Here is a 57,671-nt window from a genome sequence, read left to right on the forward strand (position 1 = left end):
TAAAGAGCATTATCCAAACTATTAATAATTATACTGTTGAAAATGAGGTGAATTTATAAAAAGTTGGGATAATAGAAAAATTTTGATAACAGTTGTTATTCTTCATTTCGTTGAAAATCTTCGCCCGTTTAGCAGGGGTGAAATCTTCTTTACCCGGATACAACACTTTTGCATTGGGGTAAGCCGTACAGAAAGTTTGGGCTATTTCATGAACATTGGCTTTGAGCGCCATAATGAGCGGTTTATTTACCAATCCCAAACGTTTTTTCTCGTAGGCGCTTACACACATTATCAGGGTTTTACCGCCCCCGACTTCGTGGTCGATAATACCCCCGCCATTGAGTTTATCCATCCAAATTGCATCCTTTTGGCTATTGTATAGGTCGGGAATACCCAAGCCTTTCAGATCCAGTCCCGGAAACTCTTGGTGGCTTCCGTCATACTCCGGACGGACGAAACAATTAAATGTACGGTTGTATTTATCTGCCAGTCGGTCTTTGAACTCCGGTGATTGTTCGTTAAGCCATTCAACGAAACCGTTCCGTATCTCGTCAATCTTGGAATTGGCGAGTTGAATAGATTCGGAATCACGTACCTTGACCTCTTTTATTTCCCCGTCAATCAACTTATTGACTTTCTTTGTTATATCAGGAGAGGTATTATGCAAGGCGTGTTTCATCAGGGCGATACCGTCGAAAGTCCGGCTTGTTGCCTTAACAGCGTACTGATCCCATATCTTGATATTTTTGCTGTCGGCTTTGAGCGTGTATTCATCACGGCTTTGAGCATAATGCACCGATACATTCGTATCAAACAAATGTGAAGCGTATTTGCTGTAAATGCCCGACGGTATCCACCGTTCTCCGAAATTAAAATCCAAATCTTCGAATGCTATCGGACGGGGTATTGCTTCTTTCAGAGCCTTTAATGATTCTTTTGCCGCTTCATTGTCGGGGTGGTTTTCTATATACCGCTCTACGTGTTCCGCTTTGGAGATAACATTACCACTTATGAACTTGTCTTTAATTTCATAAGAGCCTATCATTGGATTGAAAAATACCTGCCCTTTGAGTTCCTCCAGTATTTCATCCGAAGTCCCCCCTGTAAGCCCTGCCATATATTCAAGGTTTACCGTTGCATGTTTATTGAGCGAAGCGGTCAGGGCTTCCCGTGCATTATCGGCATGGGTAATCTCATTGGGATTAAAGGCAACCGGTTGTTGAAATATATCTGCTTTGACGGCTTTACCGTCGATATACCGTTCCAGAGAAAGAATTTCCGTTCCTCCGGCATCCATTTTTATAAGACTAAGATTTTTCGCATCGTTTATATTTCCGAAACGGCGGGTAAAATCATCATACAGTCGGTTAAGCATTTCCCTTAATGCAGGATTGGCTTCCAACCTTGTTGCTTCGTTGCTGTACAGGTGGTGATAAGTGTCCCGTATTTCAATATAAAGGGATGCTTTCGCCTGCTGTGTTCCGGTGAGCTGAAGCGGATGGAACATCGGCTGAAATCCATTCAAATCACGCAAATAACCGATACGATTATTTTCGTCGGTAACAAGTGAGCCATCACGGTAATGGGACGGTATATCTTCCAATAGGAAAGGAACAGGTTTCATGCGTTCCTGCTGTTCCCGTTCGGCTTCCTCTTTCAGCCGTTCCAACTGTTCTTCCCGACGGGCATCGAATACGGGATAGGCCTCGGCGCTTTCCTGTTGTAGCTTTTCCCGTTGCTGCGCTGCATTATGCGCCATTTCTTCCCGCCAGTCCATAAACGGCAGTTCCTTTGACTTGCTTGCCTGTAATTTGAATTTTCTACCTCTCTTTTTGGGTTTGTTTACCTGACTGCGTTCCTCTTGGGTAAAGCCGAAAAGGTCATAGAGCGTTATTAATGGTTCCTGCGTTACGGACTGGGGTTTCGCCTCCGTAGTCGGCGCTTTTTTAATGGCAGGATCATCCATATCGAAAAGAGTACCTCTAAAAGTATTTGGAGCAGCCGGTTGTCTTTCTTCTGTTTCATTCTGCTTTTTTTCTTTAATTCCAAAATCTTCGGGTTGTGGCGGACGTTCGGCATACAGTTTTCTGTCCATTTCAGAAGCGTAATCACTTAATTCCTGAATATCCTGTTCGGTTATCTGATTGCTGTTATCCAATTTTGCAGATTGAGATTGTTGTGTTACCGACTGTGCCGGGTTTTCCTGTGCATAGTTTTGGTAACGCTGCAAATCCAAATGTTTTGAAAAATCATCTTTCAGCATTTGCCGCAAATCTGTGGCTATTCCCTCAATACCGCCTTCATGGGTAAAAACAATAGCAGGTTTGCCGTATGGATCGGTGTCGATTTTGGAACGGGTTTGTACTACTCTGTTGAAATCACGGAACAGGTTATTAATAGATATGCCGTTAGATAATTTGCGGGATTCGATAAAATCCTGCTGTCGTTGGCTTGGAACTATATTTTTATTATTCCGTTGTAATACAATCAGGTCGCTGCCGACATCAGTTCCGGCATGGTCGGAAAAGAGGTTGTTCGGCAAACGGATAGCTGAAACAACATCGCAAGAGTTCATCAGGTATTCCCGTATCGGTTTGTTTTGTTCCGAATTGAGTACGCCCTGACTGGTAATAAAGGCGATTAACCCGCCTTCTCTGGCCGACATGACACTTTTTACAAAAAAGTAGTTGTGTATCGCCTGTGTCGATTGTTTGACGGCGGGTATTTCATGGTTGGACAGTAGCGGATCGAATACCGAAACATCTCCAAAAGGGATATTAGATGCAATCACATCAAAATGCTGTGAATAGCGTCCTTCCATTTTTTCGTAACCTTCAATCCGTACCTTATCATCAGGATAAAGGTGCGATAGAATTTTACCTGTTAGCAGGTCTTTTTCAAAACTGGTTACGTTAGCTTCAGGTGCAATATCTTTGAAAGAAGAAATAAACGCACCTGTTCCGGCACTGGGTTCTAAAAAGCGTGTCGGAGTTATACCGCTATCCTTTAGTGCATCCGCTAACACATCAATAACAGGCTTCGGCGTATAAAATGCCGTAAGGATAGAACTTTTCAGGGAACTGACATAGCGTTTGTAAACTTCCGGTGTGGGAGAACTTTCACGGAGTACCTCGTGGAGTTCTTGCACCAACGGGAAAAGCTCGACTTCGGATTTAGACCACCGCTCAATATCTTCGGGTTTGTCGGCAGGGTTAAGGATTGCCTTAATCCCTCCAAAGCCTGAATATTTTGCGAGTATTTCCCGTTCTTCGGGTGTTGCCTTTTTTTGTTCCTTGTCGAGCCTTAACGCTAACTTTATTGCGTCAATATTCTGACGCAAATGAGTTCGCTTATTGTAACTCATTTTCGAGCAGTATCAGGATCGTGCCGACAAGCTCTGTATAAAGCGACTGGTACTCTGTCGTTTCGGCATAATCATCACTAAGGTTGTATTTAGCAAATACCGCCTGACATTCGGGCATTAGTTCTTTTGCCTTTGCCTGGGCACCACCCGGAGAAACTTCGTCGAAAAACTCGTTCCAAAGTATTTCAACTACTATATTATAAGGTGAAAAGTGTAAGCCTTTGAATAAGGCTTCGTTTGCAATTTCGGCAGCTTGAATATGGTCTAAACCGCTTTTTACGGCTTCGCTGTACGCTTCGGCTGCCATATCCCCACGTCCGGCAATAAATGAAAGGTCATTTGCTTTGTCGGGGTGGGAATCACGTAAATAAGAAAGTAGATTGAGCCGGAAGTATGACATTTCCGCAGGCTCTAAATTTGAATTGTATTTCATAACTATGAATTTTTTAGTGGAAAACTATTGATACGGATAAGCAAAAGGCACCGGGGTATCCCTCCCCAGTGCCACCACTAAAAAATTCAATAGGATAGATTTAATAATTTCTCATTAAAACCTGTGCCATATGAACTTCTTAGTGGCAAAGATAGCTGTTTTATTCCAATTTATACAAGTCAGAACAGTACAGGACTGAGCGATTTACATTGTGAATAACATTGATGACCTTAATTTCCTTACCGATACACGTAGTTAGCGAATTAATATTATCAAGCATATTTAATTCGCAGTCATCAAGCGATTTCGCCCATTCTATAAAGAACTCTTCCAATGAAATAAATTCTCCGATTCTTGGAATAGTAGGATATGGAAAATCATGACTTTTACAATAATCAATAAAAGAATATAGCATTTTAGTCGGCTTATCCAGATTTGCATTTCTCGTCAATGCCTGTCCTAAATTTAATAACAAACTTATTTTCATTACTTTTTCCTCTTTTTGGAATTATCAAATTGGAATATCGTTTTATACTCTGCATCAAAAGCTACGGCAGCATCAAAAGGCTTATTTTCTTTACTCTTAAAGCCTTTGATAGTACCTGTCTTGCCTTTGGTAAGCAGGTCTTTCAGTTGTCCGTCCGTCAGGTCTTTTCCTGATTTATTCCGGAATACTGTCAGTCCGCAAGCCTCATTGTTACATTTTGCAACCTTTTGGAATATTACTACCTGACCGTTTTTACATTTCGGACATGGACAGCTCTCTCTTGTATTGCCGCCTTCGATTTTCTTCTCCAGTAATTCGGTGGTAATCTGTGCGGCATATACTTCGATACTTCTATGAAAGGTATCGGCATCCATTTCTCCCGTTGCTATTTTATTCAATGCGCTTTCCCATGCTCCGGTCATAGCTACGTCCGCTATTTTTTTATCACGGATAGCCAGATAGACTACCAATCCTTTATTGGTAGGAACAAGGGATTTTTTTTCACGCTGAATATATTCACGGGAGAAAAGCGTTTCGATAATAGCGGCACGGGTGGCAGGTGTTCCGATACCCGATTCTTTGAGCGCTTCCCGTTCCGTTTCGTCGGTAAGGTCTTTACCACAGGTTTCCATAGAAGATAATAAACTACTTTCCGTATGTAATGGGCGGGGCTTGGTTTGTTTCTCCAGTAAGTCCGTTCCGTTAATGGGAAGTACATCCCCATCGGACAGGGATGGAAGTGCCGGAGCATCGTCTTCGCCTTTTTCTTCATCAGGTGCGTTCAATACGGCACGCCAACCGGGAATAAGGATAATGCTACCTTTGACTGAAAAAGCAATGCCCGAAGCATCCAAAGAAACGCTTGTGTTTTCTTTGGTGCATTTGCCGGAAAAGGCTTCCAACATTCGGGCAGCAATCATATCGTATATGATACGTTGGTCGGCTGAAATATCTTTCGGCATATTTTCGGTGATAATCAGAGCATGGTGGTCTGTTACTTTCTTATCATTTACAGAACGCCTGTTCAGGCTTGCCCCTGACATTATTTTTGCATAGTTGCCGAATGGAGCGTAACCGGATAACTGACCTATAAGGGCGGGTATCTCGGCAAAAACATCATCGGAAATATAACGGCTGCCCGTTCTTGGATAGGAAATAAGTTTCGCTTCGTAAAGCGACTGGGCTACCGACAGGGTTTTATCTGCTGAAAAACTATGGCGGCTGTTCGCTTCTTTCTGCAAAGTAGTCAAATCGTAGAGCAATGGCGGTTCCTGATTGGCTTCTTTCTTTTCTACGCTTATCACGTTTACGGATTCGGCGGATCGGACACGGTTTAAGATGTCGTCTGCCTCCTGCTTTGTGTTGTACCGTTCTGTGGAAATAGCGGCGAACTGGGTTGCATCTTTTGCCGTATGCAATTTTACCTGAAAATAGGTTTGCGGTTTGAAATCTTTGTTTTCCAGATAACGGCTGCATATCATGGCGAGTGTAGGTGTTTGCACCCGTCCCAATGACCATACGCCGTGCCCGGCTGATATTGACAGGGCTTGTGAAGCGTTTATCCCGACAACCCAATCGGCTTGGCTCCGGGCTTTTGCCGAACGATACAGGTTGTCGTACTCTTTTCCCGGACGTAGGTTCTCCAATCCTTTGCGGATAGCCTGATCCGTGAGAGAGCTTATCCAAAGACGGTCGAAAGGGCGGGAACACTCCAGATAATTATATATATATCTGAAAATTAACTCCCCTTCACGTCCTGCATCGGTCGCAACCACTATACGCTCACATTTATTAAATAACTCTTTGATAACTTTAAGTTGTTTCATTGTGCCCGGATCAGGTTTGTATTCTTTACCGTCCTTTACCTGACGAGGCAATAACTTAAATTCGGCAGGAAGTATCGGTAGGTTTTCAGCCTGAAATCCTGTAATACCATAGTCCTGCGGCATTGCCAGTCCTATGAGGTGGCCAAATGCCCACGTTACACAATATCCGTTCCCTTCTAAATAACCGTCCTTGCGGTTATCCGCACCAACGATAGCCGCTATATCACGGGCTACGCTTGGCTTTTCTGCAATTATTACTTTCATTTACTATTGGATTTTTTAGTGGTTGGTATTACATTTTATGTCCTGTGGACTTTTTCACAGGTTTCCTAATCTGCTTCTGCTCTTGCTGCTTTTCGGTCGGGTTTTGCTGACCTTGTTTCAGGGGTTCATTTGAATGTTTGGTTGCTTCATTGGTTTTACCCTGTGAATTGACTGCTACCTGTGTCTTATTGCCTTCGGCAACTTTCACATCCGCACCTTGCTTTTTGGCTCTGTCCGGGTTCCACTTAAAGAAATCCAGTTTGCCTTTTTCCTGATTGACCTTTACATAGGCATTGAAAGGCTCGCCCTTTCCGTCTTTCATCATACCCTGAACATAGACGGCTTTTCCTTCCCGGAGAGAACTTTGTTGTTTATCGTCCAAATCAACGCCTAAAAGTTTTTTAGGAATACGGACTTGGTTCTGCTGTTCTCCGTTCTGGCTTTGTTCCTGTCTATTGTTCTGCTGATACTTATTGCGGTCTAATCCGTCATAATTGAAATCGTAACCGCCTTTGGCTGCATTAAACTGAACATAAGCATCGAATTTTTTAGGATTATCGGTACCTATTGTCTTTTTGGAGGTCATACCCTCTACGAGTACCTTTTTCCCTTCTTTTAATGCCTGTTGTTGTTCAGGAGATAACTCAACACCTTTCAGGTTTTGAGATACTGTGAGCTTATCAAGGGGTACGGCTTCCAAACGGTTAGTCTGCTTGTCGATAGAAATAAGCGACGGTACTTTTTCGCCCGGTCTTGGCTCCAGTTCTACCACCCTACCACTGTTACCCGTTGCTAACAGGTTTTCTTTTACGTCATTGGGGAGCATAATGCCCTGAAACGGTTTTTCCAAATCAACCTGCTGTTGGTATGGATGCGGGGTAAATTTCAGGCTGCCATCCGGCTGTTCCTCCAGTGAAAGACGGGCTTTCATGGGATATTCTACTCCCTCTATTTTGGGGTTGATATCTACAAGGTGCGGAGATTTATACCCGTAACTCATGGCTTTGAGTTCGCCCTCCAGATTTTCGGGCTTGATACCGTATTTCTGATATTCACTTTCAGGGATACGGCTTGTGTCGAATTGCTTAAATTCGGTCTTCTGTTCGGTTGCTGGTGTTGCTTCCATTTTTTCTTCTTTTTTTTCGGTTTGAACTTGCTTTTCACTCTCTTTGGTGGATTGTTCCTGCTGATTCATATAATCTTTCGGATTGATACGATACTTCTCCAAATCTTCATCACTTAGTTTTAATACTTTATCAAGCATATCGACGGTAACCGCATAGAATCCTGTATGCGACGGGTTTTTAGCTTGATTAAAGAAGTTTTTGAAAAAGTTTTCAAGGGGATCGGCGTGTTTGTCAATTTTGATAAAATCGGTTTGCTTCGCCTTCATGGGATCAATGGCATCAATTTTACCTTTTTTGTCGATGCCTTTCACGACTTTGAGTTTGTTGCCTTCTCCTTCATCTCGCATCAGGAGAACTTTGTCTTTCGGATTTAATTTTTCATCCATAATAAAAACTGTTTTTGTTCTGCATCACTATTAATGCAGAATAAAAGTAGCGGTAATCAAGAGGTTAGCTGTTGATTTTTCGGCAGGTGGTCGCTTGTGGCTTCGATTTGGCAGTGAGTGGCGTTATAGGAAAAACAAAGAGCCGGAAATCCGGCTCTCCTACATTATATATATATGTATATTTATTCTTGTTGCTGTAATAAATGAGCCAATGAAGGATCATCCTTAATGCGTTGTAGTTCTTCTGCAACAATTTGTTTGGTTTCCTCTTTGATACGGTTATAGTTGAGCTGTATCTGCTCTTTCATCTTATCTACTCCGTTTTCGTCTTTAAAGTCGGTAATAATAGGAATAGATTGATAAGCCTTAGTTTCGGCAGCTACCTTTGCATTATCTACAACTATTTCACAATGGAAAATTTTCTGCTCGATACGTTCATCAAAGTTGTCGGCAATCGCTCCGACAAACATCCCTTGTGTCAAGTTACTGATTTTGGACGGTGGTATCAAGCTATCCATCTGGGTACTTATAGAGGTCGATTTATCATTGCGGTTAATAGTCATAGACTGGCGTTTCTGTAAGACTTTACCAAATCTATCGGATAATGTTTTTGCAGTTTCTCCCACAACCTGACCGCTAAAAACATTTCCTACGGTGTTCATCACAACTTTTGCTTCCTTATCCCCGTAGTCCCTTATTAGCTGCGAAAAATCCTGAAAGCCCAAAAGCACAGCAACCTTATTACTACGGGCTGTTGCGATCAAATTGTCAAGACCTTTGAAATAAATTGTCGGTAATTCGTCGATTACGACCGAACTCTTTAATTGCCCTTTTTTGTTTATCAATTTAACTATTCTGGAATTGTAAAGTCCCAAAGCTGCGCCGTATATATTTTGCCTATCGGGGTTATTGCCTACGACTAATACCTTCGGATCATCAGGGTTGTTTATATCAAGCGTGAACTCATCACCGCTCATTACCCAGTATAATTGCGGGCTAATCATTCTTGAAAGCGGTATTTTAGCACTTGCTATCTGTCCCTGCAACTGTTCCATTGCGCCCCCAAGCCACGCGTCCATAAAGGGACTTAGGTAGTTTTCCAGTTCGGGATAACTTGTCAAAATAGGGAAAATATCTTCATACCTTTTATTCAGGAACTCTATCGCATGAGGGAATGTGCAATATTTTCCGTCTTTATAAATTCGGAGATACCATATAATAGCAGCAAACAGAATTATCGGAGATTCCACAAAGAAGTCGCCTTGTTTTTGCACCCATGTTTTATTAAGGTTAAGCATAATTGTATAACTCGATTCGTAAGCATCGCTAATATCTTCCATGAAAGAAGGGTTGATTGGATTACATCGGTGTGAACGGCTCGGATCGTCGAAGTTTATCACGTAAAACGTGGGGACTTTTTTGTAGCCTAATTGATTGTTCAGTAAATGATTATAAGCGATTGTAGAAAGGTCAGGAAACTTAAAATCATACACGTACATTGAAAATCCTTTCTCAATTTGTTGCTTAATGTATTGATTAACAACAGCGTATGACTTCCCACTGCCCGGAGTTCCTAACACAATACTTGCACGAAAAGGATTTACAACGTTTATCCAACCCCGCCATTCTTTTTTCTTATACCAGAATTTCGTAGGCAGGTTCACGGAATATTCACTCTGTAATAGCCGTGTTTCCTGCATAAAACTCTCGTTCTCCGTGTTGAATACGTCGTCGAACATATTGTTTTTGAGTAAACGGCTCATCCATAATCCACCGACCAAAAGGAACAGATAACCTGCTGCCATTGTCAGGATGTAAAAACCTGTTGTAGCCGATGCAGGTAATGGCAATTCAAGTATCCACCAATTCATAAAGAACAGGATAAAACCTATTGTCAGAAAAACATAGATTTTCGGCCAAGTGATTTTTTCCTCTTTAACTCCCTTAGTTCCCAGACACGAAAGGGCAAGGAAAACAACGGCAAATAATTTGGTATAAAGAATACTACCGAATAGTCCGGCAGTCCGGTCAAAGTTCAGTAGTATCTTATCAACTACCGAAATATTGATTCCCCATTCACGCAAAGCGTAATAGCAAAACCAATAAATGTTTATCACTACAAAAATAATACTGATTGCCCTCATGAACTCCATCACTTTGGCAAGTCCTCTTAAATCATCTTCTTGTTGCATAATCTTTAAAAATTAAAAGTTTGAGAAGCGAAATTAGAGAGGTTGTTCTTGTAAATGATTGATTTTCTGTCATGTGGTCGCTTGTGGCTTCGATTTGGCAGCGAGTGGCGCTAAAATGGAATAAGAGGTACCTTATAAGTAAATACCTTAAAATAGTGATTTACTATTTTAAGGAATATTGCTAAATTTGAGGCGTGAAATTTTTGACCATCATAGTCGTTACTTTACTGTCCCTGCAAATAGGATTCACTAATACTGTTTTGCAGGAAATATATCGCTTGCCTTTTTTAATCCAACATTATTGCGAACACACTGAAGAAACATCCATTGACTTAAAAGATTTTTTTAAACTGCATTATTCCGAAAATGAGCATAAAACGAAAAAAAAGGCAAATCACAATCACGCATCTTTGCCTTTTCATAACTCACTTAATACAGTACATATTAATCCTTTTATATTTGCGGAACATTCTTTCGACAATCCTGAAAAACCATTTGCCATAAAATCCGATATTAAAATACCGGATCACACATATTATATTCCTCAAAATCTTATTAACTCAATCTGGCATCCACCCAAGAATAATATTTTATAAATAACTTCTTAGCTAAATAATAAGACGATTATCCAAATAAAATATTAATCATCATGGGAGATAAACATAATCATGCGGAGAATAATCATCCGCATACTAAAAATCATACACATACCAACGAACAGAAAACCAAATGGGTTGTTTTGCTGACAGCCGCAACAATGGTAGTAGAAATTAGCTTCGGGTACTGGACTAACTCAATGGCATTATTAGCTGACGGCTGGCACATGGCTTCCCATGTACTTGCTTTAGGTCTGACATGGGTTGCTTACTATGCAGCCCGTAAGTATTCACAAACAGAAAATCACTCATTCAATAAAGGGAAACTATTGGCTTTATCCGGCTATACGAGTGCCGTAGCATTGCTGATTGTAGCTGTATTGATGGCAGTTGAATCCGTACAAAGGTTAATGAATCCAGTAGATATATTTTTCAAGGAAGCTATTATCGTTGCCATTGTTGGATTGATTGTAAATGCTCTAAGTGCAGTATTCCTGCATCACGATCATGAGCATCGTGACCATAATATCCACTCGGCATACCTACATGTATTGGCTGACGGATTAACAAGTATAACCGCTATTATTGCCCTAACTATCGGAATGTTTTGGCAGATATATTGGTTAGATTGTTTGAGTGGTATAATAAGCTCGGTAGTAATAACAAAATGGGCTATTGATCTGATGAAAGGTTCGGGTAAAGATTTAATTGACTATAAAAAAAAGCAACACACGGCAGATCCAGAATAAATATAGTTAATTACAGACAATAACTTTGTTGATTCAACATCCTAATGGGCAAGTTATTAATTATAAAAGACGAAATCAATAACCTGATTCCGTCTTTTATCGTATAGGTGAAATGACAAACAAAACCTATATTTTATTACATCTGCCTGCCATACCTGCGCTTCTTTTTTTTCTTACGACGTGGTAATGGCATTTCTTCTTTAGGATGGTTCTCCGGCTCCGGATTAAGAATTGAGAAAAGCCCACCGGTTACACTATCCGAAGTGTAACTGTTATCATGGTGCGTGCCTGGCTGAATATTATTGTAAACATCAGAAAGGCGTGTGTCTTTGACTGGCTCTTGTGCTTGTTCCTGTTTTCCACCGTACAGGTCATTGAAAACATTAGCGGAATACTCTTTACCCAATCGGGAACCGTTCAGTATGGTGCGGGTAGTATGGTCTATGAATGTAGCGCCATATATCCGTCCTTCATCATTCCGCCTAAACAGAACATCAATACCCTGCTGCCTTAGCTTCGCTCGGAACTCGCTCTCACTTTGGCTGCCCTGCTTGGCTTCCGATACCGCTTTTAATGTATGTGTCTTCAGGTTTTTAGTTTTGATGCGTTCGGCAGATTTCTCCATACGCTTTTCCAGTCCATCGTAACCGACTGACTTCCCGAATATGGAAGACTTTAGCGGATTGCCGACCTTGTTGCCCTCACTATCCAAAGCGGAATAAAGCAATCCCCGATAAGGCTTTCCTTTTGCCTCGCCTTTCAGTTCCTCAACATTTATATTATATAAGGAAAGGACGGCTTTATATTCTCCCATGCTTTGAAAGTGATACATAGAAGCCAGCGGTTTGATAACGGATGCAATCTGCTTTTTAAGGTTTCCCTTTGAAAAATCGACAGGGGTTAGTTCCCATTGTTCACCCTGCTTTTGTCCTTCTGCCGGATGCAAGTTATATTCCCGTTCCAAATCTTCTGTTATAGCCTTACTTCGTTCATGTTCTTTTCCATCATAAACCTTTTTTCCGTCGCTTTTTACCCGAAGCGATACAATGTGCATATGCTCCCGCTCAATGTCCTCATGCTTGAATATCAGATAAGGTTGATCGCCATACCCCAATCGTTTCATGTATTCCCTTCCGATATCTACCAGTTGGTCATCTGTCAAAACATCATCCTCATGTGGATTCAGGGATACATGGAAAACGTGTTGTTCGGTACGGAAGTGCGACGGGATAAACTGCATGAAGTCCTCAATACAATCAATAACGTTGAAGTGTCCATCGGCAGGTTCAAACACAAGATTCGCACCTAATATCTTTCCCAGACCTTTATCAACCTTTTCCTGATTGTACGTCAATGCACCGTACAGGTTACTACCGATGTTTATTTTTGCAACCATTGTTCCTTAAATTCTTCCGATAATTCCAGAATTTTTTTCCCCGTTTCTGCCAGTTCTACCGTTGCCTTTTCCAATTTATAGAGCAAAGCAAGTGCTTTCTTTTCTGAAAAATTGGTATGCAATTCCTTTACAACCTGATTGTAATTCGTCCCAACGGAACGGAATTGTGCGTAAAAAGATGTGAGTTTAGTAACGTATTCCATAGCGGAACGGTCGATTTTTACCACTCGAAACTCGTCCCCGAAAACACGGGCAGCGATAAAACGAGCCTTCGATTGTAGCCCTGATTGCTCAAACATGGTGAGGAACCGGGCATGTTCTACTGCGGTGAAGTTTACCGAATAACGGTAATTCGCCGGATCATTCTTGGGGTTTCTACCCCCTTTTCCCCTTTTGGGGAGATTCTTTGCTTTTTCATTCATACGTCGGATTTTTTAGTGGTATAATCCGTCGTTAGGCACCCTTGCCGCCTTAACAATCATCGCCCGAATGATTCATTATAAGCAACCGACTTCGGAGGTTGCGCCCCCCCGGAGGGGCAAGCGTTTTTTGCAGCAGAACTTGTTTCGTGCAGCAAAAAACACAGCTTGCTATTTGCCATGACGCAAATAAAATCTGTCCTGAACAGGGACAGATATGAATGCGAGTAAACGAGCGAAAATGGCGGTCGGATATCTCCCGACATTTCATGCAGCAAAGTTATAGGCTAAAGTAACGTGCTGTATTCCAAGCAGCGAAGCCACTCGCTGCCAAATCGACGCCACTCACTGCCACCTCGTGAAAAAGTGATGATTCTGCTAATAAATAGGTTTTTATTTGCAGAGAAAATGACTGTATGAACAGACAGCCGGATAGCTAAATGAATAGCTGTACGGATATAAAAACATACAGTCGGCTATATGGAGATACAGCCGGATTAATAGCTAAACAAATGGCTGAACAAACAAATGACTGGCTAAACGGCTAAACGTTCCAACGGCTAAACAGACGGACAGACAAACAGCCAAATGGCTAAACGGTCAAACGGACGGACAGATGAACGGATAACTAATCAAACGTATGGCTGAACAGACAGACGGTTGTTCAACCGGACAGAGATACAAACGATGTATAATAATTAAAAATTTCAGACAATGGAAAAGAAAACTTTGAACGTGGCTTTCAGTACCCAAAAGGGGGGAGCCGGAAAAACAACTCTTACGGTGTTGGTTGCTTCTTACTTGCACTATGTGAAAGGCTATAACGTAGCCGTGATTGATTGCGACTTTCCACAACACTCGATTGCGGAAATGCGTGAGCGTGATATAAAAATGTCGATGGATGATGACCATTACAAGCTCATGGCTTACGAACAGTTTTCTGCATTGGGTAAAAAGGCTTATGAAGTTATCGAAAGCAGCCCAGAAAATGCTATGGAAGATGCACAGGAAGTTATTGAAGTATTGCAGCCTGACTTCGTATTTTTCGACCTGCCCGGAACAATCAACAATCCGGCAGTTGTACACACGCTTTCACTCATGGATTACATTATTGCTCCGATCAGTGCTGACAGGTTGGTACTGGAAAGCACCCTGCAATATGTGATTACGGTCAATGATGCCCTGATTACGCCCGGCAAAGCAAAAATCAAAGGGCTGTACCTGCTTTGGAATCTCGTTGATGGTCGGGAGAAAACCGAACTCTACGAAGTGTATGAAGATGTGATTGATAAACTGGGTTTCCCGCTTTTCAAAACATTCCTGCCCGACAGTAAGCGGTTCCGCCGGGAGCAGTCGGTAAACCACAAAGCCCTGTTCCGCTCTACACTGTTCCCTGCGGACAAAGCATTGGTAAGAGGCAGTAACCTCGATGCCCTGATAGATGAAATGTTGGAAACTTTAAAATAACCGATTATGGCGAAAAAGAAAGAAGAAGTAAACCTGAATGAGATTGATGCCAGTTTTGTCATATCCTCATTCAAGAATAAGGAACGCCGGAATAATCCGAGTTCCATACCCAGAGCATTAGTTCCTGAACACGAAAAGAAACAGGAACAGGAAGCGGAAAGCGTGGAACCTGAAAAAACGGAAGTTATTCAGGAAGAATCCCCCCGTGAGGAAACCAAACGGAAACGCAGTAAATCTCCTGATTACGAAAGCCTGTTTATTCAGGAAGTCGGCATTACGGCACGTACCGGAAAATCTGTTTACATACGCAAAGACCACCATGAAAAGATTATGAAGATCGTTCAGGTCATCGGTAAAAATCAGGTGTCTTTATTCAGCTATATAGATAATGTACTGTCCCAACATTTTGCTGCTTATCAGGATGAGATAACGGAATTGTACAATAAAAACAACGAAGGAATTTTCTAACAATAAAACAATCAAATTATGATAGTCAGTCCATTTTTAATAGATAGCGGAGATAAGGCAATAATAGGAATTGTCCTCTGGGGATTGGTGATACTGGCGGCAATTATTCTGCCGAAAGCTATTCGCTATAAGAAACGTATGCGGAAAGAATACGAAGAAAAAACGGCTCCTGAAATAGAAATGATAGTCGTTCCGGGTGATAAAACGAAACCCGAATCTTCCGGCTATAAGAAACAGTTTCTTGTCAATGCAGGTATCCCGACAAGAAACGGAAAATTAGTAAGTATCCGTAAGGAATACCATAACCGGATTTCAAAGATTGTAGGGGTTATAGGAAAAAATGAAGTAACCATATTCAGTTACATAGACAATGTCCTGAAGCATCATTTTGAAACCTTTCAGGATGAGATTTCAGAACAGTATAAGAAGAATAACAATGATGATTACCTAAACCCTAAAAAGTAAGGATGGAAAAGATATTTATAACCGTAGTTATCCTGTATGCCCTTTTTGTCGGAATTTATTTCTTGTGGGCAAGAGCAGGAAAAAGACGAAAAAAGAACATTATCGGTCAGGGTAGCTCCATTCATGAAGCAGGTCGTTTGAAGGAAAATATTGTCGGGAAAAGCACATTTGATTTAAGCGCATCGACGCCACTCGCTGCCAAATCGGAGCCACTCACTGCCACCTCGCTAAAATCTGAAAATCAGGCTGAAAATCCCGATATATTTGCTTCGCCTAACGAGGTAAAGCCATCAGCGGAAGTGCCGCCGGAGGAATTGGAAGAAGCGTTTTCCGACACTCCACCGGATGAAGAAAACGAGCCTATGGATATAGATTATCCGCTCGAATATGAAATGACGGACGAAAACGAAGATGCGCCGGAAGACGAAGAAGAAACGGAAGAAGTGGAAGGAACGGCACAAGCCGTACTCGCTTCAGGTATTCAGTTCGATGATCTGGGTAATGCAGTCCGCACTGTAAACCGGACGAATGAAGCAACGCCGGAGCAAAAACGAAAAGCGGGCGATACTTTACTGGAGATACGGCAGACTGATATGTTTGAACAGGTGGTTTCTGGTAAGCCCGATGCAAAGCGAATCGTTACCGACCTTATGGCTGAAAGCCTTTCGGCTTTTTATGAGCGGAAAGACAAGGAAGCCGGAACTGCCGGAAACGGCAAAAAGGCTCCCGACAATTTTAATATCAGAGATTTCGCATAGTGCGAAAAGTATTAATAATAATGTAAAACAAAGAAAGATGAAAGAAAGAGATTACGGATAGCTTTCGCGCTATCAACCACTAAAAAATTCAATAGTAACAAGATTTATCAACCCGGTATCGGGACTATCCACCCCGATACCATTTTTTAAACAATTTCTCATTATGACAAAGAAAAAATTTCTAATGTCGGCAGCTTTTATTCTGGCTGCTGTTTCAAGTGCATTCGCACAAGGTAACGGAATTGGCGGCATTACCGAGGCCACGAACATGGTAACGAGCTATTTCGATCCGGGGACAAAATTGATATACGCCATAGGTGCGGTCGTCGGTTTGATTGGGGGTGTAAAGGTGTACGGAAAATTCAGTTCCGGCGATCCCGATACATCGAAAACGGCCGCGTCGTGGTTCGGTGCCTGTATATTTCTTATAGTTGCCGCTACCATCCTGCGCTCCTTCTTCCTTTAATCAGCTTCATACAGATAAGAGTTATGGAGTTTAATATTAACAAAGGGATAGGCAAAAGCGTGGAGTTCAAAGGTTTAAAATCACAATACCTTTTCATATTTGCCGCAGGCTTGCTTGCCGTATTCATTGTCTTTGTCATTATGTATATGGCAGGCGTGGATCAGTGGGTGTGTATCGGCTTCGGTGTAATCGCTGCATCGGTATTGGTATGGATGACCTTTAACCTGAATACAAAATACGGGGAACATGGCTTAATGAAAGTCATGGCTGTAAAACAGCATCCCCGCTATTTGATAAACAGGAAAACTCCGCACCGCCTGTTCAAACGGAAAAGAAAGGAGGTAGGATATGCGTAATATAATGAAGGCATCTACCATTGAAAACAAGTTCCCGTTACTGGCTGTCGAACATGACTGCATCATTTCAAAGGATGCGGATATTACGGTCGCTTATTATGTGGAGCTGCCGGAATTGTTTACAGTAACCAATACGGAATATGAAGCGATACACTCGTCCTGGACGAAAGCAGTAAAAGTCCTTCCTGAATACAGTGTGGTGCATAAACAAGATTGGTTTGTGCGTGAAACCTACAAACCACAGACTGATAAGGATGATATGAGTTTCTTATCCCGCAGTTTTGAAAAGCACTTCAACGAACGTCCTTTCCTGAATCACTCATGTTTCCTGTTCCTGACTAAAACAACGAAAGAGCGAATGAGAATGCAAAGCAACTTCTCATCGCTTTGTCGTGGGAACATTATTCCTAAAGAAGTCAATAAGGATACGAGTGTGAAGTTTCTGGAAGCTGTCGGGCAATTTGAACGGATAATGAATGATAGCGGATTTATTACGCTTACCCGTATCAGTTCGGATGAGATTACAGGAACGGATGAAAAGGCAGGGCTTATTGAAAAGTATTTCGCCTTGTCGCTCGATGATACCACCTGCTTGCAGGATATGGAACTGGGTGCCGACGGACTTCGGGTAGGTAGTAAACATATTTGCCTGCATACGCTTTCGGATGCAGAAGATCTGCCCGGACGTATTGGAACGGATATGCGGTATGAAAAACTATCGACCGATAGAAGTGATTGCCGTTTGTCGTTCGCTTCTCCGGTAGGATTACTTCTCTCATGCGACCATATCTACAACCAGTATTTATTTATTGAGGATAGTGCGGAGAATCTTCGGAAGTTTGAAAAGAGTGCAAGGAATATGCAGTCGCTTTCAAAGTACAGTCGTGGAAATCAAATAAATAAGGAGTGGATCGACCAGTATCTAAACGAAGCGCATAGCTTCGGGCTGACTTCCATCAGGGCGCATTTCAACGTGATAGCGTGGAGTGATGATGTGGAAGAACTAAAACATATCCGCAATGACGTAGGTAGCCAGTTGGCTCTTATGGAATGTAAGCCCAGACACAATACTGTGGATGCCGCTACTTTGTACTGGGCAGGAATGCCGGGTAATAGTGGGGATTTTCCTGCGGAAGAAGCGTTCTATACATTTATCGAACCTGCCTTGTGCTTTTTCACGGAAGAAACAAACTACCGGAGTTCACCCAGTCCGTTCGGTATCAAAATGGCGGACAGGGTTTCAGGTAAGCCACTCCATGTGGATATTTCCGACTTGCCCATGAAAAAAGGAATTATTACAAATAGGAATAAATTCATTCTTGGGCCGTCGGGAAGTGGCAAAATCTTTCTTTACAAATCACATGGTGCGCCAATACTACGAACAGGGTACGCATATCGTTTTGGTGGACACAGGAAACTCTTATCAGGGATTATGCAACCTAATCAACAAGCGCACAGGTGGTCAGGATGGAGTATATTTTACTTACACGGAACAAAATCCGATTGCTTTCAATCCTTTTTACACGGATGATAATGTTTTCGATATTGAAAAGCGTGAGAGTATAAAAACGCTGATCCTTACCCTGTGGAAAAGGGATAATGAGCCGCCTTCACGGGCGGAAGAAGTTGCCCTCTCCAATGCAGTCAGCCAGTATATAGAAAAGTTGAAAACCGATAAAAAACTGATACCGTCTTTCAACACATTCTATGAGTTTGTCCGTGATGACTACAAAAAGGTACTGGAAGAAAAGAAAGTACGTGAAAAGGACTTCGATATAGCGAATTTCCTGAATGTACTGGAGCCGTACTATCGCGGGGGTGAATACGACTTCCTGTTGAACTCGGATAAGCAACTGGATTTATTATCTAAACGCTTCATTGTCTTTGAGATAGATGCGATAAAAGACCATAAAATCCTATTTCCCGTCGTAACGATCATAATCATGGAAGTGTTCATCAACAAAATGCGCCGTTTGCAGGGCATCCGTAAGATGATATTGATTGAAGAAGCATGGAAGGCAATCGCTAAAGAGGGTATGGCAGAGTACATTAAGTATCTTTTTAAGACTGTGAGGAAATTCTTCGGAGAGGCGATTGTCGTTACACAGGAGGTCGATGATATTATCGCTTCTCCTATTGTGAAAGAGAGTATTATCAACAATAGCGACTGTAAAATTTTGCTCGACCAAAGAAAATACATGAACAAATTTGACAGTATTCAGGCGTTGTTGGGATTGACCGAAAAGGAAAAATCGCAGGTACTCTCTATCAATATGTCCAATGTACCCAGTCGTAAATACAAGGAAGTCTGGTTTGGGTTAGGAGGTGTACAAAGTGCCGTATATGCCACAGAAGTAAGTCTGGAAGAATATTACACCTATACAACCGAAGAATCGGAGAAAATGGAAGTGATGCAACTGGCTGAAAAACTGGATGGAAATATGGAACTGGCGATTAAGCAGATTGCTGAAAGCAAGCGACAGGAGTACGGAGGATAGATGCCATGAAAAGAAAAAACAGTAAGCCGTTTGCGGCACCGCAACTTCATACCCATTTCCCGATGAGAGAGATATGCGGGACATGGGAAAGCCTTTGCGGTTCCCCCGGACTTAAAATATTCCATGACGGTAGTCGGTTCCGGTTGAAGTTTATTTACAAACAAAACACGGCGTTTACCGTCCCTTTGTGCCAGAGCTGGGGGATTACCTTTTTCTATTTCTACGGTATGATTCGCATTGCCTACGATGATGAGCGGGATATGCTTCTGCTTACTACCGAAGGCGAATACAAAAGGGTGTACGATTAAGGTACACAAAATCAATAATCATTAAAAAATAAAAAGTATGAAACGAATATTTATGTGCCTGATAGTGGCACTTTCTATGTTCTCATTTCAGGCGAAAGCGCAGTGGGTTGTAACCGATCCGACCAATCTTGTGCAAAATATCACAAGTGCGATACAAGGTACATCCACGGCAGGTAATATGATAAAAAACCTGCAAGAAAGTATCAAAATCTACAATCAGGGAAAGGAATACTACGACGCTTTGAAGTCTGTCCACAATCTGATTAAAGATGCCCGTAAGGTACAAAAGACGATTTCAATGGTCAGCGAAATTACGGACATCTACGTGAACGGATTTAATAAAATGGTGGGTGATCCCAATTTTACCCCGAATGAACTGGCGGCAATCTCAACAGGCTATGCCAAACTACTGGAGGAAGGGGGAGCGTTGGTAACGGATTTGAAAAACGTAGTTACCGGAAGCAACGGGCTTTCCCTGTCCGATAAAGAACGGATGGATGCGATAGATGACATTTATACTAAGATGTTGGACTATCGTAACCTGACTAAGTATTATACCCAAAAGAGTATATCGGTTTCGTATATCCGTGCCAAAGAAAAAGGCGATACGGACAGGGTATTATCTCTTTACGGTAGTCCTGCCGAAAGATATTGGTAATCAAACAAATGTAGTCAGTTATGAATTTTGACAACTTACATCAGATTCTTGCGAATCTGTACCAAGACATGATACCTCTTTGCAGCAACATGATTGGGGTTGCAAAGGGGTTGGCAGGATTGGGCGCACTCTTTTATGTAGCATACAGGGTATGGCAGGCGTTAAGCCGTGCGGAGCCTATTGATGTGTTTCCGCTTCTCCGTCCTTTTGCGATAGGGCTTTGTATAATGTTTTTCCCTACACTGGTTTTGGGAACTATCAATGCGGTTATGAGTCCCATTGTTACAGGTACTCATAGCATTTTGGAATCGCAGACAATGGATATGAAAGCCTATCAGCAACAGAAAGATAATCTGGAGTACGAAGCCCGTGTCCGTGAGGGTAAAGCGTGGCTTGTCGATGATAAAGTGTACGATCAAAAAATGAAAGACCTCGGTATTACCGATACGCCTGAAATTATCAGTATGTGGGGAGAACGCCTTTGGTATGATATCAAGGCATGGTTCCGGCAGGTAATCAGGGATTTCTTTGAACTGCTGTTCAATGCTTCCGCATTGGTCATTGATACGATACGCACATTTTTCCTTGTCGTGTTAGCCATACTGGGGCCTATTGCGTTTGCCTTTTCCATTTATGACGGGTTTCAGGCAACGCTCACCCAGTGGCTTACACGCTATATAAGCGTATATCTGTGGCTTCCTATTTCTGACATTTTTTCTTCCGTACTGGCACGCATACAGACTTTGATGCTTGAACAGGATATAGCCTTGTTGCAAGATCCGAACTATATTCCCGACGGCTCGAATGGTGTGTATATCGTATTCTTGATTATCGGAATTATCGGATACTTCACTATCCCGACCGTAGCCGGATGGATTATTCAATCAGGTGGAGCGGGTGCATACGGAAGCGCAGTAAACAAAACAGCAAGTAAAGCAGGTGGAATTGCCGGAGGCGTTGCGGGATCAGTAGCCGGAAACGTTGGCGGTCGTTTGCTTGGTAAATAACCAATAAATGTAATTAAAAACATGGAGTTCAAAAGTTTAAAAAATATTGAAACAAGTTTCAAGCAAATAAGGATTATCGCCATTGTGTTTGTGGTGCTGTGTGCAGGAATTACCGGATATGCAGTCTGGAACTCATTCAGCTTTGCGGAAGCACAACGGCAGAAAATCTATGTATTGGATGAAGGAAAATCGCTTATGTTGGCTCTTTCACAGGACTTATCTCAAAACCGTCCTGTTGAAGCAAGGGAGCATATCAAGCGATTTCACGAACTGTTCTTTACCTTATCACCGGATAAAAGCGCCATTGAATCAAACATCAACAGGGCACTCTTTCTGGTGGACAAAAGTGCTTTCCGCTATTATCAGGATATGTCGGAAAAAGGTTACTACAACCGCATTGTGTCGGGTAATATCAATCAGATTATTCAGATTGATTCTGTGGCATGTAATCTCGATGTTTATCCCTATAAGGTAATGACCTACGCCCGGCAAATGATTATCAGGGCAAGTAATGTAACGGAGCGAAGCCTTGTTACACGCTGCGACCTGATAAACTCTGTCAGAAGCGACAATAATCCTCATGGGTTCACTATGGAACGCTTTGAGATAATAGAAAACAGGGATTTAAGAACAATAGACCGATAAGCCATGATAAAGAAAAAACTTACAGCCGTAAGGGACTGGATGGAAGACGGTCTGCGGTCATTGTTAGGGCAGATAACGCCCGACGGACGGATTATTATAATCCTTGTAATGCTTTTCGTGTTTGGCGCAGGTTCCATCTACATGACGGTTTCTTCCATATATAATATGGGAAAGAAAAGCGGTCAGGAAATGCAGATAGACCATATCAAGCAACTGGAACTGGAGTATCAGCAGAAAGCAGATAGTATCAACCAAATAAACAGATTTGATTATGAGTAAGGAAAACGAAGGTAACGAACCGAAACCGGAAGTTACTGAAAAAAAGAAAGAGAGTAAGCCTAAAAAAGAGCTTACGCCGCAGGAGATTCAGAAGCGGAAAAAGATGCTTGTCTATCCCTTGTTTGTCTTGCTGTTCATCGGGGCTATGTGGCTCATCTTTGCGCCCTCCGGCGGAAAGGATGAAAAGCAACCCGACGGGTTTAACCCTGAACTACCCATCCCTAAAGACGAAGGTATTGTAGGGGATAAGCGGACAGCTTACGAACAGGAAGCCATGCGTAACAAAGAAGAAAATAAAAGGCGTAGTTTACAAGACTTTGCATTTTCGCTCGGTGAAGATGAAGACCGCAAAACGCAGGAAGATTACGAAAAACAGGTGCGCACGGCTCCTGTTACTCCCGATTCTCCCGATAACTCCCGTAGTGCGGCTTCTCCTATCCAATCTTCAGCCCATGCTTATCAGGATGTAAACCGCCAGTTAAACAGTTGGTATGAACAACCCGCAAGCGGAGCCGATGAACAGCAGCTTGCTTTGGATCGGCGTATGCAGGAATTGGAGCGTAAACTGGAAGAAGCCGAAGCTGCGAAAAGTGCGGAGGATAAACAACTGGAACTGATAGAAAAATCTTATCAGATTGCAGCCAAATACACGCCCAATGCACAGGGACAGGTAACGCCTGACGGACAGCAGCAACAAAATGGGGATAACACAATCAACCTGCGTGAGAAAGTAACCCCGAAGCCTGTGTCACAGGTACATCACAGTGTTGTTTCGCTTTTGGCAGCTCCAATGGATAATGACGAGTTTCTGGAGCAATACAGCAAGCCCCGTAACATGGGATTTATCACGGCTGCCGGACAGGAAGGCGTAAGGGAGAAAAACGGTATCAAGGCTTGTGTGTGCCAGACTATAAAACTTTCCGATGGGAAAGAAATGCAACTGCGTTTACTGGAGCCTATGAGAGCCGGAAATATTCTGATTCCTGCTAATACTATTCTGACAGGAAGTGCGAAGATTAGCGGGGAGCGGCTTCAGGTAACAATCATTTCTATACAGTATGCAGATAATGTGATACCTGTTGAAATGGATGTTTACGATTTAGACGGATTGCGGGGATTTTCGGCTCCGGGTTCGGATGAAATGAACGCAGCTAAAGAAATTGCAGCCAACATGGGTACGTCGATGGGCAGTAGCATTACCATAACAGACGACGCAGGTTCACAGCTTGCCGCCGATTTGGGGCGAAGCGCCATTCAGGGATTGTCGCAATACGTCAGTAAAAAAATGCGTAAAGTGGAAGTAACATTGAAAGCTAATCATCAGGTATTACTTCTTCCAAAGGTATAAAACAGGGCGTAAGCCTACCACTAAAAAAATCCAATAGTATTTAGTAATTAACAATTAAAACAATTTTTCGTATGAAACAAATTCTTTTTGCACTCGCTATTATCGGGTGCGTATTCACAGCGAACGCTCAGGATGTTGAAAAACAGAGCGTAGAAAAACAGCAAACAGCAAATATTTCTCCCTCTACCGGAGATTATTTTGACGGTCTGACCAGACCGCTAACCTTTAACCGGATGATACCACCGTACGCACTGGAGGTTACATTCTCAAAGACAGTGCATATCATTTTCCCGTCTGCTATAAGATATGTCGATTTGGGTTCTGCCGACCTGTTGGCAGCCAAAGCTGCTGGAGCGGAAAACGTATTGCGTGTAAAAGCTGCTCTCCGGGACTTCTCTCGTGAAAGCAATTTGGCGGTCATTACCGACGATGGCGCATACTATACCTTTAATGTTAAATATGCCGATGAACCGGTGAAATTGAGTGTCGAAATGACCGACTTTATCCATGATGGAGAAGCCGTGAACAGACCAAATAACGCTATGGAGATTTACATGAGGGAATTGGGTAGCGAATCGCCGTTACTGGTTAAACTGATAATGAAATCTATCTATAAAAATGATGACAGGGAAATAAAGCACATCGGTTCCAAACGTTTCGGTATTCAGTACACACTCAAAGGAATTTACACGCATAACGGATTGCTTTATTTCCACATGCAACTCAAAAACTCATCCAATGTGCCGTTTGATGTAGATTTTATCACTTTCAAGATTGTAGATAAAAAACTGGCGAAACGTACAGCCATTCAGGAACAGGTAATTGTACCACTCCGGGCGCATAATAACCTGACATTGATAGGTGGAAAACGGACAGAACGTGTGATTTTCACTTTGCCGAAGTTTACGATACCGGATGATAAGCACCTTATCATCGAACTGAACGAAAAAGAGGGCGGACGGCATCAAAGTTTTGTTGTCGAAAATGCCGACCTGATAAGGGCGAAAGTTATCAACGAATTGAAAGTTAAATAACCATGAAACGGCTATTACTTATACTAACGTTTGTGCTGTGCCTGGTCTTTGCAGACCAAGCACACGCACAGCGTTGTTTGCCCGGTATGCAAGGCATACAGGTAACTGGTGGAATGGTAGATGGATTCCATTTGTCAGACAAAAAGAATGAACTGGGCTATTATTTCGGGTTGTCGATGGCCACCTATACCAAACATGCAAATAAGTGGGTATTCGGTGCCGAGTTCCTGAATAAATATTACCCTTATAAAGATGACAGAATACCTGTCAGCCAGTTCACTGGAGAGGGTGGTTATTACCTGAAATTTCTTTCCGACCATAATAAAGTAGTCCTTTTTTCTTTGGGCGGATCTGCTCTTGCCGGATATGAAACAAGCAACTGGGGAGAAAAAACACTTTTTGACGGTTCCACACTCCGGAATAAAGACCGGTTCATTTATGGGGGTGCTATTACGTTGGAAATGGAAACCTATTTATCAGACCGTGTTGTATTGCTCCTGACTGCCCGTGAACGGATATTGTGGGGAACATCAACAGGGCATTTTCATTTCCAGTACGGATTAGGGTTAAAATTTATAATAAACTAAACTTTGAGAAGAAATGATAGCAACAACATCAGATAACCTCTTAGAATTTTTAAGATTCTGGAATAATGAACATTTATCGCAGGATGATACTGTCCCTGTGAATATGTATAATATGTCTGCTTTGTCAGCGGGGGTTGGTTTCACATTAAAATGGTTTATTTCAAAAGACGATTTTGAAAAAATAGCGAAGGAAGTAAACTACGTTTTTAATGACAGTGATAAAACTCGTATGCTCCTTAATATTGGAGAAGATAGAATAGAACTGGAAATAGACAAGTATAATATTATTGCTGATTTCAAGGAAGAGGTTAGAGGTATTGATGCTGTCTTTGATAAAATGACAAAACAATAAATATTTTAAAATAAAAAAACATGAAAAAGTTTTTAGCATATTTTTTATACACGCTATTGCTATCGGCAATAGTCTGTGCCTGTAGTGACGATTTGGATATTCAGCAGGCTTATTCATTTGATCTTGTTACTATGCCCGTCCAGAAAAAAATCGTTCAGGGCGAGAGTGCGGAGATTCGATGCCAACTGGTAAAGGAAGGTGACTATGATAACGCCCGGTTCTTTATCAGGTATTTTCAAAGTGATGGAAAAGGAGAACTGCGGATGGATGACGGAACGGTATTTCTACCGAATGACCTATATCCGTTGAATAAAACGACATTCCGGCTCTATTATACATCACACAGTACGGATCAGCAGGTTATCGACGTATATATCGAAGATTCATTCGGTCAGGTCGTGCAAAAAACATTTAGTTGGCAGAATGACAAGGGGGATGATGAAGAAGATGATGATTTACTAAAAGTATCAGTCCATGATTATATGCAGCTATATCGTGTTAAACGTCCTCTGCTGGCTATGGATAGCCCATTCGTTGAATAATGCACCGACAGACGTAGATCTGTGGGGTGAGGAAGTTGAATAAGTAAAGTACCCGGATTATTTCGGGTACTTACTGTTTTTACAGATTGATTATGAAATACCTACTAATATTCGTCACCGTTTTGCTGCATTTGCCTTTATGGGGGCAGCCGTTTGATTCTCTAAACAGAAAATCGGAAATAGAAGACTGTACGAAATCTGCCTATTCTATAAATGAGTTCCAACAGATAGCGGATTCTTTGCAAATGTCTATTGATGAGTTATCCGACTATCCTGTGATTTTTCCAATAAAAAAACCGCTATATATTTCATCGGGCTTTGGTAGGCGTTATCATCCTGTTTATAAAATACAAAAATTTCATACCGGGATTGATATTCCTAAAATCAAAGGTACCCCAGTCTATGCCACTGGTAACGGGATAGTAGTTCGCAAGGGTTTTTGTTCGGGATATGGGAACTACATTGAGATTGAACACGCAGGCGGTTTCCATTCATTTTATGCCCATTTGAGTAAGACGATGGTAAATGCAGGGGATTCGGTAAGTATAACCCAACAGATTGCCTGTGTAGGCAATACAGGAGTATCGACAGGTAGCCATCTGCATTACGAAGTAAGAAAAGGTAAGCGCTATCTGAATCCCCAAAAATGGTGTTATTGCCTTTTTGAAATTATAACAACGAAAAATAAATAAAAATGAATCCACAAGAAAAACAAGATGCTGAATTTGTCAGTAAGGATAAAGACAGATTTATGACACTACCCGGAGATAGACGAACTGAAAGTGTTTCTCTGGCTGCCATTGAAGTTGATCCCGATAATATAAGGTATGTGCCTGAAAATATTCTGAATGAAAAACTTATGAAAAAGGCACTTCAAGGTGATGGTTTAACATTGGAGTACATACCTGATAATATGAAAACATCCGATCTATGTAATGTTGCTGTGGAGAATAGCGGCTGGGCATTACAGTTTGTTCCTGAAGAAATGAAAACAGAACAAATGTGCCGAAGAGCCCTTCATTCCGCTTATGATATTACGGGAGAGGGTATCGAAGTGTTAGCTTTCATCCCTTATCCAGACGTTTGTATGCATGGGATAAAGCTATATGAAAATTCTATGGTTAATATGATGGATATATACGGCTTCATCAATCCGCAAATTATGACTGCGGAGATGGCCATGTATGGTGTTAAGGATGAACCGGGAGTATTAGGCTTTATTCCGGAACATCTTCATTCTTATGAGTTAAGAATGGAGGCTGTTAAAGGTGATGGTATGCGGCTATATAATATTCCTGACAAAGATAAAACGATGGAATTATGCGAGGCTGCAATTAATTCGACCTTTCATAGCCTGAGATATGTTCCCGATGAAATGAAAACTACGGAACTATGTAATCAGGCTTTAAAGAAAGACGCTTTTGCAATACAGTATTTCCCTGCGGATAAACTAACACATGAAGTTTGTCTGGAAGCGGTAAATACAGCCAGTCATCCCCGTATATTGTCATTTATACCGTTTGAGGATATTCATCTAAAGGTTTTCAATGAACAATGCAAAGATTACTCCACTACGAAAGAATTTTTGGAGAATATGAAGCCTGATTATATAAAACAGGATTTGGCATATAAAATTTTTGAGAAACAACCAGAGTTGTTTTACAATATCCCCATCCAATTTAAGGATAAACAATTATGCGAAGCTGCTGTAAAACGTGACGGATCATACTTGGCACATATTCCAGAAAGCCAAAAAACAAAAGAATTATGTGAGTTAGCTATAAAAAGCAGTCCTTATGCCATTCCGTATATTTTGGATGAAATGAAAGGGGAAGAACAATATCGAAAAATGGTAAAAGATAATCCGAAAAACTTAATAGGTATTCCTTATGAAGACCGAACCGATGAATTGTGTCGGATTGCTTTGGACAATACTTTCGGGAAAGATAAAAACGATTTCTCTGTTGTTAATTCTGTTACATCATCTCAAATGTTGCTGGAAGTATTTAAAGCTCATACTAATCCCGAAAAAGTGGATTTGTTGTTACATATTGTTAGTCATGATTTAATCACACCGGAAATAGCAAAAGATGCTTTACAAAAGAGCGGTAGAAGTTTTCACGTTATACCGCAAAAGGCTTGGACACCCGAAGTTGCTGAAACAGCCGTTAAGAGTGATCCCAGTTCATTAGGTTGGGTTCCTTCTAATATGAGGACTGCTGATATGATTTTATTTACTAAAAAAGCTATTGAGGGATATAACATCAATATTCCAGAAGAGATTAGCAAGGGCGATAACATTTATACATTCCACAAAAGAGTGGAAAATATAATAAATAAGCCCTTATCATACGATCAGCATAAGCAGCTATATAATGGAGAATCTATTAGAGTTAAGGATATACAAACATCTAATGGTTTTGTGAAAATTGGAGAATTAAGGTATGATGCAAAGAGCAAAAACCTAAATGTCAAATCTGTGGAACAAACTACCGCAGAAAAACAAAAAAACTCTATCCAAATCAATAAAAAGCCAGACCGAAAAGGGAAAGGGCGGAAAATCTAAAAAACAAAAATATGAACTTTTTATCTACATATTTACAGCCCGGAGAAGAAATAAAATACAGGGCAAAAATACATATATTTCTTTTTCTCCAACCCGCTATATTGTTGGGTATTGGCTATATGTGTTATCTTGATGATGCCCGGATGACACGCTATTTAGGTGTAACATTGCTGTTCTTGGGGTTGGTTTCCCTTGTACAGCGTGTTTTGATAAAGGTTGGTTCGATTTATGCCGTTACTAATAAACGAGTAATTTTGAAAACGGGTGTAATAAGCCGCAGAACGGTCGAACTTGTCCTGGCTAAATGCGAAGGATTGCATGTAAGCCAGAACGTGTTGGGACGTATATTTAATTTTGGAACTATTACAGTAACGACTGGCGGTGCTATCAGTAGCTATCCTTTTATCGCTCGTCCGTTTACATTCAAGCGAGAAATCAACAAGCAAATAGGATAGTTTACAGTGGCGTGCTATTGATTTATGTTTTCAAAATCAGTAATATTCCATTGTTTTTGTGTATTTTTGCACACAGGATCATTTATAACGATGCCAGTCATCGGATGGTTCTTACATAGGAAATAGCAGCATTATAGTGAGGTTTTGAAAACCGCCAAATATTTTAGAACTCACTCACATGGTAATGGATGTTAGCTTCCGTCAGTCTGTATATATGTTACTCGCATATACCGGCAAGGGCGTGAGGTTATTATCTATTGAGTGAGTGGGTGCTTGGCGGTACCTCAAAGCCGATATTTAGTAATTCTTGCGCCTGTTTTTTGGTACTAACATAATATTACAGAGAGATCATGAATTTTGCACAAAAAGCCATTTCTAAACTTTACCTTAAAAGGCAATCACCTGTAAATAAGTTTACTGTTTGTGATAAAATCCGTCCTATACTGGTATTACACAGAATTTCGATTAAAGAATCACTATTTATTTTTCCTGACTATGAGTATGTCTATGAAGCAATGAAAGGGAAAAAAGAATTAGTCAGTACACGGGATTGTATTCGATTTGAAGACATAGTACATCTGGACGAAACAGAGGTTTATGTGGAGATTGTAACCCGCACGGGCTTTGTTCATTTGTTATCTAAGGAAAAGCCGGAGAGAACCTATTTTAATATGTTTTCAGTTACCCATAATAAACCCCGTTTATGGAAATAAAGACAATCTATACTAAAGTAAAAGACTATATTGAGTATAAGAAATTTGTGTTTGAGGATTTGCGGGCTATGGGCTACATTTCAAAAGGGGAGATACTTTTCGTTTCTGTATTTATCCTGTTCGTGGTAGGCTTTACAACTTGGTGGATAATTGATAGTCGGCAAATGGAAAAGGAATACCAAAGGAAGGTGCAGGAATTAGACAGACATTACAGAGAGAAACAAAAGGAACTGAAGATTGACAGGCATTCATTGGACAAGATGCCTCACGAATTTGATTCTCTGGAGGATTGGATCAGGTGGGAAATGGAAAATGATTTTGACAGACCTCGATAAAACAAAAGAAGCATTAAATTTAACTTTAATGCTTCTTTTGTTTTTTATTTCACGGTATATTTTAGAGTTGATTTCTTCATCATTTGCTCTGTTGAAAGTTGTTCCGTTATCTGATCTATTGCTTGTTCTACATTTATGTCCTCCTGTAACTGCTTTTCCGATATATCCCTAATTTTTTCTGCAAAATTGGGGGGAATACTTATTGTTCTTATTCCCTGCATGATTCCGGTTCCGGCATCCACAAGAAACATTGTTATTATATTTGCTTCTGAATTTAACCAATCGTCTTGTTTTTCCTCTGGAATTTTAGTTACATCAATACTCACTTCAAAAGAAAAACCCATGTCAAAAATCAGAAATGGAATGTTAGAGTTTTCATATAAGTAAACATCTAATTTCCCCTTTCGGAATAGTCTTATTTCTTCTGTCGTTGGTTCATGGAAACTGCAAAAAACATCAAAAAATGCTGTATTAATAATAGCAGCAGTTGTTTCTATTTGATTCAAATATCTTTCATCAGGGAATCTCTTACCCACCTCGTATTTTATTTTTTCTTTTGATGTAGTGTCAGCAGAATGTGTGTTATTTGTTTTTTTTCGGTAATCGTTGAGATATAAGGAATAATATATGTATAGTTCCACTTCGCCCATTATCATTTCTTCTTCTCCGCTTGTAAGCGAAGCGGAAGGATAGCAAGGAACTGTATATATAAAAGAGCTTTCTTTGGGGGTAGTAGTCAATTTCTCAAATCCTCTTTTCTCTATAAAATTATCAACCAGTTCCAATACCATAGATGCGTCTTTTGCTTCAAAACAGCAAAAGTTCATATACAAAGGGATATTATTTTTTTCAAAGTTAAAAATAGCAACGTTGCTGGCTATGGTAGTAACGACTTCCAAATTAGTTAAAGGAAATTTCAATTTGCTCTTTTCCTTATTAATGTCCTCAAAGGGTTTGAGTAAATTTATTGTTTCCTCTGTAATATCATCAGTATCTCTAACAAGTGTAGAGCCTTTATATGTTATATGTTCAACCTTCATGCTTATCGCTTTTTATGCAAAAGTAGAGAATTTATATATATCATAGATGATTTCATTTAACTTTTTAAATATCTGTTAATCTACAATTTACTTTCCATAGTGGAATTTGTAGATTATTCTATGTATTTATTTTCGCTACTATCGGTTTGTTCTCGTAAAGCACGCTTTTTAGCTTTCTCTTTTTTCTTCTTTTCTTTTTTTGCTTTGTCATCTGCGATAATGTCATTCAGAGAGCGAACAGTAACAGGTTCTTCCCGTTTAAACCGTTTGATATATATATCTTCGATAAACTGGGGTAACGGAACTTTCCATGTTTCCTGTTTATGGTTATCTATTTTACCTAATTTATCGGGATTTAGTCCCAACTCACGAGCCATCTGGACGTGCTTATCTGACAATTTATGTTTTTTTTGGGCAACTACCCATTTTTCTATTTTTACAGGCATATTATTGAGATTTCAAGACAAAAATACCTATTTGTTCAAATGTATGAAAACAAATAGGTTTAAAAGGCTTTTTGTTACTTTTTCTTCCGTTAGATTACTTTTACTCATGGAAAAACCTTAGGTTTGCATTGTAATTATTTTATAAACTATAATGAGTGAACCGTATGGAAAAAGAGAAATGTAAAGTCTATGTTACTATTTGGGACTCATTTTATTCATTTAATTTCAAGAATATTTAATGATTTACGTTATGAATTAAGAAGAAAGGAAAATAACAAGTAAATCAGCATGGAAAATAGGAATAACTTATGTTACTATAACGAACTTGTTATTTGTCTTGGATTAGACCTATATAAGAATTTTATCTGAAAGATATTTAAGGTTTTTAGGATATATTCAAATGCCTTTCCAAATTATAAATCATTAAATCACTTTATTATGGGAAACTATTATTTTATTGGAATTGATGTGAGTAAAAAGAACTTGGATTGTTGCCTCCTGAGTAATGGTGTGGTGGTGAAACAAGATGTTATTTCAAATCATCAAAAGAGTATCGAGGACTACTTATCTGTAATTTGTGCAGAACAAAATATAGATGCAGAACAAATAGTAGTATGTGCTGAATTTACAGGATTATATATTTATCCTTTAACAATCTCTTGTCAAGCCGGAAACTATAAACTTTGGTTAGAAGATCCTACTCAAATAAAATACAGTTCAGGGTTGCAACGAGGAAAAAATGATCCCGTAGATGCAAAGCGTATTGCTTTATATGCCTATCGTTATATAGATAAACTTAAAATATATAACCACCCAACTATAAGTGTTGAATCAATAAAGCTATTAACAACAGAATTAAATATGCTATGTGTTGATAGAGCTAAATACCAAGCTCAATTATCAGATCAAAAAGAATATATGCCTGATAGAGTCTATAAATTGAAGTCAAAGAGATTATCTCTGCTTATTAAAGAATTAGATAAAGCAATAGCTAATATTGAAGCGGAGATTGAGGATATTGTAGCAAAGGATGCTTTATTATCTCATCAGATGAAATTATTATTGAGCATTGAAGGAATAGGTAAAAAAACTTCTTTAAAAATGATACTGGAAACACAAGGCTTTACACGATTTACAGATAGTCGTAAATTCTGTTGCCATGCGGGTGTTGCTCCATTCAGTTATTCATCAGGAAGTAGTCAGCATTCTAAAAATCGGGTTTCCCATAGAGCAAATAAAAGTATAAAATCTTTACTCCATTTAGCAGCCTTATCTGCTATTCAAAATAAGAATAGTGGATTAAGGGTATATTACGATAGAAAAGTTGCTGAGGGCAAAAATAAAATGTCAGTACTAAATGCTATCAGAGCCAAACTCGTAGCCCGCATGTTTGCCGTAATAAAGAATAATGAACTATACAACTCAAATTATACTAATCAGTTTGTTGTCTGAAAAAACTGTTCGTATATTTGCGAATTAAAAAACTATTCGTATATTTGCGAACTATAAAATGAAGAAGATGGAAAAAGTGAAGAAAAGATATACGGTTGAGCAGGTGCAAATGGCACGTTTCGCCAAAGCCCTTTCGCATCCTGTACGGATTGCTATTCTGCAATTGTTAGCAAGTCAAGAATGTTGTTATCATGGAGATATGTCTGAAGTGTTACCAGTAGCGAAAAGCACTTTATCGCAACATTTGAATGAATTAAAAGATGCCGGTTTGATACAAGGTGAAATTACATTGCCATCTGTTAAGTATTGCATTAATCAGAAAAACTGGTCTTTAGCGAAAAGATTATTTGAAGCTTTATTGACTGAAGTAGAAATATCAGACAATTGTTGTAATACATAATTTTTTATCTTTAAAGTTCGTATGTTTGCGAACCTACAGACAATTCGCTTTAAAGCGAATTGAATTTTTGATAAACTTATTATTATATATGGAAAATAAAGAAATTAAAGAAATGGTAAAGCAAAAATACAGCGCACTTGCTTTACAAAATGATAACCAGTCGTCTTGTTGTGGCTCTGGATGCTGTTCCTCTGATAATGTGTATAACATTATGAATGAGGATTACAGTCAGCTTGACGGCTATGAAGCAGATGCTGATTTAGGTCTGGGATGTGGACTTCCTACAGCTTTTGCCGGATTAAAAAAAGGCGATTTTGTTGTGGATTTAGGTTCCGGGGCAGGAAATGATTGTTTTGTAGCCCGCGCTGAAGTCGGAGAAACAGGGAAAATCATCGGTATTGATTTTACAGATGCTATGATAGAAAAGGCAAGAAATAACGCACAAAAGAGAGGTTTTACAAATGTCACTTTCCGCAAAGGTGAAATAGAAGATATGCCTATTGGTGGTAATTCCGTTGACGTTGTAATAAGTAACTGCGTATTAAACCTATTACCAACCAAAGATAAAATCTTCCATGAAATTTTCAGGGTTTTAAAACCCGGTGGGCATTTCTGCATCTCGGATGTGGTTTTAGAAGGTGAATTACCTGAATCCATCAAACAAGTAGCAGAATTATACGCCGGATGCATTGCAGGAGCAATTCCTAAAGAACAATATATGGTTAAGATTTTCAGTGCAGGTTTTTTACAGGTGAAAATACAAAGGGAAAAACCTATCGTTGTCCCTGATGATATCCTAAAAGAGCATCTTGATGAAAAATCATTCCATGAATACAAGGAGAATAATTCAAAGATATTCTCTATTACAGTAACAGGTGTAAAACCTGAAAGTGCTTGCGATTGTAGTTCCGGATGCTGTTAATAATGTTTTGATATGAATGCACAAAAAGTTTTAATTCTTTGTACAGGCAATAGTTGCCGTAGCCAAATGGCACATGGCTTCCTGCAATCTTTCGACCCTGCATTAAAAGTATTCTCTGCAGGGACAAATGCAAGCGGAAAGGTTAATCCCAAAGCCATAGAAGTAATGAAAGAAGCCGGAGTAGATATATCCAGCCATACTTCCGATAGTGTAGATAAGTATCTGAATGAAGAATGGGATTATGTCATTACGGTTTGTGGTGGGGCAAATGAAAACTGTCCTACTTTTTTCGGTAAAGTGAAAAACCGTTTGCACATAGGATTTGAAGATCCGTCAGAAGCAAAAGGGTCACCAGAATTTATCCATTCGGAATATATCCGGGTACGGGATGAAATAAAAGAAGCATTTTATAAATTATACATAGAAAAAATAAAAGGCAATGAGTAAGAAGAAAATGAGTTTTTTAGATAAGAATCTCACTCTTTGGATATTCCTGGCAATGGCTATCGGGGTTGGGCTGGGTTACTTTTTCCCATCTTTCAGCACTACAATAGATTCATTATCCAGTGGAACTACAAACATCCCTTTAGCCATCGGTTTAATCTTAATGATGTATCCGCCATTGGCAAAAGTCGATTATAAACAATTACCGAAGGTTTTTAAGGACGTAAAAATATTATCAGTTTCGTTAATCCTGAATTGGATTATCGGGCCGATATTAATGTTTGTACTTGCCATCATCTTCTTACACGATTACCCTGAATACATGGTAGGTGTAATCCTTATCGGATTAGCGAGATGTATAGCAATGGTGCTTGTGTGGAATGACCTTGCGGAAGGAAATACGGAATACGGTGCAGGTTTAGTAGCCCTGAACAGTATCTTTCAGGTATTCTTTTACAGTTTCTATGCTTGGTTGTTTATTACGAAACTTCCTCCCCTTTTCGGGTTTGAAGGGGCTATCGTTGATATTTCCATCGGTACGATTGCCGAAACGGTTGCTATATATTTAGGTATTCCTTTCTTAATGGGAATATTGAGCCGACTTATATTAGTGAAATTGAAAGGAGAACAATGGTATAAGGAAAAGTTTATCCCGAAAATATCCCCGATAACCTTAATTGCACTGTTATTTACAATCGTTCTTATGTTCAGCCTGAAAGGTGAATTGATTGTACAAATACCAATGGATGTGGTTCGGATAGCCATACCGTTGCTTATCTACTTTGTCGTGATGTTCCTGCTTAGTTTCTTCGCAGGTAAGTTTATGGGGGCTTCTTATGATAAAAATGCTTCTATTGCTTTCACTGCAACCGGAAACAACTTTGAACTGGCTATCGCAGTGGCAATCGGCGTATTCGGATTACATAGCGGACAAGCCTTTGCCGGAGTAGTCGGGCCATTGGTCGAAGTCCCGGTATTAATCCTGTTAGTGAACTTGGCTTTTTGGCTTCGGAAGAAATATTATAAATAAACATAGTACAAACTAATAAAAACACATTGTATGAAAAAAAGTATTTTAATCGGGCTTTTTGCCATATTGCTGGTAGCCTGTGGTGGTAATGCACAAAAAAACAACGGACAAGCCACTGAAACGCAAGCTAAAGAGCAAGTAGCGGATGCTTCTGTGGTGAACGTTTACTATTTCCACGGTAAACAACGCTGTAAAACCTGTATTGCGGTAGGCGATGTAACAGAGAAGACAATAAAAGAACTTTATGCAGACAATCCACACGTGAAATTCATTGAAGTAAAAACCGATGAAAAACAAAATGCTTCACTCGTAGAAAAATATGAAGTAACATGGAATGCCCTTATTATTGCCAAAGGGGATAATTCCATAGATATTACCGACAAGGCATTTGCCAACGCTTTGAATACTCCCGAAAACCTCACTGACCTGATCAAAACCGAAGTCAATAAAAGATTATGATGGAGTTTTTACAGAATCTTGTGGATGGCTCTAACTTTCCATTACTAACGGCGTTTCTTTTGGGCTTAATGACTGCAATCAGTCCTTGCCCATTGGCAACCAACATTACAGCTACCGCTTATCTTAGTAAAGATATAGGCGATAAGCGAAGAGTAATGTTTAATGGCGTATTCTATACACTCGGCAGAATGTTTACCTATACGGCACTTGGTTTGATTTTCTATTTTGGAGCAAGTCAGTTTCAGGTAGCTAAACTTTTGCAGAATGTTGGGGGAATGTGGCTTGGGATAGCATTAGTCATTATCGGGATATTCATGTTGGACATTATTAAAATAAAGGTTCCGGGAATGAATAAGCTAACCTCAAAAATAGAAAACAAGAAAGGAAAGAAAACCTACCTCGACGCTTTCCTGCTCGGTTTGCTGTTTGCATTGGCTTTTTGCCCTTATAGCGGTGTATTGTACTTTGGTGGATTAATCCCGATGACTATTGCCAGCCCGTCAGGGTTATTACTTCCCCCTGTATTTGCCATAGCTACCGGGTTGCCTGTAATTATCATTGCATGGCTGTTGGCATACAGTGTTAGCAACGTAGGCAAATTCTACAATAAGATGAGTGTCTTCCAGAAATGGTTTAAATGGATTGTCGCTGCCGTTTTTATAATAGTGGGTATTTACTACATAATTACAAGCATTTAATTAGAAATAACAATATAAGATAAATAATATGGAGATTATTGTATTAGGTACAGGTTGTGCCAAATGTAAAACAACCTATGAATCTGTCCGGAAAGTGTTGGCAGATAATAACATTGCTGCCGATTTGAAGAAGGAAGAAAATATACTTGAAATTATGAAGTATAACATTATGTCTTTACCTGCGGTTGTTGTTGATGGAGAAGTAAAGTTGAAAGGGTATGTTCCGAGTGAAGAAGAAATAAAGAAATCCCTGAATCTATAAAACATCACATTATGAGCAGCACATGGTATCCGATTATTGATTCGGAAAAATGTACAGGATGTTCCGCTTGCTTTGAAAAATGCAAGAAAGGAGTTTATGCGATAGAAAATGAGAAACCAGTAGTTGTATATCCTGATGGATGTGTAACTGGTTGTCATGGTTGCGAACCTCTTTGCCCTACTGCTGCAATCAGTTACTTTGGTGATGCAGCAACAATGGATTACTGTAATTGATAGAATTGTACGCATTGAATAGATGCTGTTTTGAATCAGATAGCGTCTATTTTTTTAACCAAATAGTTCGCTACATTACGAACATTGAATAAATAGAATTAATAACAAATAAAATATTAAAAATGAAAACAATTAAAATTTATGACCCTGCATTATGCTGTCCTACCGGATTGTGCGGAGTGAATATCGACCCTGAGTTGATGCGTATAGCAGTTGTGGTTGAAACATTGAAACAAAAAGGAATTATAGTTGAACGTTTTAACTTGCGAGACCATCCTCAGGTATATGTAACCACGAAGGTTGTCAATGATTGCCTTATGGCAGAAGGAGCAGACGTATTTCCTCTAATCACAGTTGATGGTGAAATTGCTATAAAAAAGGCGTATCCATCAAATAAGCAGATTGCAGAATGGCTCGATATTTCAGAAGATGAACTAACAATAAAAAAATAACCCACATGAAAAAGTATAATCCTTCAAACGAAAAACTTACCCAGTATATATTTTTCACGGGTAAAGGCGGTGTAGGCAAAACATCTATCGCCTGTGCTACAGCTGTAAGTCTTGCAGATAGTGGAAAAAAAGTATTGTTGTTGAGTACCGACCCGGCATCCAATTTACAGGATGTATTTGATATGCCGTTAGACAATAAAGGTACTCCCATTAAAGATGTACCCCGCTTGACTGTTGTAAACCTTGACCCCGAACAAGCGGCTGCCGAATACAGGGAATCGGTTATCGCTCCATATCGGGGTAAATTACCTGAAAGTGTAATTGCTAATATGGAAGAACAACTATCCGGTTCATGCACAGTAGAGGTCGCAGCGTTCAATGAATTTTCTGATTTTATCACTGACGAAGATAAGAGCAAAAACTATGATTATATCATTTTTGATACAGCCCCAACAGGTCATACACTCCGTATGTTGCAACTTCCTTCTGCGTGGGATACTTTTATTGACGAAAATACGACCGGAGCTTCGTGCTTAGGACAATTATCAGGTTTGGAAGACCGCAAAGATGTATATAAACATGCGGTAAAAAATCTAACCGATAAGTCTAAAACAACGCTCTTCCTTGTCAGCCGACCGGAAGACAGCCCGTTGAAAGAGGTCGAACGTTCATCCAATGAGTTGTCGGATATAGGTATCGAAACACAGCATTTAATCATAAATGGCGTATTAGAAAACTACGATGCAGACGATAGTATTTCCAAACAGATTTATGAACACCAGCAAAATGCGCTGAATAACCGTTCGGCAGCCTTGCTAAAACTGAACACCTATATTGTTCCGCTTCGTTCTTATAACATGACAGGCATTGATAATATCCGTAATATGTTGAATGCGGATGTAGCCATAAAGAACGAAAGTCCGGATATTGAGAAACGTAGTTTCAATACGATTGACAGCGTTATTGAAGACCTCTACAAAACAGGTAAACGGGTGATTTTCACGATGGGTAAAGGCGGTGTAGGCAAAACTACCATTGCCGGGAATATTGCTCGTGGTTTGGCTAAAAAAGGAGTGAAAGTGCATCTGACTACAACTGACCCTGCAAACCATTTGGCTTATATCGAAACGAAAATAGACGGCATCACAGTAAGCCATATAGATGAAAAAGCGGTGCTTGCTGCCTATCAGAAAAATGTGCTTGACAAAGCAAGGGAAACAATGGGTGATGCTGATTTAAGTTATATCGAAGAAGACCTGCGTTCCCCATGCACACAGGAAATTGCCGTTTTCAATTCCTTTGCCGAAATAGTTGCCAAAGCGGATAATGAAGTGGTTGTGATAGATACTGCACCAACCGGACACACGTTGCTGCTGCTGGATTCAACCCAAAGTTATCATAAGGAAGTAGAACGGACACAGGGAAATATCACCCCTGCGGTTCAAAACCTATTACCTCGCTTGCGAAGCGAAAAGGAAACGGAAGTGGTTATCGTAACCCTGCCGGAAACAACACCTGTGTTTGAAGCACAAAGACTGCAACAGGACTTACAACGTGCCAGAATTAAGAATAAATGGTGGGTGGTTAATTCCAGTCTTTTGCTGACTTCAACCAATAGTCCATTCCTTAAAGCTAAAGCATTAAGTGAAGTGCAATGGATTAATAAAGTGAAGGAGATTTCAGACGGGAACTTTGCCGTTATTGAATGGAAGGAAAAAGTGTAATTTAGAACGATCTGCAAATTATTCTGAAGAAAATAAACGAATAATTTGCAGATCTTTTAAAAATCTTCGATTTTCATCAATCTTTTTTATTTTAAATTAATGATGATGTACATCCATTTTTAAAGAAAATCAGACTTTTAGCATATTTAGCTGTTAAAAATTGACTATCAAAATCTTTATAAAATTATGTAAGGTGCTTGTATCTTCATGCAATGTAAATAGTAAAAATAAAGCGGATAATAAACGTATTATGCAACCTTTTTGGCAAGAAAATTGTTTAAATAATAACATAGAGTAATATAAAAAAAGAATCATGAAATCAACAGAACAACCTGAGAGCGCAATGTTTTTAGAAAACGTAAGCCGTTACAGTTATGACGAAACCTTCGATAAACTATCCGAAAAAATCCAGTCTCTCGGAAACTGGAAAATACAGCATATTCATGATATGCAGGAAACGCTTCGCAAAAATGGGAAAGAAGTGCTACCGATAAAAGTCATAGAATTGTGCAACCCCAAATATTCCGGCAGAATATTGGAGCATGATATGGAACGTCTTTATTCATCATTACTTCCATGTCGCATATCTATATATCAGACTTCTGATGGTATAACCCGTATTTCGCGCATGAATTCGGTTGCTATGGCAGCACAAATCGGCGGACTGGTAGAGGAAGTAATGAGCGAAGCCTTTGCTGAAATTGAAAAAGCAATAGCCGAAATAGAATCGTAAATTAAACAGTAGATAATCTGTGAAAATAGTACGAAACTTGCAACTAAGTTGCAAAACATAATCGCTATCTTTGCAGCATGAAATATTTGTCCCTCATATTATCCATATATGTATTACTGTTATCAGTAATGCCATGTTGTTTTGAGGATAAATGTTTAGCTATATATACAGATACCGTTGAAACGAGCAATGACATAGGCAATAGTTGTGACGACTGTTCCGATGATAGTTGTTGTTCCCCTTTTCTACATTGTAATACCTGTTCCGGATTTCCGGAAGCCCGTTTTTATAATCCAATAATAATAATTTTAGGCTCTATACCTGATTATAAATCAGATTATATAGTAAAAAACGCTCTCTCTGATTATAAATCTTCAATCTGGCAACCGCCAAAAGCATAAACTAATTTTTATTATACAGGTCGTTGTGAATATGCCCTGCAATTTTTACGATAATACATTCTTTGTAATATCGTAATCCTCATATCATTTATAGTTGAAGATTTAAAAACAAGAAATAAAATGAAAACAAAAATTATACTGATGCTATTCTTAGTATTCAGCATTTCCAATATTTTCGCTCAAAATACACTTAACGTTAAACTAATAGACTGTGATAACAAAGAGCCTTTAATCGGTGCTAATATTATACTTCAAAATACTACGAACGGAACATCTTCTGATGCTGAAGGATTAGCGGTACTCTCCAATATTCCAGACGGTAAACAGAGGTTTGAAATTACTTATGTAGGATATGAAAAGACCATAAAAGAATTTACATTCCCGTTGGCTTCGGATGAACCTATCGTTATCAGGGTTGAGCCTGATGAAGAAACATTGCAGGAAGTAGTTGTTTCTTCAACAAGGGGGACACGTACTTTTAAAGATATTCCTACCCGTATTGAATTTATAAATGCCGAAGAGTTAGGCGAAAAAGGAGTGATGAAACCCGGAGATATACGTATGCTTCTGAATGAAAGCACGGGTATTATGACACAACAAACATCAGCCATATCGGGTAATTCATCTATTCGCATTCAAGGTTTGGACGGTAGATATACACAGATACTAAAAGACGGTTTTCCCGTATTTTCAGGTGCAGCAAGCGGATTAGGTTTATTACAGACACCACCGCTCGATTTAAAGCAGGTTGAAATAATAAAAGGTTCTTCTTCTACTTTATACGGTGGCGGTGCTATTGCGGGACTGGTAAACCTTATATCGAAAACGCCTGAAAAGGAAAGGGATTTCTCAATCCACCTGAATGGGACAACAGGTAAAGGGCTTGATGTAAACAGCTTTTTCGGTCAGAAATTCAACAAGGTAGGTACTACCGTTTTTGCATCGTATAACCGTAACTGGGCTTATGATCCGTCAGATGTTGGCTTTACGGCAATACCAAAGTTCGACAGGTTTGTATTTAATCCTAAGCTATTCTTGTACCTGTCTGAAAACACAGATTTTAATTTCGGTATAAACTCCATGATTGAAAACCGTCTGGGTGGTGATATGGAGTATGTAAAAGATAAGGGAAACGAAGAACATTCCTATTTTGAAAGAAACAAGACACAAAGGCATTCAAGCCAACTTACATTTGAACATCGTTTCGACAAACAAAACAGATTAAATGTAAAGAACAGCATTACTTATTTCAGCCGTAAGATTGAGATTCCCGATTTCAAATTTGACGGCGACCAGTTATCGTCTTTTTCAGAAGTATCTTATATACATACAAAAGAAAAAACGGAATGGGTAGCGGGTGCGAATGTGTGGACGGATAAGTTTACCGAAGAAAAACTGACCGATTTTCCTTTACGTGATTACAATATGACTACCGTAGGCGTATTTGTACAGAACAATACGAAAATAACGGACTGGATGAATCTTGAAAGCGGATTGCGTACCGATTATATTAACGATTACGGTTTTGCAGTTCTACCCCGTATATCTTCTCATTTCAAGATAACGGAGAAATTTTCATCCCGTGTAGGTGGTGGGTTCGGATATAAAGCACCTACCATTTTTTCGGAAGATAGCGAACGCATCCAGTTTCAGAATGTCTTGCCGATAGATGACAACAGGAACAAACTGGAAAGGAGTTATGGGGCAAATGTGGATTTTACTTATAAAACGGGTTTGTTCGGCGACCAAGTATTTTTAAGTATAAACCAGTTATTCTTTTATACTTACCTGAAAAATCCGCTTGAACTGCAAGCTGCTGAAAATAATCGTTGGCAGTTTAATAACATTAACGGTCACGTGGATAGTAAAGGGGCTGAAACCAATATGAAAATTAAGTATAAGGATTTCGGTTTATTTCTCGGATATACCTATACGGATGCTGATGTAAAGGAAGACGGCAGAAGCTACCAAAAAACCTTAACCCCGAAACATAAAATCAATTCTGTTTTAATGTATGAGGTGGAAGATAAATGGAAAATCGGATTGGAAGCTTATTATACCGGAAAACAAAATTTGAATGACGGTAAAACAGGTAAGGATTACCTTGTCTTCGGATTAATGATGCAACGAATTTGGGAAAAGTTCTCAATATATGCTAACTTTGAGAACTTTACCGACAGACGGCAGACAAGGTTTGATACCATTCATACGGGTTCGATGACTAATCCTGAATTTCGGGACATTTATGCACCGTTGGACGGTTTCATCCTGAATACCGGGATTATAATTAAATTGTAAAATGAATAAATCAATTTTTAAAATTGAACAAATGGATTGTCCGAGTGAGGAAAACCTCATTCGGATGAAACTCCAAAATATAGAGGGTGTTGCAAAGCAGGAATTTGACCTGAAAGGCAGGATATTTACTGTTTACCATACAGGCGACTATCAGGAAATCGAAAAGCAGCTTGCTACCTTGAATCTCGGTTCACGCTTTATTGAAAGTAAAGAAGTAACAGGAGAAGTCCAGGCAGAGGAAAATAGCAAACAGCGTAAAGTCCTTTGGATTGTACTGGCTATTAACTTCGGCTTTTTCCTGATTGAAATGTCAACGGGTATTATATCCAAATCTATGGGATTGGTTGCTGATAGCCTTGATATGCTTGCTGATGCTTTTGTTTATGGATTAAGTTTGTTTGCAGTCGGTGCAGCCGTAAGCCGTAAGAAGCGTGTTGCTATGATTTGCGGATATTTCCAGATACTTTTGGCTGCCGTTGGTTTTATAGAGGTAATCAGACGGTTTACAGGTACAGAGGAAATGCCTGTTTTTCAAACAATGATAGGTATATCCGTACTTGCTTTGATTGCTAATGTTATATGTTTGCTTTTACTTCAAAGGACGAAGAGCAAAGATGCCCATATTCAGGCAAGTATCATCTTTTCATCCAACGATGTAATAATAAATGCAGGGGTAATTCTTGCCGGATTCTTAGTATGGCAGTTGAATAATCAGATACCCGACCTTATTATCGGTAGTATTGTATTCCTTATTGTTATAAGAGGGGCAATTAGGATATTGAAACTTGCTAAAAATTAAATAATGTCATTTGATCTGCAAATTATTTGTATATTTTCTCTCAAATAATTTGCAGATCTCATAAGAATAGTAACGGGCGGAAACCGCGCGTCTGTTTATTTTATATCAGCTATATTTTATCTGCTGTTTTGTGGGCAGCATCCCCAACCGTCGTATTTGGCACCGTAGTCATTACCCAATGTTACTAACTCCCATGTATATTCGTTAATCTCTGAGGGCATGACATTGTTTAGCCGGGAGATTTGCAATGCGAAATGATAGGAATCGCCATGATCTACGGTTTCTTTTAGCGCCACTTTATATCCGAGCGTTTCGACTTCCCGAATAAACTGCTCTCGCCCTTCTTCGGTCGGGAAATAGATAAAGTGATCCACTTCCCTTTCTTTGCTGAAGTCGTCGCCGTCCTGATCCAGTTGGAATAAGACCGACTGGTTTTCTATGGTTTGCAGTTCGTATTTGGATGGGTACAACAAGTCGAAGTAGGTATTCCAATCCTTGTCTTTCTGCACTTCAATGTTGTACGAGTATTCGGGATGTACATTCATGACGGACTTTAAGAGTTCCTCGCATTCTTTTCCGTGTTTTACATAAAGGTACATATTCATCAGACCGTTTGACTTAACGATTCCTGCGACGATGACATTTTTCTTTTCGGTAGCCTCGATGATTTCTTCTTGGATGCTGTGTAGTACCTCGGATTCTTCTTCTGCCGTGAATAATCCGTTTTCATCTGCGGAGAGCATCTGAATAGTAAATAGCAGCAACTCTTTGAGGTTATCTATTGGGGCTAAGTCTACCAGCGCGAGGTTCATCAGGACGTTAGCGGGATGATCTTCGATGTGGCTGAAATAAGCAACCCATTGTTCTGGTATATTGTTGGTTTTAATTGATTCTGACATATTGTATAACTTTTATTACGGCGTGAATTTAACTAAAAGATTTTAATACTCACTGTATTAGGATAATCTAAAAAATATTTAGTGATATAATAGCTATCCCGACGGTGTTCCGTCGGGATTTTTTCGTGTATAAAGAGGAAAATTCAACGAATATCTGTACCGAACATTTCATTGAAGAACGCTACAAGTTCCTCTCGACGCAGGCTATCCCAATAGAGAGAGGCAGGGTGATACGGTTCGTGCCGACCGATTTCATAGGCAATATCCATTTTTGTAAAACGCTTGCCCTGATTGTAGCGCATTTCTGTACCTTCCAACCAACGTGAACGACGGCTTTGTTGTTGAAGCGGGAGCAGTTGTTCCAACATATAGGCATAATTTTCGCCTACGGTGTGTCCGCTTTCCATTTTATACGGACTGTCTTTACAACGCTTACATTCGTCAATGGCGGCGTTCAAATCTGTTACTTCAATTATGTTTCCATCTATGTCTTTTATTGTTGTCATATTCTTTGTTATTTAGAGGTTTGTACTTGCATTGAGGAAACATACCAATTATCTTGATACTTGTCTCCAATCAGGTTAAAAGTACCTGATAGTCCGCTATTATCTGCGTATTTCTTGGCTTCCATTATAGAGCTGAACTCGCCCAACTTTTTGAATCCAATAAATAATTTATACATGGTGCTGTTCTGTTTATGCTTGATGACTTCTGCCTGTAAAATGGCATACGCTTCATTATAATTTTTCTTTTTCTGTTCCAATTTGGCTTTGGCTTTGAGTAACTTTTCATCCGTTTCAAGATTGAAAAACAGGTCATTGTGTGTCATATAGTCGATATATTTGGCGATTGCCCTTTCTACCTTAGTTATCTGCGCTTTTGCCGAAGCTACTTTGCCTAAAAGGAAGTCAAAACCTGTTTGCAATCCCGTCCGCTTGTCGTATGCACAGTGATATACCCAAATTTTCTTACGGGGGTATTTACATACCAATTTTGCCCTGCGCCACTCAATAACCCACCGCCAACGGTCTAACATGGCACGAGGGATGTCGATTATATGTAGTATTTCACGGTTTCTGTCCTCGTCCCTTACTTCAAAGGTTATATATACCCAATGTTCTATTTTGAGTTCCCGTTCCGCTTTTGCAAGGTCTTTGGCATCTTGCATCCAATCGTCTATTTTTTCCTGTGCCATGATATTGATAATTAACTGTTATAAATTTGCTGTATTTCTTCTCCGATTTTTGACAACGCTTGTCGTTGTTCATCGGTAAGTGATAGTACAAAATCATCGTTGCTATACCATTCTCCGCTATCTTCTTGTTCTCGGAAACATCGCCTGTTAGCAGTATCTACGATTCCCAATATTACATCAACTTCGGTTGAAGTTAGTCCGCTAATTGTGCAGGTCTTATTTGTTTTATTTACTTTCAATTTCATGCTTTTTGAGATTATGGGCGGATTACTCCGCCCTTTGGTTATTCATATGCTTCAATCCTTTCTTTTACAATCTCATGTAAGTGTGAATTGGATTGATAAATTTTGATTTTTTCTTGAAAGGTTTTATTTTGCCAAAATTGGTTGGCATCATCAAGGAATTTTGCATCTATTTCATTATTGCCGTCTCTGTCCTGCTCTATACCTGTAATATCTTCAAATTCATCAAAACTAAGCCATTGCCACCACGTATTAAGAGTTTGCAAAGACCATTCATTCGGCTTTTTGGGACTTTCCTCAAATGATCTGACAACCGTTTTCAATTTTTGTCCGTCTGATACACTTAATTCTTTATCCCTGTCCAAAAGCCAGTACAGGAAAAAGATGATAGTGTCTTTAGATATTATATGATTGCCATTGAATAGATTTAGCAAAACAACAGGTTCTTTTTCTTTGGCTTTCAATGCTTCTTCGCTTGTGGTATAGGCATTTTCACCGATACCGAAACGTAGGGAGTTGTTTACGGTAAATTCTACCTTTCCGTATTCTTCCATTTTCCTGTATATGAAGTGTTCTAAATCTCTTATATCGTGTATCAGGTCGAAAGGGTGCAAGGCTTCCAGTTCTTCTTTTAACTGGTTGTGAATATCCCTTAACATGGGTTCAATGGTAAACCATTTAGTAGGGTTGGTTATCTTTCGGCAAGTGGCAGGATCGTGAACGTCATCGAGAAATAAACCATTCTTATCAAGTGTGCAATAACAGTCATAGCAGAAATGCGTATGATATTCCGTTTCGCTCTTTTTGATAGACTTATTTATGATTATTCGGATTTGACCGTTCTGTAACAGATAAAAACGGATGCTCCAACGGTCAGTTTCAAAAGCTATTTGATAATGCTTGCTTTCGCCTGTTACCCTGTTCAGGAAATGTACAACTCCCTTATACATAATTGCTATTTTATTCGGTTTCATATTGATTGGATTTATTAAAAGAATGATAATTCTAATTGTACAGGTTTACGCCCTGTAATCTCGTCAAATAAGGCTTTCGCTTGTTTTAATACATTGATTGCATATCGGTCGGTCTTACTGCTGTCTTTTTCAAGTCCTGTAAGCATTTCATTTAATGCTGCTTTCAGGCAGTCTTTTCTATTGTCGAATATTTTACCCCATACATTAAGCCCATAGCCTGATCCGCCTGTACTGTGAGAGTAACTCATTCCATAAGTCCATTTTCCGTTTAAGCCTTTACCCAGTGTGATATGGTTAGATACCGCCCAACCGTCCCGATGTGGGAATTGTATTTCTTCACGTTCCAAAAAATCAGGTCTTTCCAACCAACCGTATTCGTTAAATTCCTTTTTAATGAAGCCAAATACTAAATGTCTTTCGTACTCTCGTTTATTCATTAATAACTGGCGAGGGGTATTTCCAAAACTCTCGTATTCCTCTATTATCGCCCTGTCGTTACGTCTTAATGCGTTCAGATATATAGCTACATTGTGGCGTTCTGCCCTGCAAAAATTGATGTCCTGTATCTTTTGCAATTTTTCGTATGCTGACAATTCTCTGTATTTCATGACTGTTATTTTGTGGGGCAGGGTTACTGCCCCGTGTTTGACTTCTTTTATCTTGCACTCATTGTTATAGTTCCTCGCAGATTGGGTGAGAACTTTTGTTCATAGGCTTCAATCTGCCTTTCAAGTTCTTCCCATGCGGTTATTTCTTCATCATACATCTGTAAATCGGCTTTACATTCTTGTATTAGAATTGTGAGGTATTCTTTTTCTATTTCAATTTGCTTGATTGCTTCATCCGCATTTATCCTGTCTTGTGAATTTTCATCAGGCTTGGTTGTTGGCAGGAGAAAAACGCAGTTGTATGATGTCAGATAATTCCATGTTTTGCCCTCCACACTTGCATACATTCTGTGATTATTGTCAGATATACCGATTGCAATGCCTTTACATCCTCTTTTTTCGGTGATGCTGTAAGAAAGGTTGTTCGGGTTCTCTGCGGTGTATATGGCTTTAATTAGCTTTGAATTGGCTACCTTGCCATTAAAGGCTCTGATAAACGGCTCACACGTTTCCAAACCTTTTATAAGGTTCTCATTTACTTTAATTTGTTGGTTCATTCTATTAATGAACTCTTGTTTTCTATTGGGGTTCTTTAATCCGTAATACATGATATATTGTTTTTTGATTGTTAATTATTTACTGCGTCCCATTCTCCTTTTTGGTCATCAAACCAAATTGCATGATAGAATTGGACGGTTACTTTTGGCTTCTTTCTTGGGTTGGCAAAGGTTTCCGTTTGGCTGACTTTCCACCCTTTTGCAGTTTCTGCGAGAATTATACAGGATAGGTTTTTATTATACCTGTGGATGAATTTCATATCTATATCTACTCTCATGGTGATTGTTTTTAGTAGGGCAGATAGGCTCTGCCCTGTGTTCTACATTGTTTAATCCAATCCGAAATAATAGGCTAACCTTTGCTCTTGTGATTTCGGGAAAATCCATCCTTTAATTTTTTTCCCATTAAAGGTTAATCGACTGTTGAAGCGTCCTCCCATTGCTCTTAGTTCGTCTTTAATTGCTTTGGTTTCCCCGAATACCGCTACTGCTTTGGCTGAATACTCAACCATTGTACAACCGCATTTACTTTCCCCTGTCTGGTTGGTTGGTGGCGTTGTGTTGGACTTACTGATATGTATATTATCTTCGCTTCCTGCTGTGTATGCAAAATCTTCAATAGTGCGTTCACGGTTATATACTGGCACTTTTTTAATTATCCAACCGCTATGCCTATATTCTCCTAAATAATACCCTGCACCCATAGAGTATTTTTCCCTATTTTCGTAATCCTCGTTAAACTCGGCTAAATAGGCGGTTTCCTCGAAGTTTGATGCGTATTTACGCATTTCGGAAAAAATATCCCTTTTATGTTTGGAAAAGCCTAAAATGACGGTGCGTTGTGTGCTACTTCCGTAATAGTCGGTTTGACTATCGCTTTCGTTTTGTTTCAGACGTGCCACGATTACCGCTTGCGCATCTTCGGGAAATATCTCGGCAAAACGTTTACGCCCTATTACCTTAACTTCTTCTACTCTTATCTTCTCTTTTTCGGCTTCGTCTGTTTCCGCTTTAACTATGTCTTTCGCTTCCTGAAGAAGTAACGCCACTTCAAAACCATCCATAAATTCAGGATTTTCGCTGTCGTAATAATAACCGATACCGAATTTTTCGCTTAATGGTCTGATTATGTCTGCTGTCTGAAAAACTTTTTTCCGTAGGTTAATCAGCTTGTAAGTGATACCCCAGTTATTTTTAACGATGTCATAGACTACATATCTGTCATAGCTATAACCCTCCATTTGGATAACCTGATTGACTTGAACAACCTGTATAGCCTTGTCAATTTCCTTGTTTGCTCCTAATAAAAATACTTTGCTCATAACTCTAAATTTTAAGGGATTATAAAAAGGTCAGCATTGCGAGAATAAAGAGGATTATAGCACCCATACCCACGAAAAAGGAGAGGATACCCCGTATAACAGGAAGAAAGAGATACAAGCCCACTAAAGCCCAAATAAACCCTGTTCCCCACACACAGAAGCCCAAAACCGCCAAAACGATTTTTAAAACCAATTTTATGCTAATTGGATGGTAGGCTGTCGGTCGTTGTTTCCTATTTTTTTCTGTACTTCTCATAATTTCTGACTTTTTTTTTATGCCAGTATGGAGAGGGTGAGGTGTGATCGAGTTTCAGGTGCCTTACTCACGCAGTGCTTTTTGGCAGCATCAAGATTTTTCAAAAAAATACACTCGCTTTCCTGTACCTGATTGGGGTGCAGATACATTTCTTTAAGAAAAGAGGCTATAATTATTGCCCGGATAATTTCTTAAAATCTATTACAAAAGAGATTTTGAATCGAGGAAGATTTTTTTAAAAACACGTCTGATCTTGTGCAGCCAATAAACATGAAATAAATTCGCGCCTGATACTCGTTCACTCCGAACCCCTCCTTTTTTATGGTCATAACTAAATGAGGAAGAAATTATACCGAGGGAAGTACAGAAAAAAGGAAATTTGGTTGTCTGCTTTGCGTTTATCATAATAAAACGCAGAACTTTCCTCACAGAAAGGAAAGCTATATACAAAAAAAGCCTGTACCGATTTTTACGATACAGGCTCCATTTGGATTGTGATATGTATTTTTATTTTGCTCTGGTTTTTCCGTAGCATTTGCTGCCGTCAGGAGATAAGTAGAAATCAAATGTTTCTTCAACGGCTGTTCCACCCGGAGCGATTGAGTATTTGCATCTAACAATTACGGCAAGAACATCATTCGGATTCTTACTGTCATATCCGTTAAGATTATCCGGAGTAAGATTTTTTAGAGAATCAATAGTATTGCTCATCCGTGCAATATCAGCATTGTATTTATCAATTTTAGCTTGATTTTTTTCTCTTGCCAGTAGATCTTCACTCATTTTTTTAGCCAGCTCAATCTTACTGATGTTAGGTTGATTATTTTTCTGAAATTCATCAGTAAGATAGGCGATACTGTCGGCAACCGTAACGTTGCCGGTTTCGCTAATCTCAATAATTTTGAAGTTGAGATTTTCTTTTGTGTCGCTCCCTTTTAACAGGTTATCAGTAATGGTTTTTTCGTAATTACTCGTTGATGAGTTTGAACCGCAGGAAACCATAAAAACAGCGATAAGTAAATAAAATACGTGTTTCATATCTAAATGTATTAAACGTTTATTAATTCATCGAAATAGCCGGAAGTTTTGAGTGTAGGTTATATACTATCAGAACTTCTGTTGATTTTTTATTATCAGTCCGGGTATATTCGGTTAATGCTTTCATTACCCATTCCCGAAATGCTTTTGCTTCAAAAGATGCTACACGGTAGCTGACAAATATCAGTGCTTCCAGATTATACAGTACCGTTTCGCATGGGTGCCCGTTGCTCTCAAATTTATGTATTCGGGTAACATCTTCTTCACGGAGCAAGCCGGATTTGAATATACTCCGTAGATTGTTACCAATCGTATTGACAAATACATTAAATAAGTCGGCAATTTGATGTTTCGTTACCCACAGGGTGCAATTTACAAGTTTTGCTTCAACAATCAGTTGATTTTCACTATTTTCTTTAATATTTATATATCCTCGTTCCATAATATATTATTCTTCATCCTGTTGAACATTATAACCAATACGCTTACGGGGTTTATTTTCCAGTTCCTTTTGTGATGCAAGTTCGGTAAGAGCTTGGTAAATATCACTAAACTGCATATTTGTTTCCACCATAAATTCCTCCAATTTACGATTTAATTCCGCATAACCCAGTGCATATTGTCGTAAAGCGACAAAAGCTCTGATAATAGATATATTAACCTGAATGGCCAACGTGCTGTTAAGAACGCTTGACAGTTGGGCTATACCCTGTTCAGTAAATGCAAAAGGTAAGTATTTTACGTGTTGCCCTTGTCCTTGATTTTCTAAGGTGCCAAAATTGCACCTTAAAAAATCGTACTCTTCCTTTGAGAGTTCAATCATAAAATCCGGAGGAAAACGGTCTATGTTCCGACGAACAGAACGTTTCAGATTTTTGGTTTCAACCTGATATAATTCAGCCAAATCGTAATCCAACATAACTCGCATACCTCGGATTTCATAAATCTTGCTTTGAATAATTTGTAATTCCATGATAAATATTTTTAGAGGTTTAATGCAGTATCCATACCTGTAAGGTGTTCTGATAATTTCAACATATCCCGCCCAATCTTTCCGTTATCCATTCGTACCAATGTTTGGGTTGTATTTATATTGGTATGTCCTAACATTCGGGATATTGTTTCAATGGGTACCCCATTCATATAGGTAATAGTAGTCGCAAATGTGTTTCTTGCAACCCTGAAAGTGAGATTTTTACCAATACCGCAAATATCACCGATTTCTTTCAAATAATCATTCATCTTTTGATTACTTGCTATCGGTAAATTTTGACTGTACTTATTCAAAATTTTCTGCGGAACTGAAAGCAAAGGGATTATAACAGGTGTATATGTCATGCTCCGCATAATTTTGATAATAGGATTACCGTCTTTATCTGTTTCAAAATTTTCGGTTGTTAGCATTGATAAGTCTGAATAATTCAGACCTGTAAAACAGGAAAAGATAAATACATCCCTTACTTGTTCAAGTCTTTTAGTCGAAAACTTTTTGCTCAAAATAGACTGTAACTCCTTTTCCGAAAGGAAGGCACGAACTACCTCTTGCCTTTTAATCCGGTAATGGCTAAAAGGGTTGTTGGATATAGCCTGTTTTTCACAGGCTATATTTACAATACGACGGAATAATTCTATTTTCTTGGCGGCTGTGTTTACGTTATATTTGCGAAACTTCATCAGGTAATTTTCAAAACCTATTATGAAATTGACGTCGATTTCGGACAGCAAGTAATCAACTTTCCCATATCGTTGTTTAATGTAATCAGCGATATAGTTTCTCACCGCTTCATATTTCAGGTAGGTAGATAAGGCTTTAACCTTATATACATTCTTATTATACTCGTCGAACAGAGCTATTACTGTTGAATATTCATTTTTTTTCATTACTATTAAAAATTAGTGGGTTAAACAGCTAATTGAGTATTGGCTTTTTCCGATTTAAAAGTGAGATTGCCTTCATTTTCAAAAGTATTAGACCAGAGAGATAATTTTTCTTCTTCTGAAAGGCTATGCCACATGACAGATATACGCTTTAATCTTTCGGGATCATCAGACAGAGTGCCGGGAAGATTAAATAAAGCCATTTTTTCATGCAATGAAAGGCATTCAAAAAGTTTATCTAAATTAGATTTAGATTTGATTCGCCTTTCTTCAAGTTTTTCAGCAAAAGAAGCCATATCGTTGCTTACCTTAACATCGGTAATTCTTGCATAAATTTGGGTAGTTTTTATGTTTGTATGACCTAACATTTTTGATACACTTTCAATGGAAACTCCTTTTGTAAGCGTAAGAGTGGCGAAAGTGTGTCTTGCAAGATGAAATGTTAAATCTTTGTCAATACCGCAAACAGCTCCGATTTCTTTGAGATATTCATTCACTTTTTGATTGCTTGGAACAGGGAGAACTTTCTTATTGGGCATCGTCCCTTTATACTTCTCAATAATTTGCTTTGGAATGTCGAGTAATGGAATATTGTAGCTTGTACCTGTCTTTTCACGTTTCCCCATTATCCACAAATTATTATCAAATGAAATGCGGATATTACTTTCATCCAATCCTTTTACGTCTATATAGGAAAGTCCGGTATAACAGCTAAAAATAAAGATATCTCTTACTCGCTCCAAACGTTCAGAAGAGAATTGTTTCTTCATGATTTCGTCTATTTGTTCTTGCATTAAATAGCCTCTATCGACTTTCTTAAACTTTATTTTATAGTTGGCAAAAGGATCAATGTGAATCCAACCGTTATTTTTGGCGAAAAGAATAATAGTGCGGAATCGCTGTAAGAATTTAGCAGTAGTATTTTCCTTACATTTGCAGCTTGTCATTAGGTACACTTCAAAATTTCTCAAAAAGGAGTGATTTACCTCTTTCAAAGAAATATCAGCAACATTATAATACTCTTTAATAAAATTAGCCATGTGCCTACGGGCTACGTCATATTTTTGAAGTGTACCTTTTGCCCTGCTTATACCAACCAATTTAGCGATATCATCAACATGCCGTTGGAATAATTCGAGTACGGTTTGGTTTTTAATTTCAAGACCAAGAAAGATATTTTTAACCCGATCAGGATTAACATTGTTCTCTTTGGTGAGTAAATCATGGTAAACGTTGTATAAGCCTGTTTTAATTGTTTCCAGAAAGGTATTTATCTCGACAGCTTCTTTTGTTCTGCCCAGAGCCATTGACGACTTTACATCCCATGATTTAGGATGCACATTTAATTTGGTACTGAAACGGCTTATTTGTCCGTCGATTGTAATCCGGCACATGATAGGAACACTGCCATCGGATTTTTGCTTGTCTCTTTTCAAAAAGAAAAGAACTTTAAATGTACTTTTCATAAACTCATTTTTTAATGTTACAAAATTAAAGTAAACTATCTGTTAATGAGTTTTATGCAGACTGCCAATTCCCGACAACACACTGCCAATTTTGGACAATTCGTACCCCTTTTTCTTTGATTTCTCGTACCCCCTGTGTCCCTTTTTGGTTTGGGGTATGAAATGGGACACACTAAATGTCTTTTTTTGGCTTTATTTTGGCTTTTTCCTAAGACAACATAAATAAAAAAAGTCCCTCATATTCACTGAATATGAAGGACTTGTCTCTTTTTTGGCGCCTATTGACTTAGGCTTTCCGCGGTATGGACGGGACTCGAACCCGCGACCCCCTGCGTGACAGGCAGGTATTCTAACCAGCTGAACTACCACACCAATTTACTTTTTTGAGTAGCAATCTCTCTCGATTGCGGATGCAAAGGTAAGCATTATTTTTAAATCTGCAATAGTTGAAGGATTTTTTTTGCAATATTTCTTCTTGAATATAGATTAGGAAGCCATAATAGCAAAAGCAAAATAACATTTTACCTCTTCAATATCTTAAATAATGATACAAAACTAAATAGGAAACCATGTTTTTTCAATAATTATCATTAGGTTTGCAATACAAATATAAAAATAGAAAATAAAAATGGAAAATACACCTATTAGCCGGGAACTAATTGATAAAACAATTCAAGACTTTCATATTGCCGATTTCTCCAAAGCCACTATACGTGAAGTAAAAGCCATTGCTGCAAAAGCAGAAAAAGAATCTGGAATAGAATTTATAAAAATGGAGATGGGAGTTCCAGGGCTACCACCCTCTGTTGTTGGTGTTAAAGCCGAAATTGAAGCATTGCAAAATGGTATAGCCAGTCTTTATCCGGATATTAATGGTATACCCGAATTAAAGGAAGAAGCTTCCCAGTTTATAAAAGCATTTATTAATGTAGACCTTAATCCGGAAGGATGCGTACCTGTAACAGGGTCTATGCAAGGTACATTTGCCTCGTTTCTAACTTGTAGCCAGTGTGATGAAAAGAAAGACACTATTTTGTTTATTGATCCCGGATTCCCAGTACAGAAACAACAGCTCGTTGTTATGGGGCAGAAATATGAAACCTTTGATGTTTACCAATTCAGAGGTGATAAATTAAAGGATAAATTAGAAAGCTATCTCCAAAAAGGAAATATTTCTGCAATAATCTACTCCAATCCTAACAATCCCAGTTGGATATGTTTTAATGATATAGAACTTCAGATTATAGGTGAACTGGCTACAAAATACGATGTTATTGTATTGGAAGACCTTGCTTATTTTGCTATGGATTTCCGTCGCGACCTAAGTACGCCATACCAACCACCTTATCAGCCTTCTGTAGCACATTATACCAATAACTATGTGTTGCTGATATCCGGATCAAAGGCATTTAGTTATGCAGGTCAACGAATTGGAGTTACTTGTATTTCTAATAAACTCTACCACAGAAATTATCCGGGATTTAATAAACGGTATGGTGGAGGAACATTCGGAACAGTATTTATTCATCGTGTATTGTATGCTCTCTCTTCCGGAACAAGTCACTCTGCGCAATATGCTATGGCTGCCATGCTTAAGGCTGCTAATAAGGGCGAATATAATTTCCTGAATGAGGTTAAAGTTTATGGCGAACGTGCAAGCAAATTAAAGGAAATCTTTATACGGCATGGTTTCTATTTAGTATATGATAAAGACCTTGATAACCCTGTTGCAGACGGATTTTATTTCACAATCGGATACCCAGATATGGATTCGGGAAAGTTAGCACAGGAGTTAATGTACTATGGGGTAAGTGCCATATCCTTAACAACTACCGGAAGCGAACAGCAGGGGCTACGAGCATGTACATCATTTATTCAGGATCATCAGTATCAACAACTGGATGAACGGATGGCTTTGTTTGCAAAAAACAATCCAATAGGATAAAGAAAAAATAAAAAGAAAAAAAACGATGAAAAATATTGTTTGTGCAAATATATTTTATATATTAGTTGCATGAACATTAATACTGATATATTCAAAATAGAATCCAATAACGTTTTACCATCCCGGGGAAAGCTTCTTATTTCCGAGCCTTTTCTTCGGGATGATATGTTTGGGAGATCTGTAATACTGCTAATCGATTATACTTCCGATGGTAGTATGGGATTGATAATGAACAAACAAGCGCCTATTCTTCTGAATGAAGTATTCAAAGAATTTAAATATTTAGAAGATATACCTGTATATAATGGTGGACCATTAAGTACAGATACTCTTTTCTACTTACATACCATTCCCAATATAGAAGGATCATTACCTGTACGAAAAGGTTTATACATGAATGGAGATTTTGATGTAATTAAAAAATATATATTACAGGGAAATCCCATCAAAGGGTGTATACGTTTTTTTCTGGGATATTCGGGTTGGGGGTTTGAACAACTGAATGATGAAATCAGGCAAAACACCTGGATTATTGGCAAAAGTGATATTGCCGGCATAATGAGTGAAAAGATTGATGGTATGTGGAAGAAATCGCTCGAAATGCTTGGAAGCAAATACGAAACATGGTCGCGCTTTCCACAAATACCTTCTCTTAATTAGGAGATATACATTGGAGCAAGATAGTATCTTTATACTCATTTCCTGTATGCAACCAGTCTTTGAGTAATCCGCTTTGCACAAAGCCACAAGAATTAAAAAGCCTGATACTATCTTCGTTATCTACAGCTATATAAGCATATAGCTGTTTTAAGTGTAAGTATTCAAATGAATATTCAAGCAACAAATTCAGAGCTTCTTTTGCGTAACCGTGTTTCCTGTAACCTTCACGAATCATAATTCCTATTGCTCCTCTTCCATGCAAAGGTACAAAATCAGTGATATCAATTATCCC

General features: G+C 39.1%; 61 protein-coding genes, 1 tRNA gene and 3 pseudogenes (1 of these 65 running past the window's edge). 39 read left to right on the forward strand and 26 right to left on the reverse strand.

The window, feature by feature from the left end; all coding sequences use genetic code 11:
- Positions 1-28: 28 nt before the first annotated feature.
- The 5 genes from D0T85_RS11715 to mobC form a co-directional block, all read right to left on the reverse strand.
- Entirely contained in the window at positions 29-3,364 is a 3,336-nt protein-coding gene (locus D0T85_RS11715) for an N-6 DNA methylase (RefSeq protein ID WP_239060705.1), read from the reverse strand.
- Positions 3,351-3,797 (reverse strand): DUF1896 family protein, encoded by a 447-nt coding sequence (locus D0T85_RS11720; RefSeq protein ID WP_129733336.1) that lies wholly within the window; start codon positions 3,795-3,797, stop codon positions 3,351-3,353. The genes D0T85_RS11715 and D0T85_RS11720 overlap by 14 nt, the downstream gene beginning before the upstream one ends.
- Before the next feature lie 486 nt (positions 3,798-4,283).
- Positions 4,284-6,374, reverse strand: coding sequence for a type IA DNA topoisomerase (locus D0T85_RS11725; RefSeq protein ID WP_129733334.1), 2,091 nt, complete (start codon positions 6,372-6,374; stop codon positions 4,284-4,286).
- Between the two features lie 28 nt (positions 6,375-6,402).
- Positions 6,403-7,887, reverse strand: a complete 1,485-nt coding sequence (locus D0T85_RS11730; RefSeq protein ID WP_129733333.1) for a DUF3945 domain-containing protein — start codon at positions 7,885-7,887, stop codon at positions 6,403-6,405.
- A gap of 182 nt (positions 7,888-8,069) precedes the next feature.
- Entirely contained in the window at positions 8,070-10,079 is a 2,010-nt protein-coding gene (gene mobC, locus D0T85_RS11735; protein WP_185154804.1) for a conjugal transfer protein MobC, read from the reverse strand.
- A gap of 649 nt (positions 10,080-10,728) precedes the next feature.
- Here mobC and D0T85_RS11740 point away from each other — a divergent pair.
- Positions 10,729-11,424, forward strand: a complete 696-nt coding sequence (locus tag D0T85_RS11740; RefSeq protein WP_129733331.1) for a cation diffusion facilitator family transporter — start codon at positions 10,729-10,731, stop codon at positions 11,422-11,424.
- A gap of 136 nt (positions 11,425-11,560) precedes the next feature.
- Here the strand turns inward: D0T85_RS11740 and mobB are convergent, their stop codons facing one another.
- A complete protein-coding gene (gene mobB / locus D0T85_RS11745) occupies positions 11,561-12,820 on the reverse strand; it encodes a conjugal transfer protein MobB (RefSeq protein ID WP_129733330.1) in 1,260 nt (419 codons plus the stop codon).
- The gene (mobA, locus tag D0T85_RS11750; RefSeq protein WP_129733329.1) at positions 12,805-13,242 is read right to left on the reverse strand and encodes a conjugal transfer protein MobA; all 438 of its coding nucleotides are present in this window, start codon (positions 13,240-13,242) and stop codon (positions 12,805-12,807) included. The genes mobB and mobA overlap by 16 nt, the downstream gene beginning before the upstream one ends.
- Before the next feature lie 711 nt (positions 13,243-13,953).
- On the opposite strand from mobA, the gene D0T85_RS11755 reads away from it, so the two are divergent.
- The 22 genes and pseudogenes from D0T85_RS11755 to D0T85_RS11860 all read left to right on the forward strand — a co-directional run bounded on the left by D0T85_RS11755 (position 13,954) and on the right by D0T85_RS11860 (position 30,546).
- Positions 13,954-14,706: a ParA family protein gene (locus D0T85_RS11755; protein ID WP_129733328.1), complete on the forward strand. Its 753-nt coding sequence runs from the start codon at positions 13,954-13,956 to the stop codon at positions 14,704-14,706.
- 6 nt (positions 14,707-14,712) lie between these two features.
- A complete protein-coding gene (locus D0T85_RS11760) occupies positions 14,713-15,174 on the forward strand; it encodes a DUF3408 domain-containing protein (protein ID WP_129733327.1) in 462 nt (153 codons plus the stop codon).
- Between the two features lie 18 nt (positions 15,175-15,192).
- On the forward strand, positions 15,193-15,639 hold the full coding sequence (locus D0T85_RS11765) for a DUF3408 domain-containing protein (RefSeq protein ID WP_129733326.1): 447 nt from the start codon (positions 15,193-15,195) through the stop codon (positions 15,637-15,639).
- Positions 15,640-15,641: 2 nt separating this feature from the next.
- Positions 15,642-16,397, forward strand: a complete 756-nt coding sequence (locus D0T85_RS11770) for a hypothetical protein (RefSeq protein WP_129733325.1) — start codon at positions 15,642-15,644, stop codon at positions 16,395-16,397.
- A 163-nt stretch (positions 16,398-16,560) separates the two neighbouring features.
- Positions 16,561-16,863 (forward strand): DUF4134 domain-containing protein, encoded by a 303-nt coding sequence (locus tag D0T85_RS11775; RefSeq protein WP_018075063.1) that lies wholly within the window; start codon positions 16,561-16,563, stop codon positions 16,861-16,863.
- 23 nt (positions 16,864-16,886) lie between these two features.
- Positions 16,887-17,219, forward strand: a complete 333-nt coding sequence (locus D0T85_RS11780) for a DUF4133 domain-containing protein (protein ID WP_129733324.1) — start codon at positions 16,887-16,889, stop codon at positions 17,217-17,219.
- A pseudogene (locus D0T85_RS11785) lies at positions 17,212-19,717 on the forward strand (TraG family conjugative transposon ATPase). Before D0T85_RS11780 ends, D0T85_RS11785 begins: the two are co-directional and overlap by 8 nt.
- Positions 19,718-19,779: 62 nt before the next feature.
- Positions 19,780-20,025, forward strand: a complete 246-nt coding sequence (locus D0T85_RS11790) for a DUF3876 domain-containing protein (RefSeq protein WP_163213517.1) — start codon at positions 19,780-19,782, stop codon at positions 20,023-20,025.
- Positions 20,026-20,062: 37 nt separating this feature from the next.
- The gene (locus D0T85_RS11795) at positions 20,063-20,683 is read left to right on the forward strand and encodes a DUF4141 domain-containing protein (protein WP_129733321.1); all 621 of its coding nucleotides are present in this window, start codon (positions 20,063-20,065) and stop codon (positions 20,681-20,683) included.
- A gap of 20 nt (positions 20,684-20,703) precedes the next feature.
- Positions 20,704-21,690, forward strand: a complete 987-nt coding sequence (gene traJ, locus D0T85_RS11800; protein ID WP_129733320.1) for a conjugative transposon protein TraJ — start codon at positions 20,704-20,706, stop codon at positions 21,688-21,690.
- Between the two features lie 21 nt (positions 21,691-21,711).
- The gene (gene traK / locus D0T85_RS11805; protein ID WP_129733319.1) at positions 21,712-22,335 is read left to right on the forward strand and encodes a conjugative transposon protein TraK; all 624 of its coding nucleotides are present in this window, start codon (positions 21,712-21,714) and stop codon (positions 22,333-22,335) included.
- A gap of 3 nt (positions 22,336-22,338) precedes the next feature.
- Entirely contained in the window at positions 22,339-22,614 is a 276-nt protein-coding gene (locus D0T85_RS11810; protein WP_129733318.1) for a TraL conjugative transposon family protein, read from the forward strand.
- The gene (gene traM / locus D0T85_RS11815; protein WP_129733317.1) at positions 22,607-23,962 is read left to right on the forward strand and encodes a conjugative transposon protein TraM; all 1,356 of its coding nucleotides are present in this window, start codon (positions 22,607-22,609) and stop codon (positions 23,960-23,962) included. Before D0T85_RS11810 ends, traM begins: the two co-directional genes overlap by 8 nt.
- Before the next feature lie 71 nt (positions 23,963-24,033).
- The gene (traN, locus tag D0T85_RS11820) at positions 24,034-24,996 is read left to right on the forward strand and encodes a conjugative transposon protein TraN (RefSeq protein ID WP_129733316.1); all 963 of its coding nucleotides are present in this window, start codon (positions 24,034-24,036) and stop codon (positions 24,994-24,996) included.
- 2 nt (positions 24,997-24,998) lie between these two features.
- The gene (locus tag D0T85_RS11825; RefSeq protein ID WP_129733315.1) at positions 24,999-25,583 is read left to right on the forward strand and encodes a conjugal transfer protein TraO; all 585 of its coding nucleotides are present in this window, start codon (positions 24,999-25,001) and stop codon (positions 25,581-25,583) included.
- Between the two features lie 13 nt (positions 25,584-25,596).
- Positions 25,597-25,935 carry a hypothetical protein gene (locus D0T85_RS11830; protein ID WP_129733314.1) on the forward strand — a complete coding sequence of 113 codons (339 nt, stop codon included), beginning with the start codon at positions 25,597-25,599 and terminating at the stop codon, positions 25,933-25,935.
- Positions 25,936-25,955: 20 nt separating this feature from the next.
- Positions 25,956-26,384, forward strand: a pseudogene (locus tag D0T85_RS11835) (DUF3872 domain-containing protein); the annotation flags it as partial.
- 185 nt (positions 26,385-26,569) lie between these two features.
- Complete coding sequence (locus D0T85_RS11840) at positions 26,570-27,169, forward strand: M23 family metallopeptidase (protein WP_165359883.1); 600 nt, start codon at positions 26,570-26,572, stop codon at positions 27,167-27,169.
- A gap of 2 nt (positions 27,170-27,171) precedes the next feature.
- Positions 27,172-29,043, forward strand: coding sequence for a DUF4116 domain-containing protein (locus D0T85_RS11845; RefSeq protein WP_129733312.1), 1,872 nt, complete (start codon positions 27,172-27,174; stop codon positions 29,041-29,043).
- An 11-nt stretch (positions 29,044-29,054) separates the two neighbouring features.
- Positions 29,055-29,498, forward strand: a complete 444-nt coding sequence (locus D0T85_RS11850; protein WP_129733311.1) for a PH domain-containing protein — start codon at positions 29,055-29,057, stop codon at positions 29,496-29,498.
- A gap of 350 nt (positions 29,499-29,848) precedes the next feature.
- Positions 29,849-30,211: a hypothetical protein gene (locus D0T85_RS11855; protein ID WP_129733310.1), complete on the forward strand. Its 363-nt coding sequence runs from the start codon at positions 29,849-29,851 to the stop codon at positions 30,209-30,211.
- The gene (locus D0T85_RS11860; RefSeq protein WP_129733309.1) at positions 30,202-30,546 is read left to right on the forward strand and encodes a hypothetical protein; all 345 of its coding nucleotides are present in this window, start codon (positions 30,202-30,204) and stop codon (positions 30,544-30,546) included. Before D0T85_RS11855 ends, D0T85_RS11860 begins: the two co-directional genes overlap by 10 nt.
- A 44-nt stretch (positions 30,547-30,590) precedes the next feature.
- Here the strand turns inward: D0T85_RS11860 and D0T85_RS11865 are convergent, their stop codons facing one another.
- Positions 30,591-31,586, reverse strand: a complete 996-nt coding sequence (locus tag D0T85_RS11865) for a hypothetical protein (protein ID WP_129733308.1) — start codon at positions 31,584-31,586, stop codon at positions 30,591-30,593.
- A gap of 113 nt (positions 31,587-31,699) precedes the next feature.
- The gene (locus D0T85_RS11870; RefSeq protein ID WP_129733307.1) at positions 31,700-32,032 is read right to left on the reverse strand and encodes a hypothetical protein; all 333 of its coding nucleotides are present in this window, start codon (positions 32,030-32,032) and stop codon (positions 31,700-31,702) included.
- Between the two features lie 438 nt (positions 32,033-32,470).
- On the opposite strand from D0T85_RS11870, the gene D0T85_RS11875 reads away from it, so the two are divergent.
- The 14 genes from D0T85_RS11875 (at position 32,471) to D0T85_RS11940 (ending at position 44,339) form a co-directional block, all read left to right on the forward strand.
- Positions 32,471-33,484 carry an IS110 family transposase gene (locus D0T85_RS11875; RefSeq protein ID WP_129733306.1) on the forward strand — a complete coding sequence of 338 codons (1,014 nt, stop codon included), beginning with the start codon at positions 32,471-32,473 and terminating at the stop codon, positions 33,482-33,484.
- Between the two features lie 67 nt (positions 33,485-33,551).
- Entirely contained in the window at positions 33,552-33,884 is a 333-nt protein-coding gene (locus D0T85_RS11880) for a helix-turn-helix transcriptional regulator (protein ID WP_129733305.1), read from the forward strand.
- Positions 33,885-33,972: 88 nt separating this feature from the next.
- On the forward strand, positions 33,973-34,806 hold the full coding sequence (gene arsM, locus D0T85_RS11885; RefSeq protein ID WP_129733304.1) for an arsenite methyltransferase: 834 nt from the start codon (positions 33,973-33,975) through the stop codon (positions 34,804-34,806).
- A gap of 12 nt (positions 34,807-34,818) precedes the next feature.
- The gene (locus D0T85_RS11890) at positions 34,819-35,253 is read left to right on the forward strand and encodes an arsenate reductase ArsC (RefSeq protein WP_129733303.1); all 435 of its coding nucleotides are present in this window, start codon (positions 34,819-34,821) and stop codon (positions 35,251-35,253) included.
- A complete protein-coding gene (gene arsB, locus D0T85_RS11895; RefSeq protein WP_129733302.1) occupies positions 35,246-36,280 on the forward strand; it encodes an ACR3 family arsenite efflux transporter in 1,035 nt (344 codons plus the stop codon). Before D0T85_RS11890 ends, arsB begins: the two co-directional genes overlap by 8 nt.
- Before the next feature lie 30 nt (positions 36,281-36,310).
- Positions 36,311-36,739, forward strand: coding sequence for a nitrophenyl compound nitroreductase subunit ArsF family protein (locus D0T85_RS11900; protein WP_129733301.1), 429 nt, complete (start codon positions 36,311-36,313; stop codon positions 36,737-36,739).
- A complete protein-coding gene (locus tag D0T85_RS11905) occupies positions 36,739-37,437 on the forward strand; it encodes an aromatic aminobenezylarsenical efflux permease ArsG family transporter (RefSeq protein WP_129733956.1) in 699 nt (232 codons plus the stop codon). Before D0T85_RS11900 ends, D0T85_RS11905 begins: the two co-directional genes overlap by 1 nt.
- Before the next feature lie 28 nt (positions 37,438-37,465).
- A complete protein-coding gene (locus tag D0T85_RS11910) occupies positions 37,466-37,699 on the forward strand; it encodes a thioredoxin family protein (protein ID WP_129733300.1) in 234 nt (77 codons plus the stop codon).
- Positions 37,700-37,710: 11 nt separating this feature from the next.
- Positions 37,711-37,932: an ATP-binding protein gene (locus tag D0T85_RS11915; RefSeq protein WP_129733299.1), complete on the forward strand. Its 222-nt coding sequence runs from the start codon at positions 37,711-37,713 to the stop codon at positions 37,930-37,932.
- Positions 37,933-38,054: 122 nt separating this feature from the next.
- On the forward strand, positions 38,055-38,384 hold the full coding sequence (gene arsD, locus D0T85_RS11920) for an arsenite efflux transporter metallochaperone ArsD (protein WP_129733298.1): 330 nt from the start codon (positions 38,055-38,057) through the stop codon (positions 38,382-38,384).
- A gap of 5 nt (positions 38,385-38,389) precedes the next feature.
- Positions 38,390-40,108: an arsenical pump-driving ATPase gene (gene arsA, locus D0T85_RS11925; RefSeq protein WP_129733297.1), complete on the forward strand. Its 1,719-nt coding sequence runs from the start codon at positions 38,390-38,392 to the stop codon at positions 40,106-40,108.
- 313 nt (positions 40,109-40,421) lie between these two features.
- Positions 40,422-40,841, forward strand: a complete 420-nt coding sequence (locus D0T85_RS11930) for a DUF302 domain-containing protein (RefSeq protein ID WP_229058434.1) — start codon at positions 40,422-40,424, stop codon at positions 40,839-40,841.
- A gap of 521 nt (positions 40,842-41,362) precedes the next feature.
- Positions 41,363-43,540, forward strand: coding sequence for a TonB-dependent receptor (locus tag D0T85_RS11935; RefSeq protein WP_129733296.1), 2,178 nt, complete (start codon positions 41,363-41,365; stop codon positions 43,538-43,540).
- A 1-nt stretch (position 43,541) separates the two neighbouring features.
- The gene (locus D0T85_RS11940; protein ID WP_129733295.1) at positions 43,542-44,339 is read left to right on the forward strand and encodes a cation diffusion facilitator family transporter; all 798 of its coding nucleotides are present in this window, start codon (positions 43,542-43,544) and stop codon (positions 44,337-44,339) included.
- 116 nt (positions 44,340-44,455) lie between these two features.
- Here D0T85_RS11940 and D0T85_RS11945 read toward each other — a convergent pair whose 3' ends face one another.
- From D0T85_RS11945 to D0T85_RS12020, 16 genes and pseudogenes are all read right to left on the reverse strand, one after another.
- A complete protein-coding gene (locus tag D0T85_RS11945) occupies positions 44,456-45,238 on the reverse strand; it encodes a DUF695 domain-containing protein (protein WP_129733294.1) in 783 nt (260 codons plus the stop codon).
- A 143-nt stretch (positions 45,239-45,381) separates the two neighbouring features.
- Entirely contained in the window at positions 45,382-45,744 is a 363-nt protein-coding gene (locus D0T85_RS22780) for a hypothetical protein (protein ID WP_229058435.1), read from the reverse strand.
- A gap of 8 nt (positions 45,745-45,752) precedes the next feature.
- Entirely contained in the window at positions 45,753-46,433 is a 681-nt protein-coding gene (locus tag D0T85_RS11955; RefSeq protein WP_129733293.1) for a hypothetical protein, read from the reverse strand.
- An 11-nt stretch (positions 46,434-46,444) separates the two neighbouring features.
- Positions 46,445-46,678 (reverse strand): hypothetical protein, encoded by a 234-nt coding sequence (locus D0T85_RS11960; RefSeq protein WP_129733292.1) that lies wholly within the window; start codon positions 46,676-46,678, stop codon positions 46,445-46,447.
- A gap of 38 nt (positions 46,679-46,716) precedes the next feature.
- A complete protein-coding gene (locus D0T85_RS11965; RefSeq protein ID WP_129733291.1) occupies positions 46,717-47,649 on the reverse strand; it encodes a hypothetical protein in 933 nt (310 codons plus the stop codon).
- A gap of 14 nt (positions 47,650-47,663) precedes the next feature.
- Positions 47,664-48,257 (reverse strand): hypothetical protein, encoded by a 594-nt coding sequence (locus D0T85_RS11970; RefSeq protein ID WP_129733290.1) that lies wholly within the window; start codon positions 48,255-48,257, stop codon positions 47,664-47,666.
- 47 nt (positions 48,258-48,304) lie between these two features.
- Positions 48,305-48,865 (reverse strand): hypothetical protein, encoded by a 561-nt coding sequence (locus D0T85_RS11975; RefSeq protein ID WP_129733289.1) that lies wholly within the window; start codon positions 48,863-48,865, stop codon positions 48,305-48,307.
- 20 nt (positions 48,866-48,885) lie between these two features.
- Positions 48,886-49,092 carry a hypothetical protein gene (locus D0T85_RS11980; RefSeq protein ID WP_129733288.1) on the reverse strand — a complete coding sequence of 69 codons (207 nt, stop codon included), beginning with the start codon at positions 49,090-49,092 and terminating at the stop codon, positions 48,886-48,888.
- A gap of 51 nt (positions 49,093-49,143) precedes the next feature.
- Positions 49,144-50,136 carry a fusion protein gene (locus tag D0T85_RS11985; protein WP_129733287.1) on the reverse strand — a complete coding sequence of 331 codons (993 nt, stop codon included), beginning with the start codon at positions 50,134-50,136 and terminating at the stop codon, positions 49,144-49,146.
- A gap of 19 nt (positions 50,137-50,155) precedes the next feature.
- Entirely contained in the window at positions 50,156-50,392 is a 237-nt protein-coding gene (locus tag D0T85_RS11990) for a hypothetical protein (RefSeq protein ID WP_203558333.1), read from the reverse strand.
- Positions 50,393-50,899: 507 nt separating this feature from the next.
- Entirely contained in the window at positions 50,900-51,430 is a 531-nt protein-coding gene (locus D0T85_RS11995) for a hypothetical protein (RefSeq protein ID WP_129733285.1), read from the reverse strand.
- A gap of 22 nt (positions 51,431-51,452) precedes the next feature.
- Positions 51,453-51,872, reverse strand: coding sequence for a virulence RhuM family protein (locus tag D0T85_RS12000; protein WP_129733284.1), 420 nt, complete (start codon positions 51,870-51,872; stop codon positions 51,453-51,455).
- A gap of 6 nt (positions 51,873-51,878) precedes the next feature.
- The gene (locus D0T85_RS12005) at positions 51,879-52,403 is read right to left on the reverse strand and encodes an ORF6N domain-containing protein (RefSeq protein ID WP_129733283.1); all 525 of its coding nucleotides are present in this window, start codon (positions 52,401-52,403) and stop codon (positions 51,879-51,881) included.
- 11 nt (positions 52,404-52,414) lie between these two features.
- Complete coding sequence (locus D0T85_RS12010) at positions 52,415-53,311, reverse strand: site-specific integrase (protein ID WP_129733282.1); 897 nt, start codon at positions 53,309-53,311, stop codon at positions 52,415-52,417.
- 272 nt (positions 53,312-53,583) lie between these two features.
- Positions 53,584-54,774, reverse strand: a pseudogene (locus D0T85_RS12015) (site-specific integrase); the annotation flags it as partial.
- A gap of 298 nt (positions 54,775-55,072) precedes the next feature.
- Positions 55,073-55,146 (reverse strand) — tRNA-Asp (locus tag D0T85_RS12020).
- A gap of 256 nt (positions 55,147-55,402) precedes the next feature.
- Here D0T85_RS12020 and D0T85_RS12025 point away from each other — a divergent pair.
- The gene (locus D0T85_RS12025) at positions 55,403-56,719 is read left to right on the forward strand and encodes a pyridoxal phosphate-dependent aminotransferase (protein ID WP_163213519.1); all 1,317 of its coding nucleotides are present in this window, start codon (positions 55,403-55,405) and stop codon (positions 56,717-56,719) included.
- A 69-nt stretch (positions 56,720-56,788) separates the two neighbouring features.
- On the forward strand, positions 56,789-57,379 hold the full coding sequence (locus D0T85_RS12030; protein WP_163213521.1) for a YqgE/AlgH family protein: 591 nt from the start codon (positions 56,789-56,791) through the stop codon (positions 57,377-57,379).
- Here D0T85_RS12030 and D0T85_RS12035 read toward each other — a convergent pair.
- On the reverse strand, positions 57,372-57,671 hold the 3' portion of the coding sequence (locus D0T85_RS12035) for a GNAT family N-acetyltransferase (RefSeq protein ID WP_163213523.1). It continues 237 nt past the right edge of the window; the window shows 300 of its 537 coding nt (coding positions 238-537); its start codon lies beyond the right edge, outside the window; the stop codon is at positions 57,372-57,374. The two genes, D0T85_RS12030 and D0T85_RS12035, sit on opposite strands and share 8 nt — an antisense overlap.

Source organism: Bacteroides sp. 519 (genome assembly GCF_010500955.1).
Lineage (GTDB): Bacteria > Bacteroidota > Bacteroidia > Bacteroidales > Bacteroidaceae > Bacteroides.

Bases quoted from the DNA above. Each gene is read 5' to 3' on its own strand.
- D0T85_RS11715 (WP_239060705.1), bottom strand. From the start codon at position 3,364: ATGAGTTACAATAAGCGAACTCATTTGCGTCAGAATATTGACGCAATA.
- D0T85_RS11720 (WP_129733336.1), bottom strand. From the start codon at position 3,797: ATGAAATACAATTCAAATTTAGAGCCTGCGGAAATGTCATACTTCCGG.
- D0T85_RS11725 (WP_129733334.1), bottom strand. From the start codon at position 6,374: ATGAAAGTAATAATTGCAGAAAAGCCAAGCGTAGCCCGTGATATAGCG.
- D0T85_RS11730 (WP_129733333.1), bottom strand. From the start codon at position 7,887: ATGGATGAAAAATTAAATCCGAAAGACAAAGTTCTCCTGATGCGAGAT.
- mobC (WP_185154804.1), bottom strand. From the start codon at position 10,079: ATGCAACAAGAAGATGATTTAAGAGGACTTGCCAAAGTGATGGAGTTC.
- D0T85_RS11740 (WP_129733331.1), top strand. From the start codon at position 10,729: ATGGGAGATAAACATAATCATGCGGAGAATAATCATCCGCATACTAAA.
- mobB (WP_129733330.1), bottom strand. From the start codon at position 12,820: ATGGTTGCAAAAATAAACATCGGTAGTAACCTGTACGGTGCATTGACG.
- mobA (WP_129733329.1), bottom strand. From the start codon at position 13,242: ATGAATGAAAAAGCAAAGAATCTCCCCAAAAGGGGAAAAGGGGGTAGA.
- D0T85_RS11755 (WP_129733328.1), top strand. From the start codon at position 13,954: ATGGAAAAGAAAACTTTGAACGTGGCTTTCAGTACCCAAAAGGGGGGA.
- D0T85_RS11760 (WP_129733327.1), top strand. From the start codon at position 14,713: ATGGCGAAAAAGAAAGAAGAAGTAAACCTGAATGAGATTGATGCCAGT.
- D0T85_RS11765 (WP_129733326.1), top strand. From the start codon at position 15,193: ATGATAGTCAGTCCATTTTTAATAGATAGCGGAGATAAGGCAATAATA.
- D0T85_RS11770 (WP_129733325.1), top strand. From the start codon at position 15,642: ATGGAAAAGATATTTATAACCGTAGTTATCCTGTATGCCCTTTTTGTC.
- D0T85_RS11775 (WP_018075063.1), top strand. From the start codon at position 16,561: ATGACAAAGAAAAAATTTCTAATGTCGGCAGCTTTTATTCTGGCTGCT.
- D0T85_RS11780 (WP_129733324.1), top strand. From the start codon at position 16,887: ATGGAGTTTAATATTAACAAAGGGATAGGCAAAAGCGTGGAGTTCAAA.
- D0T85_RS11790 (WP_163213517.1), top strand. From the start codon at position 19,780: ATGAGAGAGATATGCGGGACATGGGAAAGCCTTTGCGGTTCCCCCGGA.
- D0T85_RS11795 (WP_129733321.1), top strand. From the start codon at position 20,063: ATGAAACGAATATTTATGTGCCTGATAGTGGCACTTTCTATGTTCTCA.
- traJ (WP_129733320.1), top strand. From the start codon at position 20,704: ATGAATTTTGACAACTTACATCAGATTCTTGCGAATCTGTACCAAGAC.
- traK (WP_129733319.1), top strand. From the start codon at position 21,712: ATGGAGTTCAAAAGTTTAAAAAATATTGAAACAAGTTTCAAGCAAATA.
- D0T85_RS11810 (WP_129733318.1), top strand. From the start codon at position 22,339: ATGATAAAGAAAAAACTTACAGCCGTAAGGGACTGGATGGAAGACGGT.
- traM (WP_129733317.1), top strand. From the start codon at position 22,607: ATGAGTAAGGAAAACGAAGGTAACGAACCGAAACCGGAAGTTACTGAA.
- traN (WP_129733316.1), top strand. From the start codon at position 24,034: ATGAAACAAATTCTTTTTGCACTCGCTATTATCGGGTGCGTATTCACA.
- D0T85_RS11825 (WP_129733315.1), top strand. From the start codon at position 24,999: ATGAAACGGCTATTACTTATACTAACGTTTGTGCTGTGCCTGGTCTTT.
- D0T85_RS11830 (WP_129733314.1), top strand. From the start codon at position 25,597: ATGATAGCAACAACATCAGATAACCTCTTAGAATTTTTAAGATTCTGG.
- D0T85_RS11840 (WP_165359883.1), top strand. From the start codon at position 26,570: ATGAAATACCTACTAATATTCGTCACCGTTTTGCTGCATTTGCCTTTA.
- D0T85_RS11845 (WP_129733312.1), top strand. From the start codon at position 27,172: ATGAATCCACAAGAAAAACAAGATGCTGAATTTGTCAGTAAGGATAAA.
- D0T85_RS11850 (WP_129733311.1), top strand. From the start codon at position 29,055: ATGAACTTTTTATCTACATATTTACAGCCCGGAGAAGAAATAAAATAC.
- D0T85_RS11855 (WP_129733310.1), top strand. From the start codon at position 29,849: ATGAATTTTGCACAAAAAGCCATTTCTAAACTTTACCTTAAAAGGCAA.
- D0T85_RS11860 (WP_129733309.1), top strand. From the start codon at position 30,202: ATGGAAATAAAGACAATCTATACTAAAGTAAAAGACTATATTGAGTAT.
- D0T85_RS11865 (WP_129733308.1), bottom strand. From the start codon at position 31,586: ATGAAGGTTGAACATATAACATATAAAGGCTCTACACTTGTTAGAGAT.
- D0T85_RS11870 (WP_129733307.1), bottom strand. From the start codon at position 32,032: ATGCCTGTAAAAATAGAAAAATGGGTAGTTGCCCAAAAAAAACATAAA.
- D0T85_RS11875 (WP_129733306.1), top strand. From the start codon at position 32,471: ATGGGAAACTATTATTTTATTGGAATTGATGTGAGTAAAAAGAACTTG.
- D0T85_RS11880 (WP_129733305.1), top strand. From the start codon at position 33,552: ATGGAAAAAGTGAAGAAAAGATATACGGTTGAGCAGGTGCAAATGGCA.
- arsM (WP_129733304.1), top strand. From the start codon at position 33,973: ATGGAAAATAAAGAAATTAAAGAAATGGTAAAGCAAAAATACAGCGCA.
- D0T85_RS11890 (WP_129733303.1), top strand. From the start codon at position 34,819: ATGAATGCACAAAAAGTTTTAATTCTTTGTACAGGCAATAGTTGCCGT.
- arsB (WP_129733302.1), top strand. From the start codon at position 35,246: ATGAGTAAGAAGAAAATGAGTTTTTTAGATAAGAATCTCACTCTTTGG.
- D0T85_RS11900 (WP_129733301.1), top strand. From the start codon at position 36,311: ATGAAAAAAAGTATTTTAATCGGGCTTTTTGCCATATTGCTGGTAGCC.
- D0T85_RS11905 (WP_129733956.1), top strand. From the start codon at position 36,739: ATGGAGTTTTTACAGAATCTTGTGGATGGCTCTAACTTTCCATTACTA.
- D0T85_RS11910 (WP_129733300.1), top strand. From the start codon at position 37,466: ATGGAGATTATTGTATTAGGTACAGGTTGTGCCAAATGTAAAACAACC.
- D0T85_RS11915 (WP_129733299.1), top strand. From the start codon at position 37,711: ATGAGCAGCACATGGTATCCGATTATTGATTCGGAAAAATGTACAGGA.
- arsD (WP_129733298.1), top strand. From the start codon at position 38,055: ATGAAAACAATTAAAATTTATGACCCTGCATTATGCTGTCCTACCGGA.
- arsA (WP_129733297.1), top strand. From the start codon at position 38,390: ATGAAAAAGTATAATCCTTCAAACGAAAAACTTACCCAGTATATATTT.
- D0T85_RS11930 (WP_229058434.1), top strand. From the start codon at position 40,422: ATGAAATCAACAGAACAACCTGAGAGCGCAATGTTTTTAGAAAACGTA.
- D0T85_RS11935 (WP_129733296.1), top strand. From the start codon at position 41,363: ATGAAAACAAAAATTATACTGATGCTATTCTTAGTATTCAGCATTTCC.
- D0T85_RS11940 (WP_129733295.1), top strand. From the start codon at position 43,542: ATGAATAAATCAATTTTTAAAATTGAACAAATGGATTGTCCGAGTGAG.
- D0T85_RS11945 (WP_129733294.1), bottom strand. From the start codon at position 45,238: ATGTCAGAATCAATTAAAACCAACAATATACCAGAACAATGGGTTGCT.
- D0T85_RS22780 (WP_229058435.1), bottom strand. From the start codon at position 45,744: ATGACAACAATAAAAGACATAGATGGAAACATAATTGAAGTAACAGAT.
- D0T85_RS11955 (WP_129733293.1), bottom strand. From the start codon at position 46,433: ATGGCACAGGAAAAAATAGACGATTGGATGCAAGATGCCAAAGACCTT.
- D0T85_RS11960 (WP_129733292.1), bottom strand. From the start codon at position 46,678: ATGAAATTGAAAGTAAATAAAACAAATAAGACCTGCACAATTAGCGGA.
- D0T85_RS11965 (WP_129733291.1), bottom strand. From the start codon at position 47,649: ATGAAACCGAATAAAATAGCAATTATGTATAAGGGAGTTGTACATTTC.
- D0T85_RS11970 (WP_129733290.1), bottom strand. From the start codon at position 48,257: ATGAAATACAGAGAATTGTCAGCATACGAAAAATTGCAAAAGATACAG.
- D0T85_RS11975 (WP_129733289.1), bottom strand. From the start codon at position 48,865: ATGTATTACGGATTAAAGAACCCCAATAGAAAACAAGAGTTCATTAAT.
- D0T85_RS11980 (WP_129733288.1), bottom strand. From the start codon at position 49,092: ATGAGAGTAGATATAGATATGAAATTCATCCACAGGTATAATAAAAAC.
- D0T85_RS11985 (WP_129733287.1), bottom strand. From the start codon at position 50,136: ATGAGCAAAGTATTTTTATTAGGAGCAAACAAGGAAATTGACAAGGCT.
- D0T85_RS11990 (WP_203558333.1), bottom strand. From the start codon at position 50,392: ATGAGAAGTACAGAAAAAAATAGGAAACAACGACCGACAGCCTACCAT.
- D0T85_RS11995 (WP_129733285.1), bottom strand. From the start codon at position 51,430: ATGAAACACGTATTTTATTTACTTATCGCTGTTTTTATGGTTTCCTGC.
- D0T85_RS12000 (WP_129733284.1), bottom strand. From the start codon at position 51,872: ATGGAACGAGGATATATAAATATTAAAGAAAATAGTGAAAATCAACTG.
- D0T85_RS12005 (WP_129733283.1), bottom strand. From the start codon at position 52,403: ATGGAATTACAAATTATTCAAAGCAAGATTTATGAAATCCGAGGTATG.
- D0T85_RS12010 (WP_129733282.1), bottom strand. From the start codon at position 53,311: ATGAAAAAAAATGAATATTCAACAGTAATAGCTCTGTTCGACGAGTAT.
- D0T85_RS12025 (WP_163213519.1), top strand. From the start codon at position 55,403: ATGGAAAATACACCTATTAGCCGGGAACTAATTGATAAAACAATTCAA.
- D0T85_RS12030 (WP_163213521.1), top strand. From the start codon at position 56,789: ATGAACATTAATACTGATATATTCAAAATAGAATCCAATAACGTTTTA.